Here is a 56381-nt window from a genome sequence, read left to right as displayed (position 1 = left end):
GAATGGATTGATGCAAAAGCGCTTTGCTTGCATCAACGACCTCCCGATCAAGGAATCTGAGCGCAAGTTTCACTGGGATCGGTCTGGACCACGCCCAGCCGATCATCCCGGCCTGTCTGACCTGGGACTATAGCGCCTCTTATCCGGCCTCGTTCTGGGCCAGCGCACCCGGAACGAGCGCCTCGTCTCCGGCCAGCGATGGCTTTTCGACGCGCAGCACAAAGACAATCAGGCCGATCAGCACGAAAACTCCGCCGAGCACATAGGGCGCGCCACTAAAGGTGATCGAGGCACCCGGCGCGGTGAAGATCGCAAATATCTGCGTGAAAATCAGTGGCCCGATGATGTTGGTGATGCTGAACAGGCTGGTCATCGCCCCTTGCAGTTCGCCCTGCTCCGATGCGGGCACCTTGGCGGACGCGATACTACGCATGGCCGGATCAGCGACGCCTTCGAGACAGGTCACGACAATCACCACATAGACCAGCCAGCCCTGCCAGGCGCTGGCATAGCCGAAGAAACCGAGCACAGCGAAGGTAAGGCCGATGACAGCCGTGCGCCATTCGCCAAATCTCGACACGATGCGTGGCAGAACAAGCCCCATGACGATTGCGGCACAGAGGCCGTATATGCCAAGCGACACCCCGATATCGCTTTCGCTCCAGCCATAGCGATAACTGCCGACATACGCCCACACAGCTGGATAGGACATATGCCCCAGCGTCAGCATGAAGAACACCAGCCCGATCCACAGAATACCGGTGTGCTTGCGCATCTGCTTCAGGGCGCCAAGCGGATTGGAACGCTTCCATTCGAATTTGCGGCGGTCTTTCACGGCGAGCGTTTCCGGCAGAAGGAAATAAGCGGCAACAAAATTCAGAAACGAGATCAGCGCCGCCCCATAAAACGGTATGCGTGGGCCAAACTCGCCGAGGAAGCCGCCAATGATCGGTCCGAGAATAAACCCAATGCCGAATGCAATGCCAAGCAGGCCGAAATTCTTCGCACGGTTTTCGTCCGTGCTCACGTCGGCGATATAGGCGGAGGCCGTGGAATAACTGCCGCCGCTGATACCTGAAAGGATTCGGCCAATCAGCAGGATGGCGAAGTTTGGCGCAAGCGCGCAAATCAGATTGTCCAATGCGAAGGTAATAACCGACGTCAGCAATACTGGCCTGCGGCCGAAACGATCGCTCAGATTCCCGATCAGCGGCGCAAAGACAAACTGCATTCCGGCATACGCGAAAAGTAGCCACCCACCGTAAATTGCTGCATTCCCCACATCCGTGCCGGTGAGTTCTTCAAGATATTCGGGCAGTACCGGCACGATGATGCCAATGCCGATAATATCAAGCAGCAGTATCATGAAGACGAGCGTCAGGCCGCGTTTGGCCAGGATAGGGTCAATCATCGGAAAACTCGCAACTGGCGTTTATGTCCGCGATTGCGCGGAAAGTCGTTGTATTGGATAAGATGGCCCGAAACAATACGTGAACATGATCAGGAAATCCGCTATTCCGCCACCAGAAAGTGCCTTTTTGGTCGAATCCTCCTGACAAACCCTGTCAATTAGTCCGCAACCTGAGGCTGGGGCTCAAGTCAGCCCGGCATCACCATAATCTAGCGGGCATAGTGCGTAGGGACTGCGGTCGTGGCTTTCAATGTTTCCATCGAAACGGAAGCGGATATGTCGAAGAATTCGACCTTCTCCACAAGCGCCTTATAGATGTCGTCATAGGCTTCGACGCGCGGCAGTACCAATTTCAGGATATAGTCGATCGTCCCGGTCATGCGATGCACTTCGACAATTTCGGGAATATCGATGATCGCCGCGCGAAACTGTTCGAGCCAACCGGCAGAATGACGGGCTGTACGCACGATCACGAACATCGTCGTGGGCAAGCCGGCGCGTTCACGATCCAGAAGCACAACCCGCTTGGAAATATAGCCATCATCCTCCAGACGCTGGATGCGCCGCGAACAGGCCGAGATCGAAAGGCTTACCCGATCGGCCAGATCAGAGACTGCAAGCGACGCATTGTCCTGCAACAAATTGAGAATCTTGCGATCACGATCATCGAGCATCTCGCCTCTCCAGCAATTTCTCAGCGCAATGGTAGGATTATACGCCGGATTTTTGTCCGTTCGCAAGCAACTTCCACAAACTTTGCCAACACTCCGCGGCGATGCCGATTTATGATCCGCCAGAAAACAACTTGAGGACTTGCGATGCGCACTATCGGACTGATCGGCGGAATGAGCTGGGAGAGTACGGCGGTCTATTACCGCCAGATCAACGAAATGGTCCGAGCGCGTGTGGGCGGTCTCGCCTCAGCTAAACTCGCCGTGCAATCGCTGGATTTCGCCGAAGTCGTCGCGTTACAGAAATGCGACCGCTGGGATGACGCCGCAGCTCTTCTTTCGGGCGCAGCGAAACGACTTGAAGGCGCCGGTGCGGATTGCATCCTGATTTGCACCAACACGATGCATCTGGTGGCCGATGCGGTTGCTGCGTCCGTCAATGTTCCGCTCATCGATATCAGGCATGCAACCGGCCGCACGCTGAAGGCAGCGGGCAAGAAGCGGCCCCTACTTCTTGCGACGCGCTACACAATGGAGCACGGCTTTTACGCCGATTACATGCGTGACCATTTCGATATAGAGTTGATGGTGCCCAACGAGATTGACCGCGCCAAGGTGCACTCTGTGATCTTCGACGAACTCTGCTGTGGTGTCGTCAGGGATGATTCCCGTCACGCACTGGAAAAGATTGTCCAGCGCGGCAAGGATGCCGGTGCCGACTGCGTCATTCTGGGTTGCACGGAGATTTGCCTGTCCCTGACCGACGACAATCTCGCTCTGCCGGTGTTCGATTCGACGACCATTCACTCAAACGCCGCCGTGGCACATGCGCTAGGCTTGGATTTCTTGAGTGAGCAGGACGCGGGTTGATCGAAGGAAGCAGCGCGACCGCCCTTGACTCTCCCGTTGTGGGAGAGAAAGGATTTCCCCGGATCTAGCCTCTTCGTTAAATCCGGGAGGGATAACCAGGCTCAAATATTTCCGCTGAAAGTATCGCAGCTCTCGAGCTTGCCGCTGTCGAAACCGCGTTTGAACCAGTTGGCGCGCTGAGCCGACGTGCCGTGGTTGAAACTTTCCGGCACGACGTAACCCTGCGTCCTCCGCTGGATATTATCATCGCCGATCTGCTGGGCGGCATTGAGTGCCTCTTCAAGATCGCCAGCTTCAAGTATGCCTTGCTGCTTGGTGAAATGCCCCCAGATACCGGCGAAGCAGTCCGCCTGAAGCTCGACGCGCACAGACATGGAATTCGCGTCAGCTTGGCTCATGTTCTGCCGCATCGCGTTGAATTTCGGCAGGACGCCAATAAGGTTCTGCACGTGATGCCCTACTTCGTGTGCCAAGACATAGGCCTGTGCAAAATCCCCGGAAGCACCGAATTTCTGTTCGAGTTCGTCATAAAAACTCAAGTCGATATAGAGCTTCCTGTCGCCGGGGCAGTAAAATGGTCCCGACGCAGCGCTTGCAAAGCCACAGGCGGAGCGGACTTGGCCGCTGAACAGCACCATGGTCGGAGCCGGATATTGCTGTCCTTCGGCCTGGAAAATACCGCTCCAGACGTCCTCGGTCTCGGCAAGAACAGTGCGCGCGAACTGCGTCATTTGATCGTCGTTCTTGACCGAGGTGTCGCCGCTTGGCCCTTGGCTCTGGCCGGGCACCAGCTGGCCGCCGTCTTCGCCGACCAGTATCTGCATCGGATCGATGCTCGTGCAGAATTTCAGGAAGAGGAAAATCGCGGCAAGGATGAGGATACCGGAAAATCCGCCGCCACGCGCCATGCGCATACCCGATCCGCCGGGAATTCGAAAGCCGCCACCGCGGCCAATACCGCCGGGAAAACCGCCGCCCTCGCCGCGTTGATCTTCAACATTGTCACTCTGCCTGCGGCCCTGCCAACGCATTTCCTGTCTCCCGGTTCTTGCATCGGCACAGACGTCGATGCGTTGTAGTACCAACAGTATAGTGCGATATTTGTTTCACGCACGGTGCTATTTTTCAACGTGTCGCTGCAGTCGATGGATAATCAATTTTCGTGACCGATTAATGCACACGATATATTTGGCCGAAAACCGCTGCGAAAAACCGCAAAATCGCGCGTTTTTGGGGTTACACAATGCGCTTCCTTTGCCTATAAGGCAGCCTAGAGCGAGCTATGACCATATAGGATCGTTCTGCCGGAGGGAATCTGGTTCAAGGTCGAGGGGTTTGGAGCAAATTCGCCCGGTCCTGGCGGCCCCCACTTTGTCAGGCGGCTTCGTCCGATGAATCACATCGGCCTCGCCACCTTCCGCGTGGATGTCTCGCCATCCGGGGGACAGAACTGATCCAATATGGTCGTATCTCGCCCTGACCTCGCATTTGGGATTATTTGCCTGCCCGTACGGTCAAAACCGTGCGGTTTTTTGTGCAGCACGCTATTGATAGGAACGTACCCATGCCAAAACGCACCGACATCAAATCTATTCTGATCATCGGCGCAGGTCCGATCATCATCGGTCAGGCATGCGAATTCGATTATTCCGGCACACAGGCCTGCAAGGCACTTAAGGAAGAGGGTTATCGCGTTATCCTCGTCAATTCCAATCCTGCCACGATCATGACCGATCCGGAGTTGGCGGACGCCACTTATATCGAGCCGATCACCCCGGAAGTTGTTGCCAAGATCATCGCCAAGGAGCGCCCCGACGCGCTGCTGCCTACCATGGGCGGGCAGACTGCTCTCAACACCGCGCTGTCGTTGCGTCGCATGGGTGTGCTTGACCGCTACAATGTCGAGATGATCGGTGCCAACGCCGAGGCCATCGACAAGGCCGAGGACCGCGCGCTTTTCCGCGAGGCGATGGCCAAGATCGGTCTCGAAACGCCCAAATCCATGTTGGCCAATGCCACCGAGGTCAAGGATCACGACCGCAAGTTGCACCAGGAGCAGCGCGAAGCCGTAAAAGCCAGATATTCCGGCGCCGAACTCGACGCGGCTTTGGACAAGCTTGAGACAGAGTGGCAGCTTGGCGAAGGCGACCGCAAGCAGCGCTATGTTTCCCATGCGCTTGGCATGGCAGGTGCGGCGCTCGATCACGTCGGGCTTCCCGCCATTATCCGCCCATCCTTCACCATGGGCGGCACCGGCGGCGGCATCGCCTACAATCGCACCGAGTTCTACGAGATCATTGGCAGCGGTCTCGATGCGTCGCCGACGACTGAAGTTCTGATCGAAGAATCCGTCCTCGGCTGGAAGGAATACGAGATGGAGGTTGTCCGCGACAAGGCGGATAACTGCATCATTATCTGCTCCATCGAAAACATCGATCCGATGGGCGTCCATACGGGCGACTCCATAACCGTCGCCCCTGCCTTGACCCTGACGGACAAGGAATACCAGATCATGCGCAACGCCTCGATCGCGGTGCTGCGCGAGATTGGTGTCGAGACCGGCGGCTCGAATGTGCAGTTCGCAGTCAATCCGGAAAACGGCCGTCTGATCGTTATCGAAATGAATCCGCGCGTGTCGCGTTCGTCGGCGTTGGCGTCAAAGGCAACGGGCTTCCCGATCGCCAAGATCGCGGCGAAACTTGCCGTCGGCTACACACTGGACGAGCTCGACAACGACATTACCGGTGGAGCCACACCCGCTTCGTTTGAACCTTCCATCGACTATGTCGTCACCAAGATCCCGCGCTTTGCCTTCGAAAAGTTCCCCGGAGCCGAACCGACCCTGACGACTGCGATGAAATCGGTCGGCGAAGTCATGGCCATCGGCCGCACCTTCAAGGAATCACTGCAGAAAGCGCTGCGTGGCCTCGAAACCGGGCTTACCGGCCTCGACGAGATCGCAATTCCCGGGCTTGGCGAAGGCAATGACAACAATGCCATCCGTGCAGCCATCGGTGTGCCTACACCGGACCGCCTGCGTATGGTGGGCCAGGCCCTGCGTCTTGGGCTCTCCGTCGAGGAAGTTCACGAAGGCTGCAAGATCGATCCATGGTTCCTGGAACAGATGGCAGAGATTATCGCGACGGAAGAGCGCGTGCGGGAGCATGGCCTGCCGCAGGATGCGCAGAACCTGCGCATGTTGAAAGGCATGGGCTTTTCCGATGCGCGCCTTGCCAGCCTGGCCAAAATCGAGCCCAGCGAAGTCACCAAGCTGCGTCACAAGCTTGATGTTCATCCGGTTTTCAAGCGCATCGATACCTGCGCCGCCGAATTTGCTTCGCCGACCGCCTACATGTACTCGACCTATGAAGTGCCGTTCGCCGGAGCGCTCGCGTCCGAAGCGCAAGTTTCCGATCGAAATAAAGTTGTCATCCTTGGAGGCGGGCCCAATCGTATCGGCCAGGGTATCGAGTTCGACTATTGTTGCTGCCATGCTGCCTTCGCGCTACGCGATGCCGGCTACGAAGCCATCATGATCAACTGTAATCCCGAGACTGTCTCGACGGACTACGATACGTCGGACCGGCTCTATTTCGAACCGCTGACCGCCGAAGACGTGCTGGAGATCCTGCGCGCCGAACAGACGGCCGGAACGCTGCACGGCGTCATCGTTCAGTTTGGTGGTCAGACTCCCCTGAAGCTTGCGGATGCCCTCGAGAAAGCCGGCATCCCGATCCTCGGCACCTCACCTGATGCAATCGACCTCGCCGAAGATCGCGACCGGTTCCAGAAGCTCCTGATCAAACTCGACCTTGCCCAGCCGAAAAACGGCATCGCCTATTCCGTTGAACAGGCTCGCACCATAGCCAGCGAACTCGGCTTTCCGCTCGTCGTTCGCCCGTCCTATGTTCTGGGGGGCCGGGCCATGCAGATCATCCACGACGAACGCGGCCTGCAGAGCTACCTGCTTGATACGGTGCCGGAACTCGTGCCCGAGGATATCAAGCAGAAATATCCGAACGACAAGACCGGCCAGATCAACACGCTGCTCGGTAAAAATCCGCTCCTGTTTGACCGCTATCTGAGCGAAGCAATCGAAGTCGATGTGGACTGCCTCTGCGATGGCAAGAATACATGGGTTTCCGGAATCATGGAGCATATCGAAGAGGCCGGCATTCATTCCGGCGACAGCGCCTGTTCGCTTCCGGTACACTCGCTTTCGGCCGAAACTGTTGCCGAACTCGAAAAGCAAACCGCTGCGCTCGCCAAATCGCTCAATGTCGTCGGCCTGATGAACGTGCAGTACGCCATCAAGAACGGCACAATCTATGTGCTTGAAGTCAATCCGCGTGCCTCGCGCACGGTGCCTTTCGTCGCCAAGACCATCGGTACGCCGATTGCCAAGGTTGCGGCGCGTATCATGGCTGGCGAAACGCTGGATGAAGCATTGGCCAACTATGGCGGCAAACCTTCGGCTACGGCGCGCAAGCATATTGCGGTGAAAGAAGCCGTGTTCCCTTTTGCGCGTTTTCCCGGCGTCGATACGTTGCTTGGACCGGAAATGCGCTCGACCGGCGAAGTCATGGGCCTCGACTACGATTATGCCTTGGCATTCGCCAAGTCACAGCTTGGTGCAGGTGTCGACTTGCCCCGCGACGGAACGCTGTTCGTATCGGTGCGCGATGAGGACAAGCAGCGCATCCTCGCACCGGTAAAACGTTTGGCCAAGTTGGGGTTCAAGATTCTCGCTACCGGCGGCACCGCCCGCTTCCTTGGCGAAAACGGTGTCGAAGCGCAGAAAATCAACAAGGTGCAGGAGGGCCGCCCGCATGTGGAGGATGCCATTCGCAACCGCCAGGTGCAATTGGTCTTCAACACTACCGACAGTGCCAAGGCGATCTCGGATTCGAAGTCTCTGCGCCGTGCAACATTGATGCAGAAGGTACCCTATTATACAACGCTGTCGGGAGCCGACGCAGTCGCCGAAGCCATCGCCGCGTTGAAGGCTGGGTCGCTGGAAGTAAGGCCCCTGCAGGATTATTTTCTCTGACGTCCTGCCAATCAACGAAGTCGTTGTCTTGCCATTTTCCGAGCTCTGTCCTATGTATATCCCAATGGGATGTACATAGGATTCACCATGGCTAGCTCCACCGTTTTTACGACCAATCGCAGTCAGGCCGTCCGCTTGCCGAAAGCAGTCGCTTTTCCAGAAGACGTGCACCAAGTGGATATCCTTAAGATCGGCCAAGGCCGTCTCGTCGTTCCTCAAGGCAAGCGTTGGGATGATCTTTTCACGCAGGGGCCGCGTTTGAGCGACGACTTTATGAGTGAACGCGAACAGCCTTCGGTCGAAGATCGCGAGCCGCTTTGATGCTACGGTATATGCTGGATACCAACATCTGCATTTATGTCATGAAAAACTATCCCCTTCAATTGCGGGAGAAATTCAATGCACTCGCAGAACAGCTTTGCATATCCAGCATCACACTGGGCGAAATGCATTATGGAGCGGAGAAATCAGCTCGCGCCATTGAAAATTTGAGAGCGATCGAACACTTTGTCAGTCGGCTGGAAGTATTGCCTTTCGCTGCAGGTGCGGCCGCGCACTACGGGCAGATACGTACAGCCCTTGAACGAGCCGGCACTCCGTGCGGATCGCATGATATGCAGATAGGTGGTCACGCCCGCAGCGAAGGACTGGTTGTTGTGACCAACAATATGCGCGAATTTATACGCATGCCCGGGGTTTTGACCGAGAATTGGATTTAACCGTCCCGCAATCCGACCCGTCAAACGCCTGCAATACCCTCTTCTTCCAGTCCATGGCCGGATGGATCGCTGACGAAATGCAGTACCTTGGAGAAGACATGATCGTTTTTGTCCTCTCGCCCGATATGAACGACTGTTGATTTGGCCAGATCAACGCGCAGCACAGCGGTAACGCGTTCGTAGGCGTCCTTCTCCATACCGTCCAGCGCCTCATCGATCACGACCCAGGTCGGTTTATGCAGTTTGAGCCGGGCGAAAGCGAGAGACTGCTGTTCATCGTCGCTCAATTCCCTGTCCCAGCGCGCCCTGAAGTCAAGCATCGGTTCGAGCCGGGTCAAGCCCAGCTCGTGCAGCGCCGAGACAAGTTCCTCATCGGAAAATCCGTCTTTGCCGACAGGATAGGACATGGCTTCACGCAAACTGCCGGGAGGGAAATAAGGCAGGCGCGGCATAAAAAGAATGTTGGTATTCGCCGGCAGACTGACGGTCCCCGCCCCCCAGGGCCAGAGGCCAGCCATGGCGCGAAAGAGTAGGGTTCTGTCGATCCCGGGTTCGCTGGTGATCAACACACGCTCGCCCTCCTTGACCACGGCCTTCTTCTCCTTCAAGCGAACTGTCTCGCGCGGGGCCGTGATCTTCAGTTTGTCGAGGACGATCTGGTTAGTCTCCGATTGCGTGAACTTGATCCGTTGTTCGACGCTGTTCTTGATGTCGGTCGCCTGCACGGCCTGCCGGAACGACGTCACACGCAAGAGCGTGGCGCGCCAGTCGGCAATGGCGCCAAAATTATTGACGAACCATTTCAAGGCATCATGCACTTGGTTGAACGCCCCGATTGCCGCCATCAACCCGCCAAATGACAGGTTTCCGGCAAAGTAGACGGGAGCTGCCACGAGAATGGGCGCGACAATGGTGATCCAGCCATAACCGGAAGTGACCCAGGTCAGCTGTGTCAGCGCCGTGACCAGCAAGCGGATTGCCGCGAGGAGGCTGTCGATATCAAAACCGATCCGGCGATCCTCGTCAGCCTCGCCTCTATAGAGCGAAATTGCATCGATATGCTCATTAACGCGCATGAGCGAAAAACGAAGCTCGGACTCTTTCTGGTAGCGGTCCGCGTTGTACCGGATCAATTTACGTCCGACGAGCCAGCTCAGCCACGATGCGGAGGCGGCATAAAGGATTGCTGCCCAGACCATGTAACCGGGGATGGAGAAGCTATAACCATAGACATTGAACACGAAACCACTGGAAAACGTCCACAGCACGCCGATAAAGCTCACCAACAATATCGTGGCCTGCAACAATCCAAACCCGAGGTCAGTCGACATTTCCGAAAGATGCCGTGCATCTTCATGCAGACGCTGGTCCGGATTGACGCCGATTGGTCCAGAATTTGATAGCTTGAATGCCCGGCGCGGTTCAAGCCATTCACCGACCAGATCGCGGGTAAGTCCCTCCCGAAGTTTCAGCCGCGTCATCTGGTTCAGCCAGGTTTGTGCAACGTTGAAAACGAGAAGAACCGAAGCGATTCCGAAAAACACCATCAGCTGGTCGACAAATGCCGGGAAATCGCGTCGCGACAGTGAATCGTAAAAAGGGACATTCCAGCGGTTCAGCAGGACCTGGCCCGCTGAGGTGACGATGATGATACTGACAACGCCGAGAATCATGAGAATCAGGCGGTTGCGGACCGGCGATATCCAGTAGATATCCAAAATCACACGCAACTGGGAGAGCAGCCCTGCTTCCACTTCGCCCGCGACCGAGGTGGCTGTGGATCGGCTTGGTTTCTGCTCCGCCATGAGTCTCCCCCGTGGACGACCGCGATTCGGCCAGTTCACATTAGCATCTACTATTAGGTCGTGAACTCATACACCTGATGGAAATGGTATGAGGCCATCTTTTCGGATACAAGGAGCAAAGGCCAAGGAAATGTGGTTCATTTGCGAGCCTTTGCGACGATGTTGCCGGGAAGATGGACCGTATTCTCCGGACGCTGATCCGGCTGCAAGCTGCAGTGTCGAACCGTTCGGCCGGGGGAAAGATCCCGCCTTTCACGCTTCTCCTCGCATCTTCTTGCCGTTTCAGGCGCCATTTCTACCAGATTTATGAGTTACGACTTAGAACACGTCGGAAAGTGTGCTGAAATTCAACAAGAAATGTAGGGCCAAAATTCGCCTATGCAACCCGCAGCACTTAACCCTGACGATAAACCCATTTCAATATGGCTTGTTTTGGGGCAAATTCTGTCATATGTAATCCGCATCGATTTTATCGGTCGAGTGACTTTGCGACCTGCGTAACCTGTTGCGCTTCCTGATGAACTCCATTGCATAGGTTCGATTCCCTGGGCCGCAAATGTGCTTGCTGCCTGTCTTATATATCTGAAAGGAATTTCCCATGGCTACGGGAACAGTGAAATGGTTCAACGGCACCAAGGGCTACGGTTTCATCCAGCCTGATACTGGCGGTGCAGACGTATTCGTCCATATCTCCGCCGTTGAACGCGCAGGATTGCGTGGTCTCAATGATGGCCAGAAGGTCAACTACGAGATCGTACAGGACCGTCGTTCGGGCAAGTCGTCCGCTGACAACCTCAGCGTTGCTGGCTAATCCACATACGGGAATCGTCTGATTTCTGAACGCACAAGAGTTTAAAAGGCGGGATTTATCCCGCCTTTTTCGTTTTGGAGCCTGTAGTGAAAGTCGTTGCGGCTTTCACGACAGCCTCTTAATTCGGCAGCCATGTGATCGGAACGTGGCCCTCGTCGCCCGCAACGCGGCTCAGCCATTTTGCAACGGATGGATAGGCCGAGAGGTCATATCCGCCGCGATTGGCCTCGTGGGTATAGGCATAAAGTGCAATATCGGCGAGGCTGATACTACCGCCTGTGAAATAAGGCGTCTTCTGCAGCTGGTTTTCCATTACAAGCAACGCCTTGTTGCCGCCCTCCAGTGTTGCTGCCAGACGCTCGGGCGTCGCATCCTTTGCTCGCTCCGGATAGACCAGCAACGCCCGACGAACAGCGATATTCGGCTCATGCGTATATTGTTCGAAGAACAGCCATTGATACATCAAGGCGCGCTCGTACGAATCCTCGGGAACAAAGCGGCTGCCTTCCGCCAAATGAAGCAGAATGGCGTTCGACTCTGCAAGAAACCGTCCGTCGTCGAACTCAAGCAAGGGCACTTTGCCATTTGGATTCTTCGCCATGAATTCAGGTTTGCGTGTTGAACCATCGGTTGAAGAAATCGAAACGTGCTCGAATGGCATAGCCAATTTCGCCATCAAAAGCCGCGGCTTGTAGCAATTTCCTGAATCAGGCTGTGAATAAAGTCTTGGCATGGTGGCGGTCTCCTGAGAGCGTCGGTGCGGGCACACGAATGACGGCTTGGTTGGCGGGCGACTATTCCCATGACGAGCCGATATGTCCAATCATTTTGATTGAAGCATCCTTCAAACATTGCTGATGTATTCGGCATTCGATGCCACACCCTGCACAGAAACTGCATAATGTGAAGTCCCGCGAGCATGCTTTTGCTTGCGATTCGGCCGCCGTTGCGACATAGCAGGCCCGCAAACCCGTTTCAGGAGAACGATACCATGGCATTCCTCGCAGACGCCCTTTCCCGTGTGAAGATTTCCGCAACCATTGCGATCACCCAGAAAGCACGCGATCTGAAAGCCGAGGGCCGTGATGTCATCTCGCTGTCCGTTGGAGAGCCGGATTTCGACACCCCTGACAACGTCAAGGAAGCTGCAATCGCTGCCATTCGGCGCGGCGAGACCAAGTACACCCCGGTATCCGGTATTCCGCAACTGCGCGAAGCCATTGCCCGCAAGTTCAAGCGCGAAAACGAACTCGACTACAAGGCAAGCCAGACGATCGTTTCGACCGGCGGCAAACACGTTATCTACAACGCATTGCTCTCGACACTAAATCCTGGCGATGAGGTGATCTGCGTCGCGCCGTACTGGGTAAGCTACCCGGAAATGGTTTCGCTATGTGGTGGAACGCCGGTCATCGTGTCAGCCATTCAGGCCAACGCCTTCAAGTTGCAGCCGGAAGATCTGGAGCGTGCCATCACGCCGAAGACCAAGTGGATCATCATGAACTCGCCTTCCAACCCGTCCGGCGCAGCCTATAGCTGGGACGAAATGAAGAAGCTTACCGATGTCCTCGTGCGTCATCCGCATGTATGGGTCTTGACCGACGACATGTATGAACATTTGACCTATGGCGACTTCAAGTTCGTCACGCCAGTACAGGTTGAACCGAATCTCTATGACCGCACGCTGACAATGAACGGCGTGTCGAAAGCCTATGCCATGACCGGCTGGCGTATCGGCTATGCGGCCGGCCCGATCGAGCTTATCAAGGCCATGGACATGGTGCAGGGCCAGCAGACTTCCGGCACAAGCTCAATCTCGCAATGGGCGGCGGTAGAGGCCCTCGACGGGACACAGGCACATTTGCCGGTCTTCAAAAAGGCATTCGAAGGCCGTCGCGATCTCATCGTTTCGATGCTTAACCAGACCAACTTCCTCGAATGCCCCAAGCCCGAAGGTGCATTCTACGTCTATCCTTCCTGCGCGGCGGCGATCGGCAAAACGGCGCCATCCGGCAAGGTCATTGAAAACGACGAGGATTTCGTCACCGAGCTGCTTTCAACGGAAGCCGTGGCTGCCGTGCATGGATCGGCATTTGGCCTCGGACCGAACTTCCGCATCTCCTACGCGACGTCTGACGCCAATCTCGAAGAAGCCGGAAAACGGATCCAGCGTTTCTGCGCCAACCTTCGCTGAAGACCCTAAAAAACTGGGGGCCTCACGCCCCCTTCTCTACTCTTCGAACGCTGTTCTGAGCGCCGCGAGGGTTTTATGGAGCGTGGCGCCGGAAACCTGCCCCAACTTCCTGACAAGACGCTGCTTGTCGATCGTGCAGATTTGATCAAGGAGCACCAGGCCGTCCTTGCCCTGAAAGCGCAAAGCCACTCTAAAGCCGGCAGGACGGCTGCCCGTTGTCATTGGAGCAGCAATCACCGTGCGCAAATGATCAAGCATTTCTGGAGGTGAAATCAGGAGGCAAGGGCGGGTTTTCTGAATTTCGCTGCCGATTGTCGGATCGAGATTGACGAGCCACACATCGCCCCGATTCACCATTTTAGTTCGCCGTCGTCTTCATTGGGGAATTCCGGCCATACCAGGGCGTCATCGTTGTTTTCTGCGATCCTTTTCGCATCTTCAGCCCAGCCAGAACGCGGCGTATCCCGGACGGGGGTGATGATGATGCGACCATCTTCTACAAGCAAATCCACCTCATCGCCCGGCTGAGATAATGACCCCCGAGGAATTGCCCATTTTCCGAACAGCGCTTCGCATTTGCCGATCTCCTGTTACAACTTTGTTGCAACAAACCATCGATCAATGTGGGAATCATCCAAAATACGAGCGGACAGGTGAACCCAACATACCCCTGAAAAGAAAAGAGGCCGGACAATTGCCCGGCCTTAAGTTTTGAAGGTGCCGTTTCCGGCTATACCTCCAGAGGGGAACACTTGCGGGCGCGCAATGGGAGGAGGAGACGCACCGGCAAGTGATGTGGATATGAGCCCTTTGACGCCGTCTCGCAACATCCAATTGTGCATCGCACCCATGCGTTTGGTGCATACCGGCGAAATCAAGGGAGATGTTGGAATTACCAGTGTGGAATGTTGGTGACGCAGGCAAAATCATGCTGCAAAGCAGCACGAGATTGGAAAGAAAAACTTTTCGTAAAATCTAGAAAACGATTGTCTAATAGGACCATGTGCGCGCTTTCGAGAAAAGAAAATCTCGAAACACGTGCAATTTGGCGGCGTTTTTGATTCCTTCGGGATAGCAAAAAAACGTGTCGAAGGACGGCAATTCCATCTCCGGCAAGAGCCGCACCAGCGTCGAATCCTTTTCCACCATATAGTCGGGAAGCACGCCGATGCCGACGCCCTTTTGTATGGCGCGCTTGATCGACAGGAGGTTGTTGATCTGCAGGACAGCGGGTCTCAGATTGCCATCCGTCCGGCCAATGACCTCAAGCCAATTGAGATTGGTGAGATAGGACGGCGCAGGCTCACCGAAACTGACAATGCGATGCGTATCGATTTCCTCGATGCTTTCGATCTTGCCATATTTGGCTATATAGGCCGGTGAAGCATACACATGCATGTGCACGGTAAAAAGCCGCCGCTGGATCAGGTCCGGCTGCTGCGGCTGACGCAGGCGAATGGCGCAATCCGCGTGGCGCATCGTCAGGTCGAGTTCTTCATTGTCGAAAAGCAGCTGCAGCTGAACTTCCGGATAGAGCTCGATGAATTCCTGCACGCGCTCGATAAGCCAGCCCGAACCGAGGCCGACCGTTGTCGTCACACGCAATTTGCCCGACGGCCTGTCCTTGCTTTCAGTCAGGCGAGAGCGGACATTCTCCAGCTTCATCAGGACTTCATGGGCGGTGCGGTAAAGCACTTCGCCCTGCTCGGTCAGGATAAGACCGCGAGCATGGCGGTGGAACAGCGGAACGCCAACATCCTGCTCAAGCGCACTGACTTGCCGGGAAATAGCCGATTGCGACAGATGCAGGGTCTCGGCGGCATGGGTAAAGGACCCCGCCTCCGCTGCAGCATGAAATATTCGCAATTTGTCCCAATCAAGCGACATCGCGCAGTCTCTCCCCCATTCCGGCCACGTACATCGAGACCGGCTCTAAATTAGCGGCTGCTATTCGGCAGCTTGACGCACTGGTTCCTGCGCAGCCAGCCAACGCTCGGCTTCGAGAGCTGCCATGCAGCCCATGCCCGCAGCGGTGACCGCCTGACGATAGATGTCATCCGTAACGTCACCGGCTGCGAAGACACCCGGTACATCCGTTGCGGTAGAATCGGCTGCGGTCCAGAGATAGCCATTCGGCTTATGTTTGAGTTGCCCCTTGAAAAGCTCAACCGCCGGCGCATGACCAATGGCGACGAAAACGCCATGGGTTGCCAATTCCGTCGTCTCGCCCGTTTTCACATTCTTCAGGCGTATGCCCGACACCGATGCAGGCATCGGCGCCTGGGCTGCTGTTCCTGTAATTTCGTCTACGACGTTATCCCAGATAATTTTGACATTTTCCTTGGCGAACAGGCGGTCCTGCAGGATTTTTTCCGCGCGGAAGTGATCGCGGCGATGCACGATCGTGACCGATTTGGCAAGGTTTGCGAGATAAAGCGCTTCCTCGACAGCGGTATTGCCACCGCCAACGACCACAACATCCTTGTTGCGGTAGAAGAAGCCATCGCAGGTGGCGCAGGCAGAAACGCCAAATCCCATGAAGGTCTGCTCTGTTGGAATGCCAAGCCATTTGGCCTGTGCACCCGTCGCGATGATCAGCGCATCGCACGTATATTGCGTGCCACCGTCACCGACGAGGCGGAACGGTCTCACGGAAAGGTCAACTTCCGTGATGATGTCGTGGACGATCTCGGTGCCGACATGTTCGGCCTGGATGCGCATCTGCTCCATCATCCACGGGCCTTGCACCGTATCGGCATAGCCCGGATAATTTTCCACATCGGTCGTGATCATCAACTGGCCACCCTGCTGCAGGCCGGCGACGATGACGGGCTTCAGGTTTGCACGGGCCGCGTAGATCGCCGCTGTATAACCTGCGGGACCGGAACCGATGATAAGAACGGGCACATGGCGCTGTGACATGACTAGACCTTGAAGCAATATGTGTTCGACATACAAGAGATGGCACGACCACCATGCTCTTTCAATGACTATAAAGTAGTGGTTCAGCACCCTTTGTTGCAAGGTCTTCGCTCAACATAGACGGGTTAGCCACAGCTTGTGGCGGAAGAGCGGCGTTTCCGGGAGATTTGTGGAACCTGTTTGCAACCGCAACGGGAGGTGATTACACAGCATGGGGAATCGCCTATGGTGACCGCAATTCTCTTGGGACAGGATGGAATATGCCTTTGAAGGCGGACCTCGACGCGATCGACTGGAAAATCCTGAAACAATTGCAGGACAATGGCCGCATCACCAATGTGGAACTGGCAGAGCGTGTCGGCATATCGGCACCGCCGTGCCTGCGCCGTGTTCGCAAGCTCGAAGAGGCCGGCATCATCCAGGGTTACCGCGCGATCTTGAACGGCGCGATCCTCGGCCAGGATATCGTCGCATTCTGCATGATCCGCCTGCACCGCCAGTCTGATGCCGATCTGAAGAACTTCGCCGAAAAGACCAAGAATTGGACACTGGTGCGCCGCGCATGGATGGTTTCCGGCGAATCGGACTTCCTGCTGCATTGCGTCGCGAGTGATCTCGCCACGTTCCAGAATTTCGTCATCGAAGAATTGACTTCGACGCCCAACGTCGATTCCGTGCGCACATCCCTGACGATCCGTTCGGTCAAGAACGAACCACTGATGGTGCTTTAGCGGCCAAACCGGTTGTAGAGGTAAAGCGTCACACGATACCAGGGGCGCAGGATTTCCCGCTTCAGCCTGCCAGCAAAAGTCTTGTTCTTGCCCTGAACGACCGATCCGCCGAGATCGAAATCGATTTCGCGTATGGTGATTGGCCGCGCTGACAATACACGGACGGGATGCAGCCAGCGCATCTGGATCGTGGTATCGACAGGCCGGTCAAATCGTTCTGTTGCCGCAAGAAGCGCCATCGCCGCATCGCGCCCAACGAGTTGCATCTGCATCCCCAGCCCGGGAAGGTCCGGTTCCATGATACTGTTGGCGCCATCGCGTGCGATTTCACTCCCCGCCTCACCCCTCGGCCAGCGCGGAAAGCGGATGTAGTCTGCCGGCCGTAGCGTGTTGATCGCCAGCTGCAATTGTGCCGAGAAACCCGCATCCACCTCGACATCATCCTCGATGATGAGACCCGCATCGAGCTTGCGGTCGACAATTGCAGCCCAAGCTTTGCGATGCGAAAGAAAACAGGCGACCTCGGATTTCCGCAGCTCGAACGGGTAGTACGGACTGTGCAGCGAGCGGGCATAGACGGCGGCAATGTCACCCTCGCCCATGGCGAGCGCGTCCACCGCATCGACGATCTCCGCCTTCACCGGCAAGCGCTCGACCAATTCGCGGACATGCTCGCCGCGCTTTGTCGCGCGCTCAAGGTGGATGATAAAGGCCGTAACGGTCACGGCTGCGATCCGCCGGCAAAGATCTGCTCGTAGACTTCGCCAATACGGCCGGCCTCCTTCTGCAGTGGAAAGTTCTCGCGGACATGGGCAAGTGCCAGCTTCCCCGCCTCTTCACACATCGCCGGATCGGCGAGGTAAGGCGCAATCGCCTGTTGAAGGGCGTGCCCGTCACCCGCCGCAACCACCGTTCCCGTCGCGGGTTCGATCATCTCGGCATAGGCCCCGGCATCACTCGCAACCACCGCGGTCCGCGAGGCCATCGCCTCAAGCGGCGTCAGGCCGAAGCCCTCATTGCGGGATGGCGCAACGTAGAGGGTCATCCTGCGATACCAGAGGCGCACATCGGGAACCTCTCCCAGAAACAGGATGCGTTCGCCAAGCCCGGCTTTGGAAATCCTGTCGCGGAGTGCCTGTTCAAAGCCTTTGTATTCCGCGGTCGTGCGACCGGTCATAACCGCCGTCCATTGCGGGTGCTGAGGAAGCAAATTGATCATTGCATCGACGAAGAGATCTGTGCCTTTCGAAGGCCGGATCCGCCCCGAACAACCGACCAGAAATTGCCCCGGGAGGCCCGAGGCTGCGAACCTGTCCTGATCGTCCTCAGGCGGATGAAACAGTTCGGTATCTATACCGTGCATGATGACGGTGTGCGGCACCTTCAGGAAGCTTCCCGACTTGCCGCTTGTGGCGATCACGGCGTCCATTCGCCGGATCAGCCATTTGGTGAAAGGCTGGTGGTCCCGTTGGGCTGCCGAAGTGAACAACAGCTTCAATCTCATGCGCAACACATGGCGCATGAGGATACCGGCAATCATTTCATTGTTGCGGCGCGCGTGCCAGATACGAAATGGTCTCGTCCTCGGCTTGAACCAGAGCCCGGGGAGCGATGTCCAGCCAATGCTGGGCAGCTCCACCGGCAACCCAGGGCCCATGGTGACAATATTGAGGCCATTGGCCCGCTGCAGCGGGATGAGCTGAATGATCGTCGAAGTCACTCCGGAAAGCTTTCGCTTGAAATTCGGAGCGATCACTTCGACGCTGCTGAGGGGCTCCGGCACGAAGTCTAGAGAAACCTGAAGCCGATGATTTCGTAAGACCGGGCACCGCCGGGTGCATTGACTTCGATGGTCTCGCCTTCGCTCTTGCCGATCAGCGCGCGTGCGATGGGCGAGGAAATGGAGATGCGGCCGGCCTTTGGATCAGCTTCCTGATCGCCGACGATCTGATACACCTTTTTCTCTTCGGTATCCTCATCGATCAGCTGGATCGTGGCGCCAAATTTGATCTTGTCGCCCGACAGCTTGGAAATATCGATGATTTCGGCGCGTGCCGTATAATCCTCAAGCTCGCCGATCCGGCCTTCATTGTGGCTCTGGGCTTCCTTGGCGGCGTGATATTCGGCATTTTCCGAAAGGTCGCCATGGGCGCGCGCTTCCGAGATGGCCGCAATAATACGTGGACGTTCTTCCTGCTGGCGCCAGCGCAGCTCCTCCTTGAGCTTGTCGAATCCAGCCTGAGTCATCGGGACCTTTTCCATGCCCTCTCCTTTCGTAGTCAATGTCGAACGGCAATCGATCGATGCCCCTCGACACAAAAAGAAAACGGTCACCGAAGCTCAAGACTTCGGAACCGTTCAGTCATTCGTCCCCTTAATATAGCACCGATTCCGGCGAATTCACGTAGAAAGTGGAAAATGTCGCACGTCGGGAATTTGCGCAGCCAAATCAATCTAGCAGACGCGGCAATTCACATCACTGTGAGACGACCGGATTGGCGAATTATGCACAAAATGCGTTCAACTATCGAACGACGAAGAGGATCGCCGTCAATGAAACAAGGACAGAGGATTGCTGCTGCGGGCCTGTTTGCGGTCGTGATATCGTTGCCCCTGGCTGCTTTCGCCAAGGATTTCAAGACTGAAACGGTGACGCTCTCTGCCGAGACGATTGCGGATGGTCTTGATCATCCGTGGGGCCTCGCCTTCCTGCCTGACGGCGCGTTCCTCGTGACGGAGCGCGGCGGGACTATGCGCATCGTCAAGGACGGTAAGGTGTCCAAGCCCGTGGCCAACGTTCCGAAGGTCGTCGTCAAGGGTGAAGGTGGCCTGCTCGATGTCGCCCTTGCGCCGGACTTTGCCAAAAGTGGAAACATCTATTTCAGCTACACCGAACCCCGCCAGAATGGCACGGGCACGGTGATGGCGCGCGCGCGTCTCGTTCGCAATGAAGAGGGGGCCGAACTCGAAAATGTCTCGGTTCTGCTATCGGTAAAGCAAAGCACCAGCGGATCGGCGCATTTTGGCTCGCGTATTCTTGTTGCACCCGATGGCACGCTTTTCGTTACGATCGGTGATCAAGGCACAATGAATCGCTCGCAGGATTTCAGGGATGAGGCGGGCTCCCTACTCCGCGTCAATGCGGACGGCACCATTCCGGCCGACAATCCATTCGCCGACGGCAAAAAAGGCCTGCCGCAAATCTGGTCCAAGGGTCACCGTAATCCACAAGGGGCAGTATGGGATCCGGTCACGAATTCATTGATGACTGTGGAGCATGGTGCCAGGGGCGGCGATGAAGTCAATCGGCCTCAGGCCGGCAAGAACTATGGCTGGCCGGTGATAACCTATGGCGTGGACTACTCCGGTGCGAAAATCGGCGTCGGAACCCATGCGAAGGGCTATGAGCAGCCGCTGTATTATTGGGATCCATCGATCGCTCCCTCCGGGCTGGCGGTATATGAGGGATCGATGTTCCCCGAGTGGAAGGGTGACCTTCTCGTAGGTGCCCTCAAGTTCGAGATGCTCGTTCGCCTCGACCGCGACGAGAAAGGCGCCATCAAGGGTGAGGAGCGGATGCTGAAGGGCGAGTTTGGCCGCGTCCGCGATGTGCGGGTGGCGCCCGATGGCTCGATCTACCTTCTCACTGATGAAGGCGATGGGAAAATCATACGGCTGACACGCGCATAACGTTTGTAGCACCCTTGCCGCCATGAACTGCAATTGCTAGATGCGGATCTTTGACCGCCCCATTTCGCAGGATTCTCATGACGCATGGACGTGCCAATACTTTGCTTCTTTTCGCCGGAGCGATCTGGGGCTTTGGCTTCGTCGCCCAATCGAGCGCAATGGGCAGCGTCGGGCCGTTCATGTTTGTCACGCTGCGTTTTTTCCTCGCCGCCCTGACCATCACGCCGCTGGCCGTTCGCGAGGCGAAGGCTGCCCCGGCAAAACTGACGCGCGATGATTATTACGGTTTCTTTTTCATCGGTGTCCTGCTGTTTTCCGGAGCTGCGCTGCAGCAGGTCGGCATGCAGACAACATCCGTCACCAATGCTGGCTTTCTGACGGGTCTGTATGTGGTCATGGTGCCGTTTCTCGGAGTCATTCTGTTTTGGCAGTGGCCTCATCCGGTTGTCTGGCCCTGCGCGTTGACGGCGGTTGCCGGCATCTATCTGTTGTCCGGAGGACATCTCCAAGGGCTGACGGTCGGAGATTTGCTCATCGTGGCCTGCGCCGTATTCTGGGCATTGCAAATCATTTTTATCAATCGGATCGGCATGAAAAGCGGTAGGCCGATCATGTTGTCGTTGGTACAGTTCATGGTCTGCGGCTTGCTTGGCCTCGTCGCGACATTATCAACCGAGCGCACCGAACTTTTCTCGATCCTGGCAGCCGCGCCGGAGATCCTCTTTGCCGGCGTGATCTCATCCGGCATCGGTTTCACGCTTCAGGCGGTTGGACAGCGTTTCACCACCGCTCCGCAGGCAGCAATCATGCTGTCTTCCGAAGCGCTTTTTGCTGCGCTTTTCGGCGCAATATTGTTGGGTGAGCGCATGTCGCTTCAGGGTGTAGCGGGTTGCGCCCTCATCTTCTTCGCAATGATCGCCGTCGAACTGATCCCTGCTGTGCGCAAGCGGGCCGGGGTCAGCACCCAATAATCTCAAGCCTTGAAGATCAGGGTTGCGCCGCCGGCTATCAGCACAAAACCGGCTACGTGCTGCCAGGTGAACGATTCCTTCAGGTAAAATACTGAAAACAGGCTGAACACGACCAGCGTGATGACTTCCTGCATCGTTTTCAGCTCGGCTGTCGTATAAACCGTGTGGCCGATGCGGTTGGCAGGAATGGCCAGCCAATATTCCATCAGCGCAATACCCCAGCTGATGAAAACCACCAGCGTGAGCGGCGCCATCGGATATTTCAAATGGCCATACCAAGCGAAAGTCATGAATACATTCGACGCCGCAAGCAGCAAAATCGGGATAACGTAGGGTGAGAACAGAGATGTCATGAGTGGATTTCCGGGAGGGAACGGGAAGGAAGAATAGTTGCCGCGGTGATTGCAGCAAAATCAAGCCGGGATCAACCGGGTCCCGGTCACATTTTCGACGCAGGCCTTAAGAGGGGCGCTGACCTTTCCTTTACAATTTGCCTCTATTTTTAGCTGCATCCGCCTGCGTAACGGGGCAAAGGGGATGTGGTGACATGAGTATTGCGTTGTCGTCCGCCGTGCGTTTTAGGCACCTTTCGATCATGCTTGTCCTTTTCACGTCGACGGTGCTGAGCAGTTGCGGCATGGGTGATGTAAGGCGACCCATGGCGGATGTTGGCAGCGGGGACACGTCAGTTGCCAGCCAATCGCTTGCGAGCGAAGAAAGTATGCAGGCCACCGCCGAGGAGCCCCAGCCGCAACCGGTCCCGCAGTCCGACAATATTGCCGCACAGCAGCCCGAAGTCCTGTCCGTACCGGACGTCCAACCGCCGCAGGATAGAATCGTCGTGCCGGACGCCCCGCAAGTCGCAGAGCCGAAGCCCTACTCACTGCCGGAATCCGAACCGGCTTCTGACGACGCCGAAAGCTACGGCTATGCGGGCGGTATAAGAGATCCCATTGCGCGCAGCGAAAGTGCGCTCGCCATGTCTGGCAGTGACATTGCCTGTCGTACCCAGCTTAAACAGCTTGGCGTTGTGTTTCAGGAGCGGGAACCCATCAATGACGGAGGCGTCTGCAAGATCGACCACCCGCTGACAGTCAGCGGATTTGCCAGCGGACGCATCAGGCTCAAGCCGAGTGCCACGCTGAATTGCCAGATGACACTTGCTTTCGCACGTTGGGTCAAAGGCGATCTCGCACCCTCAACGCGCCTGCGGTATCTTTCCGGTATCAACACGATTCATCAGGCATCGAGCTATTCCTGCCGCACCATGAGCAACCAGCGCGGGAGAAGCATGTCGGAACATTCCAAGGGTAACGCGCTCGACATTTCGAAGATCACGCTCAACAATGGCAAGGATATCCAGGTGCAAAAACCCGGCTGGTTCTCATTCCGCCAGCGCGGACTGCTGAACACGGTACGCTCGGATGCCTGCGACTACTTCTCGACGGTTCTTGGTCCCGGCTATGACAGGTTTCATCGCACGCATTTCCATTTCGATCTGATGCAACGCCGGAGCGGACATCGCGCCTGCCGCTAGTGGTCCATTGAACTCTTGCACAATTGTACAGTGCGTGGTTCGACAAGCTCACCATGAGGGAGGTTGAGGATCGCAACGATAGTCGCCAACGTGGCATCTCTCGGCTCCCTGCAATCAACCCACCTCCCTCATGGTGAGCTTGTCGAACCACGCACAGCACCTTCCTGAGGTCGTAAATCCACATCTGATGAAAATCGCCTATCTTGCGGGCACTGATCCGGCTGCAAGCTGCAGTTTCGAACCGCTCAGCCGGAAGAAAGACCTGCGCCCCGCATTTCTCCCCGCATCTTCTTGCCGTTTCAGGCGCCATCAGATTTATGCGTTTACGAGCTAGTGATGAACGGGGCTGTCAGCCTCCACCTGGCCATAATACTCCCAGACCGTGACGATGATCAGAATGCCGGTGGTGAGGGAGCCAAGTACCAAGGGCGATAACCCGCCGGCAACGAACGCAAGCATTGCGCACAGTCCCAGGCCGATCATATGAGACAGTGGCGGTCTTCCCGCGATATAGAACTTGAACAGCAGATTCCCGACCAGATAAAGCGCCGTACCACCAATTGACGTCCAGATCGTCGCGGCGTCCGAATGACCCGTCGGATGCGCGAGGATAAGCTCATCCGATACGGCAACGACGATGATACCAGCCACAAGCAGAACGTGAACATAGGTGTAGGCCATCCGGGCGATCTTGCCGGGATCGTCGGTCGACGCGATCTTGTGATGGCCGGCCGATTGGCCCACATTGAAATAGACCAGCCACATGGCAACAGATGCAACGAAGGTCGTCAGAAATGCCGAAAAGGAGATGAAATTCCATTCCTGATCGGCGAAAGTCGCGCCCGAAACGAGGATGGATTCTCCAAGAGCGATAATGACGAACAGCGCAGCCCGCTCCGCCATGTACTCGCCATCGACATCCCACTCTCCTGTCGACGAGGCCCCAAGGCGGAATGTCCAGAAACCAAGGGCTGGTCCCACCACTTCTATTCCCAGAGCTACTGCCCAAAAGACAAGCCGATATTCCGGTTCGGCGAAACCACCGGCAATCCAGAATAGGCCCGACACGGCGAGCCAGATCGTGATCCGCAGGTAATTGCGGTAATTTGCCCGATTGTGGTGCCGGAGCACCCAAACCATGAAAATCGACCGGCCAAACTGCATGAAGACGAAAGCGCTGGCGAAGACCAATCCGCGGGCTCCGAAGGCAGTGGGGATCGACGTCGAAAGGACAAGCCCGGCCAGCATCAGCACGAACAACATAGAGCGCACCGGCGGTGTTGCCGGATCGAGCCAATTGGTGCACCACGTCGTATAGACCCAGACCCACCAGACCGCCAAAAGGAGCAGCGCGCTTTCGACGAGTCCCTTGGGGCTGAGATCATGCAGCAGCAAGTGCGAGATCTGCGTGATGGCGAAGACGAATACGAGATCGAAAAACAGTTCGACGAAGTCGACTTTCGCGCTGTTTGCATCGCCGCGCTTGCGGGAGTAGTCTTTAATTGCCCCGAAAAAAGCCACGTTTTTGCCCCAATTTTTCATACGCTTTTTGCTCAAAATGGAATGCTTTTTACCGAAAATGAAATATTTTTTTCCCGAAACCGCGCAGGATTTGCTCGCCACTTAATCGTATCAGAACGAATCTGTCACTCGGTAAATTGATGGGACATCACGTGAATACGTTCTCAGGTGAGAACTTATTCCTATTCTCTCTCCTGACAAATGGGCCTTGCCAATATCTTTTGTGTCCCTGTTTAATGCGGTGACACACAAATTACAGGATGAAGAAAATGGCTTTCATGGACCGCTATCCGATTATCGTCACGCCGCGAAAGGAAGCCTGCCGCGATTTCTGGATTCGGCACCTTGGCTTCGTCAGTGGGTTCGATAGCACCTGGTTCTGCTTGCTGTTGGCGGAAGATCAGTCCGCATCCATCGCGTTCATGACCCCCGATCACCCCTCCGCACCGCCGGGTTCCGAGAGCTTCAGCGGGACGGGCATGTGCTTTGAATTGCAGGTAGAGGATGCCGGAGCAACGTTTGAAAAGATGAATGCCACAGGCCTGAAAATCGAATATCCGTTGACGGACGAGCCGTTCGGGCAACGCCGGTTCGGATTTCATGATCCCGCCGGCCTGTGGGTCGACGTGGTCGAACAGATCGAATCAGAAGCCGGTTTCTGGGACAAATATTTGATCGGCGGCTAGGGTCAGGACCTGTCAATATGATCGAAATGGCGCCTGAAACGGCAAGAAGATGCGAGGAGAAGCGTGAAGGACGGGGTCTTTCCCCCGGCCGAACGATTCGACACTGCAGCTTGCGGCGGTTTCGGCGTCCGGAGTATCCTTTTCGCCCGGCTACTTTGTCGCAAAGGCCTATCGCTCGCCGGGGACTGGCGTCGGGTTACCCTCCTTGTCGAGGGCAACCATCACGAAATCGGCGTGAGTAACGCGTTCCATCAGATCCGAGAGGTAGCGCTGTGCCCAGGCCTCGACCTTCAACGTAATCGACGTGCGTCCGACGCGGTCTATATGTGTATAGACGCACAATGTGTCTCCGATCTTTACCGGTTTTGCGAAGGCCATTTCCTTGACCGCAGCGGTAACCACCCTGCCCCTCGCGCGTTCAGCAGCCCTGATACCGCAGGACAAATCCATCTGTGCCATGACCCAGCCGCCAAAAATGTCCCCCGCTGCGTTCGCATCGGCCGGCATCGCCAATGTACGGAGCGTCAATTCGCCGATAGGTTTGGTTTGTTCGCTCAACTGCTGCCTCCATCGTGATTTGCTTGCATGATGCTTTGCACCGGCAGATTTGAAAAGGGGCCGATGCAAGAACTGTCGGAAACCCGACAGTGCGGGTCGCTGCGTGGTTTCGGTATGACGTGGAGTGTGGCCTAGTCTCATCGATGTCGAGCATCCGGAGGGATCATGAAAATCACAGATGTCAAAACCTTCGTGGTTGGCAATCCGCCGCCTTCTTTCGGTGGCACATGGTTTCTCTTCGTCAAGCTCACCACGGATTCAGGTGTAGTGGGCTATGGCGAGGCTTACAATTCGACCATCAGCCCGCAAGTCATGCGGAAGGTCGTAGAAGACGTAGCCGAGCGCTGGCTCATCGGCGAGGATCCTCACCATATCGAGCGGTTCTTTCGCCGCGCCTATTCCAGCGGCTTCACCCAGCGCCCCGATGTGACGATCATGGGCGCGGTGTCGGCGCTTGAAATGGCCTGCTGGGATATCATCGGCAAGGAAGCCGACAAGCCGGTGTACGAACTGCTGGGTGGCAAGGTGCATGAACGGCTGCGCAGCTACACCTACATCTATCCCAAGGCGGAACTGGGTGAGACTTCGGCCATTTATTGGGACGCCGAAGCCTCCGCCGAGCGGGCGGCAGAATATGTCGCGCAAGGCTATACGGCGGTGAAGTTCGATCCGGTCGCCCCTTATACGTCGTTCGACCCGCGTCAACTGTTGCTGGAACAGCTTGATCTCGGTGAAAAATTCGCGCGGCTGGTTCGTGAAGCCGTCGGTTCCAAGGCTGATCTTTTATTCGGAACTCACGGTCAGATGACTCCAAGCAGCGCTGTCCGGCTGGCAAAACGCCTGGAACCGTACGATCCTCTATGGCTGGAAGAGCCAGTACCGCCGGACATGCCGGAAAATATGGGCTATGTGCAAAAGCATACGTCGATCCCGATTGCTTCCGGTGAGCGCCTGACAACGAAGTATGAGTTTCAGCGTCTGCTGGTAAACCAGGCTGCTAACATCCTGCAAATGAATCTTGGCCGCGTCGGCGGCATACTGGAAGCAAAGAAAATCGCCGGGATGGCAGAAACCTTCCATGCCCAGATCGCGCCGCACCTCTATTGCGGCCCGATCGTGGGTGCTGCCAACATCCAGATATCAACCTGCAGCCCCAACTTTCTGATTCTCGAATGTATCCAGGCATTCGGCGGCTTCCACGCCGATATTCTGAAGAAGCCGATTCAATGGGAAGACGGATATGTCGTTCCGTCGTCGGAACCAGGACTCGGCGTGGAGCTGGACGAAAAGGTGGCGGCAGCCCATGCCTATGATGGCCACGAACTGCATCTCAACATGGGGCGCGATCCGTTGATTGTATGATCGGGTGTGCGGCTCGAATATTTGTGTGAAGCGATCGCGTCGGAACATGATTCCGCTATATTTCTCAGGCGAATATCGCCAATTATAATCTAGATTCATTCCTCTGAAAGTTTCACCCGTGCCAATCTACATCGAGCTTGTTGGTAGCCTCGCTGCCGCGATTACAACACTGTGCTGGATTCCCCAGATCATCAAGATTGTCCGGCACCGCCAGACGGACAGCATTTCTCTCGTCACCAACGTTTCTCTCGCCCTCGGCGTTCTGCTCTGGCTGTTTTACGGAGTGATGATCAGTTCCTGGCCGGTCATGGCAGCAAATGGTGTCACCCTCTTGCTTATTCTCACAATTCTCGGGCTGAAGCTCCGTTACGGCTAAGAAGTTGCCATTTCAGATTGAACAAGCCGGGAAAAATACAATTTCGAGTGCGTTTCGCTTCATTGGGGATAGCGTCATGTTGAGACAAGTCTCAGTTTCGACAGGTAAGTCTCGGCCGAATGCATGCGATATTTCAAATCAAGTTGACACACGAAGAAGCTGCCCCCGGAGGCCACGACCGGCGCTATCGTTTCCGGGACAAATATCTCAAGATTGTTCGCGACGCGCTGGAGGACTGGATCATATACTACCAGCCAGCACCTCGCGCAGGTAGGCGCGTTTTGGGGTCGACGGGATATTTTGCGACCGCGCGCGTCACCTCCGTGCACCCTTTGGCAGGTCGCCCCGGATATTCCGAAGCGTTGCTTGAACAATATCTGGAACTTGAAGAGACGGTGCCATTTAGCGTTCCCGATTTTCAGCTCAACAAAAAATTCTATTTCGAAAAGAGCATGTTGCAGTCCGATGGCAGGATGAATTCGCATACGATTCAGCAGCAGGTTCGCGCCCTCTCCAACGAAGAATATAGAAAAATCGAGAGAACTGGTTTCAGAAGGAACTGGGACGAATACGAAGAGCGGCTAGCGATAGCGCCTGCATACGGTTTCGCCGAAGACCCGCCGGAATCCGTCGAGCGTGACCGCATACTGACATCCCGCACCTTCCGTGACCGCGTATTTCGGCAGCTTGTTGGCCAGGCCTACAATATGAGATGCGCGATGACGGGCATATCGATGCTGGCGCCTGACGGCAGTTGTGAGATCGAATGCGCTCACATCCGTCCGGTCAAACATTCCGGCCCAGACTCCATCAACAACGGCATTGCACTTCTCCAATCGGTTCACTGGATGTTCGATAATGGGCTGATCTCCATAGGCCCTGACTACGAGATTCTGAAGTCGTCCCGCTGCAATGAGCCTAAAATCGGCGGACTGATCAACCAATCAGGAAAAATTACTCTCCCAAAAAATAGCAGCCATTTTCCCCATCCGGAATTTCTGCGCTACCATCGCGAGCATATATTCCTCCCATAGATCGGCAGTGCTCATGACAGCCTGCTGTCAGGAGAAATATGGAAAATCCAGTTTTCATCACCCGGGTCTTTCCATTTTGCCGAACTCACACCATATTCAACCCATGGTTAAATCTCCCGACAGATATAACGCCGACGGTTTCGGCGAAGCGCCCCAACCTGAGCTGGAAGGCACTCCGTTTTCCGGATCCGTCGGCGATTGGGCAAAGCAGATCACCGATGAGACCGAGAAAGCTCCGCCGAAGCCAGTCAAGGCAAAAAAGCGGGCAAGCAAAGAGTCCAGCGCGTCGCGTACGTCTCGTGGGACGTCGATCGGTGGATCGACCGATCCCAAGACGCGCGCTGCTGCGGGCCTCAACCCCGTGGCCGGACTGGACATCAATCTGGAAGACGCAGCCGACATCATGCCTGGAGGCGCAACGGCTACCGTCGCTGCTTTATCCGCCCTGATTGAAAGCGGCAATCCGCTTTTCAAAAATGGTACCGCGTGGCAACCGCACCGCCCAGCCAGGCCGGATAAATCCGAAGGTGGCATCGCCATTCGGATGGAAACGGAATTCGAGCCGTCCGGAGATCAGCCGACCGCTATCAGGGATCTGGTTTCCGGCGTCAGGGACTCTGATCAGACCCAGGTTTTGCTTGGCGTCACTGGGTCCGGCAAGACCTTCACCATGGCGAAAGTCATTGAGGAAACACAACGTCCCGCTTTGATCTTGGCTCCCAACAAGACCTTGGCCGCCCAGCTCTACGGCGAGTTCAAATCGTTCTTTCCGAACAATGCGGTGGAGTACTTCGTTTCCTATTACGACTACTACCAGCCGGAAGCCTATGTGCCGCGCTCCGACACCTATATCGAGAAGGAATCCTCGATCAATGAGCAGATCGACCGGATGCGCCACTCCGCTACCCGATCGCTGCTTGAGCGCGATGATGTGATCATCGTCGCCTCGGTGTCGTGCATATACGGTATCGGTTCGGTCGAAACCTATACGGCGATGACCTTCGAAATGAAGATCGGAGACCGACTGGACCAGCGAGCGCTGCTCGCCGATCTTGTCGCGCAGCAGTATAAACGGCGCGACATAGATTTTACTCGAGGTTCGTTCCGGGTGCGCGGTGATACGATCGAACTTTTTCCTGCCCACTTGGAGGACCGCGCTTGGCGCATTTCCATGTTCGGCGACGAGATCGAGGCGATTACCGAGTTCGATCCGCTGACGGGCCAGAAGACCGGCGACCTGCGTTCGGTCAAGATTTACGCGAACTCGCACTATGTGACGCCGCGCCCGACGCTTAATCAGGCGATAAAATCAATCAAGGAAGAACTCAAACTCCGTCTCGTGGAGTTGAACGCCGCTGGCCGACTACTCGAAGCGCAACGGCTTGAGCAACGGTGTACTTTTGACGTGGAAATGTTGGAGGCGACCGGCTCCTGCGCCGGCATTGAAAACTATTCGCGCTACCTGACCGGTCGCAAGCCTGGCGAGCCGCCGCCCACTCTGTTCGAGTATATTCCTGACAATGCCTTGGTTTTCATCGATGAGAGCCATGTAACGGTTCCGCAGATTGGTGCGATGTATAAGGGCGATTTTCGGCGCAAGGCAACGCTGGCCGAGTACGGCTTCCGCCTGCCCTCTTGCATGGACAATCGCCCGCTGCGGTTTGAGGAATGGGACGCGATGCGTCCCCAGACCATTGCGGTTTCGGCGACCCCCAGCAAATGGGAAATGGAAGAATCCGGCGGCGTCTTCGCCGAGCAGGTCATTCGCCCAACCGGCCTCATAGACCCCCCGGTCGAGGTCCGTCCCGCAAAATCCCAGGTCGACGATGTTCTTGGAGAAATTCGTGAAACGACAGCGAAGGGCTACCGTACGCTTGTGACGGTCCTCACCAAGCGCATGGCCGAAGATCTGACGGAGTATCTGCACGAACAGGGCGTCCGCGTCCGCTATATGCACTCCGACATCGACACGCTGGAGCGTATCGAGATTTTGCGCGACTTGCGCCTTGGGGCATTTGACGTGCTCGTGGGCATCAACCTTTTGCGTGAAGGTCTCGATATCCCAGAATGCGGCTTTGTCGCCATTCTCGATGCGGACAAGGAAGGCTTTTTGCGCTCGGAAACCTCATTGATCCAGACGATTGGGCGTGCCGCGCGTAATATCGACGGCAAGGTCATTCTCTATGCCGATCAGGTCACCGGTTCGATGGAACGGGCGATGGCGGAAACCAATCGCCGCCGCGAGAAGCAGGAAGCCTATAACACCGAGCACGGCATTACCCCTGCCAGCATCAAGAAAAATATCGGCGACATTCTCAACAGCGTCTACGAGCGTGACCACGTTCGCGCCGATATTTCCGATTTCACCGACTCCGGCGCGATGATGGGTAACAACCTGAAGGCTCATCTCGAACATCTGATGAAGCAGATGCGCGATGCCGCCGACGACCTTGATTTCGAAGTCGCTGCGCGCCTGCGTGACGAGATCAAGCGTCTGCGCGAGATGGAGTTGGCAATTTCGGACGATCCAATGGCACGGGAGGTCGAGATGGAAAGCCCGGTCACCGGTCGCACCAAGGGCAGGCACAATGCCGGTCGTACGATGCACCGTGTGGTTACGGACGAGGGCGACAAGAATTCGCGGCTGTTCCGCAAACCGCACCTCGACGAAATGGGCGGAGACACGACCCGTCCCCTCGCGCCCGGCGTCTTCCGCAAGAATTCGCTGGATGAGATGACCGTTGGGCGTACTGAGAAGCCGGTTATCGGCAATGTTCCTGAAAAGCCTGCCTTTACTGGTACGAACCGCAATGACCAGAAGATTATTCGCCGCGAGCGAACAGGTGCTGGTTCATACGAGGACGCTAACGATCGTAAGAAGCGGCGTCCGGGAAAGACCGGACGTCCAGGACGTTAACTCAGATTTCGTCTGCATGTTTGCCAGAGCAGCCGAAGAACGCTTGGCCCGCGTCGAGAATCTCGTCGGCAAACTCCGGATCATCCACGGCTCGCGACAAGACAACCGCACCAATGAGACCGGCCATCGTGGCCAAGGCCTTCTGGCGTTTTTTTGCTTTTGATCGGCCGGGCACCAAATCCGACAATATTTCCAGAAGCCTTTTCGTACCCTCGGTAAATCGGGTCTGGACTGCTCCTCCTTGCCGGGCAATATCCGGCGCAAGCAACGCCATGGTACAGCTGTTTGCCAAGTCACCCTTGTGATTCTTGGCTAGATAGGACGACGTGATCGCGGCGAGCGCAACCTCAGGTCGGTCCTGCGCCATTGCAAACCATTTTTCCGCCGACCGCTTCATTGCCGCATCGCAGGATTGAGCAATAAGATCATCCTTCGATGCAAAATGGCCATAGAAGCCGCCATGGGTTAGACCGGCATTCTTCATCACATCGGCAACCCCAATCCCGTCAAAACCTTTCTGCCGAAATTGCTGGCTGGCGACTTCGATGATGCGGGCGCGGTTTTCCGCTGCCTGATCTCTGCTGACACGCATGTGCAGTATCCTCGAAAAAGACTCTTGACAAGTTATATGATTGTCATCATCAATAGTCAATAATGATGATGGTCATCATTTAACTCGCGCGGATCCCCGTTTCTCGAAAGACAGCCATGATCTCCTCCTCGCTTGCCGCTTCGCTTGCCCGCCGCAATATCCATTATAGCTGGGTCGTCATAGCCGTGACGTTTCTCACGATGCTTGTCACTGCCGCGGCCGTTGGAGCCCCGGGGGTGCTGATCGTTCCGCTAGAGAAAGAGTTTGGCTGGGAAACCGAGCAAATAGCCACTGCCTTTTCGATCAGGCTCTTGCTGTTTGGATTCATGGGGCCGTTTGCAGCGGCCTTCATGAATTATTTTGGCGTAAGGAACGTGGTTTGCGTAGCGCTGGTTCTGATCACCGCCGGCCTCTTCGCCTCTTTGGCTATGACCGAAATCTGGCAACTTATTCTCTTATGGGGCGTGGTCGTCGGCTTTGGTACCGGATTGACTGCCATGGTTCTGGGCGCCACCGTCGCCGCGCGCTGGTTTACCGAGCGCCGTGGTTTGGCCTTGGGAATGCTCACCGCAAGCTCGGCTACGGGCCAGTTGGCGTTCATGCCCCTCATGGCTTCTCTTAGTGAAAACTACGGTTGGCGCACAGCGATCATGTTGATTTGCGCTCTATTGCTCATCGCTGTCACTGCAGTCTTCTTCCTCATGCGCGACCGGCCTGCCGATATCGGCCTGCCTCCTTATGGAGACAAGGAGATTGCACCCGTCCCGCCAATCACAGGCGGGCTAATATCCCTCATTACCATGCCACTGCTCGCCTTGAAGGAAGCGTCGCGCTCAAGCACGTTCTGGGTGCTTTTCGCCACTTTTTTCGTCTGCGGTGCGAGTACCAACGGCCTTGTAGGCACGCACTTCGTCGCCATGTGCGGAGATTTCGGCATGGTCCCCGTAGTGGCAGCAAGCGTCTTGGCGATGATGGGTTTCTTTGATTTCTTCGGCACTATTGGTTCAGGCTGGCTGTCGGATCGTGTAGACAACCGTTGGCTGCTTTTTTGGTACTACGGACTGCGCGGCCTCTCGCTGCTGTATTTGCCCTACTCCAATTTTTCGTTTTACGGCCTGTCCCTGTTTGCCATGTTCTATGGTCTCGACTGGATTGCCACCGTGCCCCCGACTGTCAAATTGGCAACAGATCGTTTCGGACGTGAAAAGGCCGGATTGATATTTGGCTGGGTTTTTGCCGGACACCAGTTGGGTGCAGCCGCGGCAGCCTATGGTGGTGGCTTCGCCCGTACCGAATACCAAACTTATATGCCTGCATTTTTCGTTGCGGGAATTCTCTGCCTGATTGCTGCGCTGCTGGTGCTCACGCTGAGTAAACACGGCAAGACAAACGTGATGCCAGAGCCGGTGCCAGCCGAATAGCTAACCAATTCACCTGTGAGTTTTCCAACGGCGGAGCGCATATCCTCCACGCGGCATGGCAAAGAATGCTAAGTGATTTTGCGTTACATCGCGTACAGAATCACTTGAACGCTGGAGAGATGATGAAGGTCGATATCGACATGGGAGCGGCGTCAGCCGGCGCGAAAGCCATGCTCGATCTGGAAGAGCTCTTGGCAACTCGCCTGCTCGTCCAGGGCAATTCGGGTTCAGGCAAATCGCATTTGCTGCGCCGCCTGCTCGAACAAAGCGCGCAATGGGTTCAGCAATGCGTCGTCGATCCGGAGGGCGATTTCGTTACCCTGGCCGATAAATACGGTCATGTGGTTGTCGATGGTGCACGGACCGAAAGTGAACTCACGCGCATCGCGGCGCGAATTCGCCAGCACCGCGTTTCCGTCGTTCTTGATCTCGAAGGACTGGATGTTGAACAGCAGATGCGGTGTGCCGCGGCCTTTCTCGGTGGCCTGTTCGACGCGGAACGCGACTACTGGTACCCGATGCTCGTTGTGGTCGACGAAGCGCAGCTTTTTGCTCCGGCGGTTGCCGGAGAGGTTTCAGACGAGGCCCGCAAGCTATCGCTTGGCGCCATGACCAACTTGATGTGCCGTGGCCGCAAACGTGGTCTTGCCGGTGTCATCGCCACACAGCGCCTCGCCAAACTCGCCAAGAATGTTGCAGCTGAAGCCTCGAATTTCCTGATGGGCCGCACTTTCCTCGATATCGACATGGCCCGAGCCGCGGATCTTCTTGGAATGGAACGGCGACAGGCCGAACAGTTCCGTGATCTTGCACGGGGCCATTTCGTTGCACTCGGCCCGGCCCTGTCGCGTCGTCCATTGGCTGTCACCATTGGACCAGTAGAGACGTCTGCTCGTTCGGCGAGCCCGAAGCTCACTCCGCTACCGCAACCGGGCGAAGATGCGCGCGACTTGATTTTTACGCCAGCGCCCGAAGAGCGCCGGGTGGTTGTTCGGCGCGCAGTGGCGCCGCCCACCTTCACACCGACAGCCGATATTTTGAACCAGCTCACCCAGACCAGGTCCATGGCCGAGGCAGAAACGCCGGCACCGACATTGTTTCCCGAGATAGACGAGGCCGAGCGCAATGCCCTGATCAACGCGATTATGCATGAAATGCTGAACGACTCCGATGCGTCTTTTCGCACGGATGCGGTCCTCTACCAGGATTTTCTCGTCCGTTGCCGCATTCGCCGTGTCCCGGGTGATCCCCTTTCTCTGCCGGTATTCCGACGCAATCTTGCGGTCGCACGAGCTGGCATCGATGGAGAGACCGCGCAAGGTGAGCCGTGGCAGCAGGCGCTCGAACTTTCAAAGAGCCTGCCGGATGATGTTCAAGGTGTCTTCTTCATCGTGGCCCAAGCTGCGGTTACCGGCAGTCCGTGCCCTTCAGACGCAACATTGGCCCGCGCCTATGGCACCCATTCGGCACGAAGGGCGCGGCGGCTTCTCACCTATTTCGAAGAGCAGGGGCTCGTTGTCGTGCGCACCGATTTTACCGGCAATCGTGTCGTTGCGTTTCCCGATCTTGCCTGTGAGACTGGCCCAGGCGATCCGAATGGTCCGGATGAGGGCGCACAGGAACAACACGCCGCTGAATGATCAGGCAATCTCCGTCAGAAGCGGCGGCAACTCTCCCAAATGTGCAATCTGACGGAAGCGAGGAGCGCCAATTGGAGCTTCAACATGTTCAAGCGCCCAGGTCAGCTCATGCGGAACGAATACGCCCCAGCTGCCTGCTTCGATTGCCGGGACCACATCGGACTTTAGCGAGTTACCGATCATCATACTCCGCGTTGCACCATCTCCGTGGCGCTTGAATATTCGCTCATAGGTAGCGGAATCCTTGCTGCTTACAATTTCAACCGCATCGAAGAAATCACCAAGGCCCGATTGTGCCAGCTTGCGCTCCTGATCGAACAAATCGCCTTTGGTTATCAGGACGAGCCTGTATCGCTCGGTTAGTTGTGCGAGAGTTTCCTGAACATGCGGCAAGGTTTCTACCGGGTGGCGTAGCATCTCCCGGCCGGCCGCCAAAATTTGCGCGATAACCGAAGCCGGCACTTTACCTTCGGAGACTTCGACCGCCGTTTCGACCAAAGAAAGTGTGAAGCCCTTGATCCCGAAACCATAGAGGTCAAGATTTCGCTTTTCCACCGCAAGCAACCGGTCGGAAAGGTCGGTCGTGTCCACATAGGGAGCCAATAGACTGGCAAACTGATTCTCGGAGGTTCGGAAGAACTGCTCGTTTTGCCAGAGCGTATCGTCAGCGTCGAAACCGATTGTGGTGATGGAGAGCGGCATGGGCGTGTTTACTCGTTCTTCTTCGTTATCGTCATGAATGTTTACCGGATTATGAAATCGCTGGCGGGTGTCTTTTGCTAGAAATTTGGCCGTGCATTATGCCAATATGCTAGCGTATCAAGGGGATCAGCAACAGGGTGTATTGCTTCAAACAACTCGGCATCGTTGCGGGATTCCTGCTACTGACATCGCTAAGGGCATTGTCAGCTGATAATCCGTCGGTCTCAGTACCGGCGAAGCCGCCAACACCGACGGTGGCCCAGATTTGCGCAGCCATAGCGACCAATGCTGATGGACATGGCGTTCCGCGCGACTTCTTCGCCAGACTTATCTGGAAAGAGAGCCGGTTCGACGCCCAGGCAACAAGTCCGGTTGGCGCGCAGGGCATCGCTCAATTCATGCCGGGTACAGCAAAGGAGCGAAATCTCGACGATCCGTTCGACTTCGCCAAGGCCCTGCCCGCTTCCGCTGCGCTGTTGAAGGACCTGCGGACAGCATTCGGCAATTGGGGACTCGCCGCAGCTGCCTATAATGCGGGCCCAACACGGGTGTCAAAATGGTTATCCAGCGGTGGTTTTCTTCCTCTCGAAACCGAAGAATATGTATTGGATATAACCGGAAAGTCTGCCGACGACTTTGCCGCCGGTACCGAAATATCGGCGCATCCGTTAAACGCCCAATTGACCTTCGATGCAGCTTGCCGGAAGCTCCCGATTGTTCGCTTTGCGACAGTCGCAATGGCCCAGATCAAGCCGAAGCCGTGGGGAATCCAGATTGCCGGCAACTTCCGCCGCGCAGCAGCGGTCGGACAGCTTCAACGCCTGCGTCGCGCCTTTCCGGCCATCCTCGACAAGCATGAGCCTGTGATTAGCCGAAATCGCACAGCCATGGGGCGGCGCGGCATCTACGCCGTGCGTATAGGCGCCGACAATCGCGGCGAGGCCAACCAGATCTGTTCGCAACTCCACAGCGCTGGTGGTGCCTGTATCGTGTTGCGTAATCGATAAGCCGAAAGAACAGCGACGATTTCAACTTGCGTGTCGTGATCTAGAGAGGGGCTGGCGGACGAATGCCAAACGAAATTTCCTACCCCCAAGTATGTAGCTTGGAAAGCCGTTCGATATAGTCGCCTAAACGATAGAAAAACTTTTGCTTGCCAAAAAACACTTATTCTAGCAGTCTCAAAGCGTTCGGGCATTTGCGAACACTGGAAGACTGGAAGAACGGCGCGCCGGAACCGCAAGAATACCGGGCCGGGAGTAATCCCGGCAATGATCGGCTCCTTTCCTGAATTCGAGAACTGCCTGCATGATCTCCGTTGAATGTATCTTACTGAAAACGGCACTACCAATCCCGCAAAACCCGGAGGGGAGCGCGGTAAGTAAGGAAAAGGAACTGAGCATGGCACAGACCGGTACGGTCAAATTCTTCAACAGTGAAAAAGGCTTTGGCTTTATCAAGCCCGATGATGGCGCCGCGGATATTTTCGTTCATATTTCCGCCGTTCAGGCGTCCGGGCTCACAGGTCTCGCAGACAATCAGAAGGTCTCCTTTGATACGGAGCCTGATCGTCGTGGCAAAGGACCAAAGGCCGTAAACATCGCGGTCACTGAGTAATTCTAGCGGCTGGAGCCGCCACCGATCCCCGGCAGAAGTCGGGGGTTTGCTTGGATATGCCGCGGCAGAATCCACTTTGCCGCCCAATGGAGTGTGCACATCTCCATGTGGTGCTTGTAACTGTAATCGTGCCTTTTTCCCGCCTCGGATTTGCTAAAATTATATGCGCTTCTCCCGTCCTCAGGATGGCAGTGGAACCATTCGTATGAGTGCCGTTCAGCTTCCATTCATTCGGAAGCGAATAAAACAGACCTACCGCTGGAGCTCCCATGGATTCCAGCCAATATCGATCAGGCGACGCCTAAAAAGCGCTCGCCAAAGATGCTTCAAAGGAGGCACATATGAACAAGGCTATGAAGATTGCCATTCTTGCAACCGCTGCATTTGCCACGGTCGCGGTTCCTCTGACATCGGCCTCGGCCGACAGCTGGCGTGGCGATCGGTACTACCGTCATCGCCATCATAACAACAACGGCGACGCATGGGCGGCCGGCGCAGTCGGCCTTGCAGCGGGCGCTTTGCTTGGTAGCGCCTTGGCCCAACCGGCCGAGCCGATCTACCGGGATTATGACGACGGCTACTATCGCCGCCCTGTCCGGGTCTATCGCGAGGTGGCACCGCGTTATTACGGCGGCGCACAGCCTTGGTCACCTTCATGGTATCGCTATTGCGCTGACCGCTATCGCTCGTTCAATCCTGAGACGGGTACATTCCGCGGCTATGACGGACGCGAATATTTCTGCAACGCCAACTGATTTCCTATCATTGGCGTTTGACGGGCCGCCGGTCATCCGGCGGCTTTTTTTATCCTTCATTGAGGAAGGGGTTGGTGCGGCGTTCTTCGCCGAAGCGACCTCCGGGGCCATGTCCGCAGATAAAACCGACGTCGTCACCTAGCGGCAAGAGCTTGGTCTTGATGGAGTTGATCAGGGCGGCATGATCGCCGCCTTCAAGGTCTGTTCGCCCCACCGAACCGTTGAAGAGCACATCGCCAACATGTGCAAATTTTGCCGCCCTGTTAAAATAAACGACATGGCCGGGTGCATGACCCGGACAATGCAGTACTTCGAACGTATGCGATCCGAAAGCTACGGTATCACCATCGTTCAACCAGCGATCCGGCACACAATTGCGAACCTTGTCCGTGATGCCATATTTCAGCGCCTTGGATTCAAGGCTGTCCAACAGAAACCGATCGGCTTCATTTGGTCCGATAATGTCGACACCAAGCGCATCCTTCATATCCATTGCACCGGCGGCGTGATCGATATGCCCATGGGTAATCCAGATTGCCTCGACCGTGATGCCGTTCGAACGGATGGCATTCAATATTTGATCGTTGTCGCCACCTGGATCAACGAGCACGCCATGCTTATCCTCGTTGTCAAAAAGGATCGTGCAATTCTGCTGGAACGCCGTGACGGGGATTATACCGGCCTGCAATTGTCCCATTTCATCAAAATCCTATACGATACATTGCTTGGATCAATATGTAGGACAATATCGACTCAAATGAAAAGGGCGGCCGTGTGCCGCCCTCGAAAACAGTTGATTTCGTTGTTAGTGATATCGATCAGGCCTTTGCCATCGAATTCTTGATGAAGCCGACGATTGCCGTCAAGATGATGCCACCGACACCACCGCCAGCTACCTGACCGATGATCGATCCGATATCAAGCCCGGAGGACGCCGCCGCATTTGCTACCATCTCGGCACCGCCAGCGCCAAGGAATTGCGTCAGGTAACCACCAATAAGGCCGCCGATACCACCAGCAACTGTGTTTCCGGTCGTACCGAGACTCAGGTTTTTTAGAAGACCGCCGACAATATTTCCGCCGACACCACCCGAGATAAGCTGGATAATAATAGGAAGAAGCGCTTCCATGATTGTACCCCGTCAACGTTTCAAGCCAGACTCATGCCTGACATGCAACATGATGACTAAGTTTTAATCAATGTCAAACAACTTGATACCTCATACCGCAGGTATCAAGTTCACTTCTTCGTTTTATCCAGCTGTTACTCGGCAGCAGCTTTCTTTGGCATTACTTCTGCTGCATAATCATTCATCAGATTAATTGCTATCTCACCAACGGTGAAACGGTAAGGACCAATCTCTGCCACCGGCGTAACTTCTGCGGCTGTCCCCGTCAGGAAGCACTGCTCGAAAGTCTCCAGTTCTTCCGGCATGATCGCGCGCTCGATAACTTCATAACCTCGGCGCTTGGCCAAATCGATGACGGTCCGGCGTGTGATACCATCGAGGAAACAATCTGGCGTTGGTGTGTGAAGAACGCCATCCTTGACGAAAAACACATTCGCGCCAGTTGCTTCGGCAACCCGTCCACGCCAGTCGAGCATGAGTGCGTCAGCATATCCCTTTGCTTCCGCCGCATGCTTGGAGATCGTGCATATCATATATAGACCCGCTGCCTTGGACTTCGATGGCGCGGTGCGTGGGTCGGGACGGCGATATTCCGCGAGATCGAGGCGGATACCTTTGAGCTTCTGGGCCGGGTCGAAATAACTCGGCCACTGCCAGATAGCGATGGCGACGTTGATCTTGTTTGCTTGAGCAGAAACGCCCATTGATTCGCTACCGCGCCACGCAATTGGCCGGACATAGGCATCCTGGAAGCCTTGTTTGGCCAATAGTTTGCGGCTCGCATCGTTCAGCTCTTCAACTGTATAGGGTATTTTGAAGCCAAGAATGCGGGCGGATTCATGGAGGCGCTCAGTGTGCTCGTTCAGCTTGAAGATCTCGCCGCCGTAGGCGCGCTCACCCTCAAAGACCGAACTGGCGTAGTGCAAACCATGGGTAAGCACATGAACCTTTGCGTCCGCCCAGCGAACGAATTCACCGTTCATCCAGATATAACCTTCAAGCTGGTCGAATGGAACGGATGCCATGTTTTCCTCCAGGCGTTTAAATCCTGATAATTTTGCGGGTCTGATGCGTTCGCCAACTGGTCCCGATTACCAATTGGTGTACCATTGCCCACCAACACAATAAGCGGTTGAATGAGAAAAATGTCTCAGACACGCCTACCGGCTTTGCGTTTAATTCAAAATGTGGCCAACAGCTTGTCAAAAATTATCAGCAGTCTAAAATTAAGTCAACAAGACTGACATATTTTTCAACAAGAGCGGGAACATTGCATGAAATCTTATACACCAGAGCGGCATATTGAGACAGCCCTAACCCAAAAAGATGCGAGTCAACTCGATATCATCGAGCTGTTTTTCTTCGCTTATCGCGACTTCACCGCCGATCCCGACATGATACTGGAAAAGCTTGAATTTGGCCGCGCGCACCACCGCGTGTTGTATTTCATCAATCGTAAGCCGGGGATGACCGTTGCCGAATTACTGGATGTTTTACAGATCACGAAGCAAAGCCTTGCCCGCGTGCTCAAGCAACTGATCGATACGGATCATGTGGTTCAGATTACCGGACCTCGCGACCGGCGCCAGCGCGAGCTCTATCCAACGCCAAAGGGTCGCGAATTGGCGCTGGAGCTCGCTGCACCGCAATCACGCCGCATTACCAGTGCATTGGAGCAGATCGGGGATTCCGACCGGTCAGTGATCGAACATTTCCTTAAGGCGATGGTGAATCCCGCTCAATGGCAACAGATCGACAGTCTGCCGAAGGCAGGATAAAACAAGTTTTACAAATAGGGAGGACGAATGTCCGCGAAAAAAGAGGAATATATCGGTGAGTGACGAACTGCTGCTTTCAGACGATGCACCACACCTGCTCATTGTCGATGACGACACCCGAATTCGAAATCTACTGTCGCAATACCTTACGGGCAGCGGCTTTCGCATTACGGTGGCTGCCAATGCCGATGAAGCTCGGCGCAAGCTGGCCGGGATCGACTATGATCTTCTGATCCTCGACGTGATGATGCCGGGAGAAAGCGGTGTCGCCCTGACCCAGTCGCTGCGTCAGGAAAAGAACGTGCCAATACTCATGCTCACGGCGCTCTCGGAGACCGACAGCCGTATTACAGGTCTGGAAGCAGGCGCCGATGATTACCTGCCAAAGCCTTTTGATCCGCGCGAACTGATCCTGCGGATCAACAACATCCTTCGGCGCGGCGCCCCGGCTACACAAGCGAAGATCGAGCAGATTGTCTTTGGTCCCTACACATTCGTCATTGCAAAACGGGAACTCAAGCGCTCAGGTGAAATGATCCGGCTGACCGACCGTGAGCAGGATATAATGGCAATTTTCGCTGCACGGGCCGGTGAAACCGTCCCGCGTCACGAACTGACCGGACAGGAAGGCGATGTGGGGGAGCGGACAATCGACGTCCAGATAAACCGCCTGCGCCGCAAGATTGAAAATGATCCGGCAAACCCAGTTTGGTTGCAGACGGTGCGGGGCGTCGGCTATAAACTAAGCGTGGAGTAGCGATCCGCCCATTTCAATGCGCAAGCGGATACTGGATAAATGGCACCGACGGATACCGCGAAACGCGCATTGGCAGTCAGGAAGCGCCACTGGCGGCGGCGGCGAAGTACATTGCTGGGCCCTTGGCGAAAGTTCACGCGCTGGTTAGCGCACTGGATGCCCAAGCGGCTCTACGCACGCTCACTGATTATCATCATCGCTCCCATGGTCTTGCTGCAATCGCTGATCGCCTTTGTCTTCATGGAGCGCCACTGGCAGACCGTGACACAACGCCTTTCGACGGCCGTTGTGCGCGACATTGCTGGCATCATCGATCTCATGGAGACCTATCCTCAAGATCCAGCCTATGAAAACCTGATCCGCATTTCGCGTGAAAGATTATCGCTCAATATTTCAATCCTACCCGCCGATCCCCTGCCGGCGCCTGGCCCCAAACCCTTCTTCTCAATTCTCGATAGTATTCTGAGCGAAGAGATCACCAAGCAGATCAACCGCCCGTTCTGGATCGACACGATCGGCGATTCCGATCTGGTGGAAATCCGCATCCAGCTCGACAACAAAGTCTTGCGGGTTTTTGCACGCCGCAGCCAAGCCTATGCATCCAACACGCTGATATTCCTTGTCTGGATGGCGGGCTCCGCCCTCGTTTTGCTTGCCATCGCTATCCTTTTCCTGCGTAACCAGATCAAGCCAATTCAACAGCTTGCCACCGCCGCCGATAGTTTCGGCAAGGGCCGTGCCGGCCCCCCGGATTTCAAACCGCGCGGTGCGGAAGAGGTACGCAGGGCCGGCGCGGCTTTTATCGTCATGCGCGAGCGTATTGAGCGGCAGATCGAGCAGCGCACAACGATGTTGAGCGGCGTCAGCCATGACCTGCGCACGATCCTGACCCGCTTCAAACTCCAGCTCGCTCTCGTCGGCAACAGGGTCGACACGGAAGCTATGGAGCAGGACATCGAAGATATGCAATCGATGCTGGAGGGCTATCTCGCCTTCGCTCGCAGCGAGGCCGAGGAAGAGACCGGCACCTTCAATCTGGAGCGGCTATTTGGCAAGCTGAAGGAAGAAGGTATTCTGCTCGAACGCGGCTTCACGTCGAAAATCCGCGGCGAACCGGAAATACAGGTTAGGCCGAATGCGTTCTCCCGCCTGATTTCCAATCTGGTATCGAATTCATTCCGCTACGCGAAAAACGTCTCCGTTGCTGCGGATCACCGTGACGGATGGCTGACCATAACGATCGATGACGACGGACCAGGGATACGGAAGGAGATGCGCGATGAGGTGTTCAAGCCATTTTTCCGGCTGGATGAAGCACGCAATCAGGATTCAAGCGGAACGGGACTGGGCCTCGCAATAGCACTGGATATCGCCCGCAGTCATGGCGGAGACATTATCCTCGATGACAGCCCCGCCGGCGGCTTGAGGGCAGTTGTCAGGATTCCCGCCTAGGCAGCATGTTCGCCAATGAGAGTTTGGTTCTTCCCAACGACTGTTTCGGGGCACGTCTGCACACCGCGAAGATACAGCGCGCATGTGGTGCGAAGCATCGAGGCAAAATTCGGAATCTCTCCTTGCGCCTGCAGAGCCTCATCGTAGAGAGTGGAGATGAATCGCGGCGTTGTCATGCTCTGGCTCTCGGCGATCTCATCGAGTAGCTTCCAGAACGTTGCCTCGAGTTGAATGCTCGTCGAATGTCCGCCAATGCGCACAGAACGGTTGATCTGCCGATAGCCTTGCGGATCCTGTTCTGCAAATACCTTACACATTCCAAAGACCTCCCTTCCAGAATGCCTTCTGATGCTCGCCACCCATGCGCAAAAGTGGTATTTTGCGCGTCAGTGCATCATGGGCAAAAATTATTCCGCTCATATCGCGGTGTGGTAGCCGATTGCCACCACTTCTGTTCTCCCAAGCTCATAATCGCCGACAAGCCTTGGCACTGCAACAATAGTTTTCGGGCTGCATATCGTTCGCTAGGAGGAGCTTTTGGCAAAAGCCATTCATTCCATGATCCGTGTTCTCGACGAGGAGAACTCGAAATCGTTCTATAAGTCTGCATTCGGTTTGAACGTTGTGGACAGGCTCGATTTCGACAATTTCACCCTGGTCTATTTGCGGAACAGCGAGACGGATTTCGAACTTGAGCTGACCATCAACAAGGGGCGCACAGAGCCCTACGATCTTGGCGATGGCTATGGCCATTTGGCCTTCAGCGTCGATGATCTGGACGCCGAGCACGCTCGCATGAAGGCACAGCAACTCAAGATACGCGATATCGTGGAATTCAAACGCGAAGGCACAATGCTGGCTCGGTTCTTTTTCGTCGAAGATCCGGATGGCTACAAGATCGAGGTTTTGGAACGACAAGGCCGGTATTTGTAATACCGGCCAATGGTGTTGGAGGAACGCCATCGGCCAGCAAGGGCGTCCGACGGACATTTCCGCCGGAACGCCGATAGCAAGCAAGGGAGGAAAGTCTATGGTTACCATCTTCAACCGCAGGGCGGCGGCACCGGACATGCCGGAATCAATTGAAAAACAAGGATTATCGCGACGCGATCTATTGAAGGGCGGTACAGTCGGCCTCGGCGCGATCCTGGTGATCAGCGGCAGTTCGATCATCCATCCAGAATTTGCCTGGGGTCTGGAGACATCCAACCTCAAGCCGGAAACGATGGCGACTCTGATCCAGTTGGCGCGCGATATCTATCCGCACGACCATATTCCGGATCGCTTTTATGCCATCGCAGTCAAGCCGTACGACGCCAAGGCAGGAGAGGACCCCAAGACCAAGAAGATGATCGAGGACGGCATTGCCGATCTCGACAAGCGCGCCGGTAAAGGCGGCTATATCGGTCTCGGATGGGAAGATGACCGGCTGGCGATCCTTCGAAAAGTCGAAGACACGCCTTTCTTTCAAACGGTTCGCGGCGGGCTTGTCACTGGCCTGTACAATCAGGAGGAGATCTGGCCGCTATTCGGTTATGAGGGCGAGTCCTATTCGAAGGGCGGCTACATCGCCCGCGGCTTCGGTGACATCGAATGGCTGTGAACAGCGCGCGCAATCCAAGAACTTTCAAGCTAATGGGAGGAAACCATGGCTGCACCTTTTGATCTTAAGGACGACAGTGTCGTCGTCATCATAGGTTCTGGCGCGGGCGGCGGAACGCTCGGCAACGAACTTGCACAAAAAGGCATCGATGTCGTTATTCTGGAGGCTGGTGCCCGCCACGAATATGAAGACTTCATCAACAATGAGTGGGACAGTTTCGGTCAGCTTGCCTGGGTCGACAAACGGACCACTTCCGGGGACTGGCGTGTCGCCAAGGATTTTCCCAATCTTCCCGCGTGGATCGTCAAATCCGTCGGCGGATCGACGACCCACTGGGCTGGTGCTTCTCTGCGTTTTCAAGACCATGAATTCAAAGCGCTTACCCACTACGGCAAAGTAAAAGGTGCGAACCTGCTCGATTGGCCCATCACCTTGGCTGAGCTTGAGCCCTACTATGCCAAGGCGGAAGACAAGATGGGCGTAACCCGCACCAACGGAATTGCAGGTCTGCCAGGCAACAATAATTTCAAAGTACTCAAAGCTGGTGCCGACAAGCTTGGCTATAAGGAGTGCCACACGGGCAATATGGCGATCAACTCCGCCGAGCGCGACGATCGCATGTCGTGCCAGCAAACCGGATTCTGCTTCCAGGGCTGCAAGTGGGGGGCAAAGTGGTCGACGCTCTATACAGAGATTCCAAAGGGCGAGAAGACCGGCAAGCTTGAAGTTCGTCCGAACTCCATGGCCCAGAAGATCGAACACGACAAGAGCGGTAAGGTAACTGGCGTCCTCTACACAGACAAAGATGGCAAGCAGCAATTGCAGAAAGCCCGTATCGTTGCCGTTGCCGGCAATTCGATCGAAAGCCCGCGCCTGCTGCTCAATTCCGAATCGACCATGTTCCCCAATGGCCTTGCCAATTCTTCGGGTCAGGTAGGGCGGAATTACATGCGCCATACGACCGGATCCGTATACGGCATATTCGAAAAGCCGGTCCACATGTATCGCGGAACCACCATGGCGGGCATTATTCGGGACGAGGCACGCCACGACCCTTCACGGGGATTTGTCGGCGGCTATGAAATGGAAACATTGTCGCTCGGACTGCCCTTCATGGCGGCCTTTCTCGATCCCGGCGGCTGGGGACGTTCCTTCACTTCAGCGCTCGACCAATATGCGAATATGGCCGGTCTATGGATCGTTGGTGAAGACATGCCACAGGAAGACAACAGGATAACCCTGCACAAGGATGAGAAGGACAAGTACGGCCTGCCCATCGCCAATGTGAATTTCAGCGACCACGAGAACGATATAGCAATGCGGGATCATGCCTATGAACAGGGCAAGGCTCTATACGAGGCCGTTGGCGCAACCCGCGTCTTCCCGACCCCGCCCTACCCGTCGACGCATAATCTTGGAACAAATCGCATGAGCGAAAAAGCCAAAGATGGCGTAGTGAATAAGCACGGCCAAAGCCACGACATCAAAAATCTGTTCGTGTCTGATGGCAGCCAATTCACCACCGGCGGCGCGGAAAACCCGACGCTTACGATCGTCAGCCTTGCAATTCGGCAAGCAGATTACATTGCCAAGGAGATGGCCGCGAAAACGATCTGATGGCGTAGAATCCTCCCGCCGGAATGATCGCTAAACCATACCATCGCATTCCGTGCGATGGTATGGTTCTTTGTTGTCTAAAAGAGCTTGCCGCCGTTCGGTACGGGTTTGCTGATCGCGGCGAGGACGACGGCACCTTCTTCATCCGGAAAACCGAGCGTCAACACTTCGGACATGAACGGCCCGATTTGGCGCGGCGGGAAATTGACCACCGCTATAACCTGCCGGCCCTTGAGCTCTTCCAACATGTAGTGCTTGGTGATTTGAGCCGACGATTTCTTGATCCCGATCTCGGGACCAAAATCGATCTTCAATTTGAATGCGGGCCTGCGTGCTTCGGGAAAGGTTTCGGCTTCAACGATCGTACCGACGCGGATATCCACTTTCTCGAAATCATCAAAGGTAATTGTCGCCACTCTACTGATCCTGAATGATTGGTCAGGCCGAGCCTACTGTCTCGAACAGGATGCTGTCGAGCGATTCCCGGGCCGTCGAACCAGACCAGACAACGAACTGGAATGCCTGAAAATAGGTTTCGCAGGCGTCGAGCGCGCTGGAAAGCAGCACTTCGACCTGTTTGCTCGTGGGCTCGGCACCACCGGACAACAGCAGTGACTGACGATACATAACCGCCCCCTCCTGCCGCCAAAGATCGAAGTGGCCCATGAGCAGTTGCTCGTTGATCAGCGACAGCAAGCGCATCACTTCGTTGACCCGCGGCTCGCTGATCGCAATGTCGAAGGCGCAGGCTAAATGGAGCGCCTCGAAATCTTCCATCCACGAGAAGGAAATCTGATAATCGGTCCAGCTTCCCTCTACCGTTATGGCAATCTCGTCCTCTCCAGTGCGCTCGAATGCCCACTCATTGGCATGGGCCACATGCTCGATCACATCGACTGGATGTAAATCGCGCGCAATCTCTATTTCCAGAAGGCTCATTGCCATTACCTGCTAAATCGAATCTCGTATGAAGCTGCGGGGACACAGCGCACCAACCCAGAGGACACCAAACGCTTAGACCCAATGAACAGGCAGAACGCGCCAGCCGGGCCGCGGCAACAAACCTTGATAACCGCCACATGATCGCCGAAACGAATCATGCTGTAATTTCAGTGTATTGATGCTGAGTCCGAGCGCCAGTCCCCTTTTGGTCGAATGGTGGGAATGGATGTGGACAGAAGTTCGGAAAAAGATTCACGAGCTGCCTTTAACTGACTCTAAGACAACGATTTTCGGCGATTTCCACCTGTTGATAAATACTTAAGATTTATTTTGGGGATAGGCAAAAGGGGCATCGAAAAATCCGATAATGGGCAACCTGATCCCAACGTCTTCCGCCGGCAAGCATCAAGCCCGCGTCGAGCGTTCGTCATATCTCCGATATCCAAATCATCTAGATTACCTAAACCGTGTAACGTGACAGGAGGTGGCGATGACAAGCGAGCCAAATACGAAGGTAACCGCAACTCAGAAAAATGACGATGGACGGTGGTACTATGTGATCACCATCGATCAAGAAGAGGGAAACAGAGTGGGGCCCTACGATACCCAAGAAGCCGCAATAGCTGCGGGCCAGCAAAAATTGGCGGAAAGCGGTAACGCCTAAAGCGCTGGAATCGAGACAAGACGAGCGTTTGCCTGTTGGTTGCCGAACAGGCTTCCGTGCTTGTTCGGTATCAGGCCTTCTTCGTGCGACCGGAAGCCGCCGGTTTTTCAGGAGTATCGCTCGACGCTTTTCCCTTCTGGCCTACCAGCGCCTCGAGCGCCTCGATGCGCGCCAGCAGTGCAGTGTTTTCCGCCCTCGCCCGGATAGCCATTTCGCGCACAGCTTCAAAGTCTTCGCGCTGAACAACATCCATCGTGTTGAGCAAACGTTCGGCCTGACCGCGAAATGCCGTCTCGACTTCGCGCCGCACACCCTGAGCAGCACCGGCTGCATCGGTCACGAGCTTTGCCAGTTCATCAAGAACGCGGTTTGATCCATTGGTCATCGGCGGACACCTTTCTCGTTTCCCAATCAAATAATCGCCGCGCCAGGCGATTGCAAGCAAGTTGGCATAGGATCGGTCACGCGCAAATGTTACCGGAGGAGCAACTTGACGCTGTTCTTGCCCTCGCGCATGGTCCCGCCAAATTGAATCGCGACTATGGAGTGCCTTGTGAGCGAAATACTTCTACCGACGTTTGCCGCGATCGCATTTCCCAATATCGATCCCGTAATATTCCACTTGGGTCCGCTATCGGTACATTGGTATGGCCTTGGTTACGTGGCGGGCATTCTATTCGCCTGGTGGTACGCTAAGAAGCTCATCAGCAAGCCGCGGCTTTGGGCAAACAATACCCCACCGATGAAGCCTGCGGACTTGGACGATTTCGTCCTGTGGGCAGCGCTCGGTGTCGTTCTCGGCGGGCGCATTGGCTATATCTTGTTCTATGATTTTGCCCGTTATATCGCCCATCCGCTCGACATGTTCAAAGTCTGGGAAGGCGGCATGTCGTTCCATGGTGGCATGCTCGGCACGATTCTCGCCATGGTGCTCTTTGCCCGCTCACGCCGGATCAACGTCTACAGCATGCTCGATACGATCGCCGCAGGTGTGCCCGTTGGTCTCGGCCTTGTACGCGTTGCCAATTTCATCAACAGCGAATTATGGGGTCGCCCGACAGACGTACCATGGGGCATGATATTCCCGACAGGCGGCCCGTTCGTGCGCCATCCGAGCCAGCTCTATGAGGCAGGTCTCGAGGGAATAGTCTTGTTTACGGTTTTAGCTCTATTGATCTTTTACGGCCAAAAGCTGAAAAGCCCGAGATTTATCGGCGGAACATTTGTCACCCTCTACGGGCTATCGCGCATTTTCGTCGAGTTTTTCCGGGAGCCGGATGCGCAACTTGGTTACCTTTACGGCGGCTGGCTAACGATGGGGATGGTGCTTTCCGTTCCCATGGTTCTGGTCGGACTGGCATTCATCTTGTCTGCCCGCAACCCTGAGGTGGCAACCGGAAGATGAATCTCGGGCAACGCATCATCAGGCAAATCGAGGCCAATGGCCCGATTAGCGTTGCTGGCTATATGGCGATGTGTCTATTCGATCGAGACGCGGGATACTACACAACGCGCGAACCATTCGGCAAAGATGGCGATTTCATTACGGCGCCCGAGATTAGCCAGATGTTCGGCGAACTCGTCGGGGTCTGGTGTGTCAACACTTGGCATGCGCTTGGGTCGCCAGGCGATTTCATTCTGTGCGAAATTGGGCCCGGACGCGGCACACTTATGAAAGATCTCATCCGCACGGCCAACAAGATCGCACCGGATTTCATCGCCGCCGCCAAGATCCATATGGTGGAGATCAGCGATCGTTTGACGCGGGTTCAGCAAAAGATGCTGGGAAAACACAGTGGTGACATCGTCTGGAACAAGAGCTTTGGCGATCTACCGTCCGGGCCGCTGATTACCATCGCCAACGAGCTTTTCGATGCCATCCCCTCACGTCAATATGTGAAGACGAAAGGGCGTTTTGTCGAACGCGTGCTAGCGCTCGATGCAGAGCAAAACCTTGTCTTTGCTGCCGGTTCCGGCTCGATTGAGGCAGCCCTGCTTCCGCCAGGCAATGACATCGCTCCGGAAGGGAGTATTTTCGAGATCGCTCCAGCCCGCAATGCCCTCATGCAGGAAATTGCAGCGCGTATTCATCATGAGCGAGGTGCAGCCCTGTTGTTCGACTACGGACATTTGCAACAGGGCTTTGGCGATACGCTGCAAGCGCTCAGCCACCATAACTCTGTCGATGTCCTGCATATTCCAGGCGCAGCCGATATCACCACCCATGTGGATTTTCATGCTCTCGCGCTGGCTGCGCGCAGGGAAGGTTGCAAGACCAGTGCGATGACGCAAGGCGATTTTTTGCTGGCCATGGGCTTGCTTGATCGCGCCGGAGCGCTGGGCCAACACAAACCGGCGGAGGTCCAGGAACAAATTCGCCTCGACGTCGAACGTCTGGTGAGCCCCGAACAGATGGGAACATTGTTCAAGGTGCTGTGTGTGAGCGATCCGGCAACACATGTTTTCCCATTCGAAGTGAAATAAATTCTGGCAATTGACTTCAATCGATTGCTCAACCACCATCCGCTCCCTTGAAAGGCATTCGGTATGACAACGTCAGACAAACCAGCACCGCTGCGTTCCTCCTTGCTGGGATCCCCTGAAAAAGACCGAATCGCCCATGGTTTCTTTACACGCCAAGGCGGCGTGTCTGATGGCATCTATCGCGGCCTGAATGTGGGCAGCGGTTCAAATGACGATCAGGATCGCGTCAAGGAGAATCGCAGGCGCGTGGCTGAATCTCTGGGCGCGCCATTATCACAGCTTGTCACCGTCCATCAGGTTCATTCGTCTGATGTCGTTACCGTCACGACGCCGCTGAATGGGGACAGGCCAAAGGCCGACGCCATTGTGACCACCACACCCGGCATCGTCATTGGTGCTCTTTCTGCCGATTGCGGACCCATCCTTTTTGCTGACAGTGAGGCAAAAGTGGTGGCCGCAGCGCATGCCGGCTGGCGCGGAGCCATCGACGGCATTCTCGAAAATACTGTTGACGCGATGATTGCCCTGGGCGCACGCCGCGACCGGATCCAGGCTGTTCTTGGCCCAACGATCGGCCCCGACAACTACGAAGTTGGAGCAGAGTTCTATGACCAGTTCATTAGAACCGACCTCTCTTATAGAAGGTTTTTCCGCGACTCGGCCAATAATGGTCACAAGATGTTTGACCTATGGGCCTTTATCATAACGCGGCTTGAACGTGCGGGGGTAGAGGCCTGCGGACTTCAACAGTGCACCTACGCGGATGAGGAGCAGTTTTTCTCCTACCGCCGGACGACCCACCGCAAGGAAGCTGACTACGGCCGGCAGATATCAGCGATTACGATCACGGAGTAAGAATATGGCCCTCCATTTCGAACCGGAAGAATTTGCTGCGCGCCGGGACCGGCTCATGATGGTCATGGCCGAGCAGAAGCTTGATGCGGTCTTGCTGTTTGCCCAAGAAAGTATGTACTGGCTCACCGGCTACGACACTTTCGGATTCTGTTTCTTCCAATGCCTGGTCGTCAAGGCAGATGGCAGCAACGTGTTGATGACCCGTTCCGCGGATTTGAGACAAGCGCGGCAAACTTCGAACATCGAAAACATAATCGTGTGGGCAGACCGCGACAACGCCAATCCCGCAGCCGATTTGCGCGAACTTCTCAATGATCTCGATTTGCTTGGTTGCCGTATTGGTATCGAATACCAGACCCATGGACTTACCGCCGCAAACGGTCGGAAGCTTGACGAACAGCTCACGGCATTCGGGCAACTTGTCGACATATCAGGCATTGTCGACAAGTTGCGCGTGCTCAAAAGCCCCGCCGAAATCGTCTATAGCCGCAAGGCCGCGGAACTGAGCGACGAAGCGCTCGATGCTGCGCTAAAACTCGTGAAGGCCGGTGCAGATGAAGGCGTGATACTTGCTGCCATGCAATCGGCCATCTTTGCGGGCGGCGGCGATTATCCGGCCAACGAGTTCATCATTGGCTCGGGTGAAGACGCCCTTCTCTGCCGGTACAAATCCGGGCGACGCAAGCTGACCAAAAATGATCAACTGACTTTGGAATGGGCCGGCGTCTATCGCCACTACCACGCCCCGATGATGCGCACGATACTAACCGGCAAGGCATCGAAACGGCACCAGGAGCTTTATGACGCGGCACACGAAGCGCTTGAAGCTGTAGAAGCTGCAATGACGCCTGATTTTACTTTCGGCGATGTATTCGATGCTCACGCCAAGGTGATGGAGGCGCACGAATTGACCCGCCACCGTCTCAACGCCTGCGGCTATTCGGTGGGTGCCCGCTTCACACCTTCGTGGATGGACATGCCGATGTTCTATTCCGGAAATCCCGAACGTATCCAGCCCGATATGACACTGTTTGCGCACATGATCATCATGGACTCCGATAGCAATACAGCCATGACGCTGGGCCGCACCTACCTTACGACCAATGGCCAGGCGGAGCCGCTTTCCCGCCAATCTCTTGACTTGATCGTAAAATAAAACTTTTGTCTGTTTTTGCTTGCAAATGAGCACCTTGGTGACTCATGACGGGGTTTGAGTAAATGAAGTCTCGCAACTCACTGACATGTGTATTCGCAGTCCTGGCCGGTCTCATACTTACAGCGTGTAATAGTTCAGAGTCCCCTATTGGCGTTTCCAAAGCTGATCTCCCGCCAGCGCAAGGAAGCCAGACAACACCCGCACCGGGAGCTACGGCAACACCAGGCACCGTTCCCGCAACGACGCCAGCAACCTCGAACACAACCACGACGGCCTCTGGAGCCACCCAGACCGGGGCGCCAGCTGCGCCCGGAGCGCAGCGCACGGCAAAGTTGCGGTTTGCACCCATTGTCGGCGCACCTATCGCTGCGGCTACGCCACTGTCGCAACGTCTGTCGGCGCTTGCCAAGGAAAAAGGCATCACGCTCGGCACAGCCGGCGACACCGACAACACGCACATCATGAAGGGCTATTTTTCTGCTCTCCCCGATGGCAACCAGACGACGATCATCTACGTATGGGATGTACTTGATCCAGCCGGCACACGGCTGCACCGGATACAGGGTCAAGAAAAGGTACCTGGAGGAGGAACTGACCCGTGGAGCACCGTCCCCCCGAAGGTTATGGAAGGCATCGCTGACAAGGCTATCCAAGGTTATATGGCCTGGGTATCGGGCGCCAAGACGTGACATATTTACACGTTTAAGGCGATATTCTCGCTGAATTGTGTATGAATCCTGACTGCCCGCTTGCAATGTGCGTCAAGGGCAGTAAAAGGCCCGCCATACCCTTTACTTTGGCTGCGCTCTGAAAAAGACGTGGAGAAAATACGGCATGAAACTCTTCGCGGGCAATTCCAATCGGGTTCTTGCCGAATCTGTTGCCAAATATCTCAATATCCCTCTTGGCAAGGCCAGCGTCCGCCGTTTCGCCGACCAGGAGATTTTCGTCGAGATTCAGGAGAACGTTCGGGGCGAGGACGTCTTCGTCATGCAGTCGACTTCTTTTCCGGCAAATGATCATTTGATGGAATTGCTGATCATGATCGATGCGTTCCGCCGTTCGTCGGCCAAACGTATCACAGCCGTTCTTCCGTATTTCGGCTATGCCCGTCAGGATCGCAAGCCTGGCCCCCGCACGCCGATTTCCGCAAAACTGGTGGCCAATCTGATCACCGAAGCAGGTGCAAATCGCGTCCTCACGCTTGATCTGCACGCTGGCCAGATCCAAGGCTTCTTCGATATCCCGACCGACAATCTCTATGCTGTTCCGGTCATTGCCCGCGATGTCCGCGCACATTACGGCAAGTCGAATGTCATGGTGGTTTCGCCCGACGTCGGCGGTGTTGTACGCGCCCGGTCTCTGGCAAAACGGATCGATGCGCAGCTCGCCATCGTCGATAAGCGACGTGATCGTCCCGGCGAGTCCGAAGTCATGAATGTCATCGGTGATGTGCGCGGCAAGGATTGCCTGTTGTTCGACGATATTGTCGATTCTGGCGGCACGCTGTGCAACGCGGCCGAAGCGCTTCTTGCAAAGGGCGCGACCAGCGTCACCGCCTATATAACGCACGGCGTACTATCTGGCGGGGCCGCCGCCCGTATCGCCAGTTCGAAGCTCAAGGAATTGGTCATTACCGACTCCATTCAGCCAACCCCTGCCATCGAAGCTGCACCCAATATTCGAGTGCTGTCGATTTCCGATCTGATCGGCGAAGCCGTCTCGCGAACGGCCTCGGAAGAGTCCGTTTCGAGCCTTTTCGATTAATCTTCCGGCACTGTCTGCCCTCACTCAAGCAACAAACTTGCACATCTGTCGCCTTTCCGTTATAGAGCCGCCATCCGCGTAGACACCCTTGGAGGCAACGCGGAATGGAGCGGTCATTTCATCCGGTTGCGGGTGAGCGTGCGACCGCTTCATGTTTTTTGAACAGCCATCCACTGGCCTTAAAAAAACACTCCAGATTTGAACCTCGAAAGGAATTGCCATGAGCGAAGCATACGAGCTCAAGGCCGAGGCGCGCGAACGGGTTGGTAAGGGGTCCTCCCGGGAAATTCGCCGCAACGGTAAAGTGCCAGCTGTCATCTATGGTGACAAGCAGGCGCCAGTCTCTATTACCCTCGACTACAAGACGCTGTACTACAAGATTCACGGCGGCGGTTTCAAGACGACAATTGCCAACATCCTTCTGGACGGCAAGTCAATTCAAGTCCTCCCCAAGGACTTCCAACTTGATCCTGTCAGTGACAAGCCAGTACACGTCGACTTCTTGCGCGTATCGGCCAAATCCATGGTGAACGTGCATGTGCCGATCCACTTCCTTCACGAGGAAGCTTCGCCTGGCATCAAGCGCGGTGGCGTACTCAACATCGTTCGTCACGATATTGAACTTCATGCCCCGGCCAACGCTATTCCAGACGCGATTGAAATCGATCTCACTGGCACTCAGATCGGCGACTCGATCCATATTTCCGCTGTTACACTGCCTAAGGGCGTGACGTCGGTTATTCATGATCGCGACTTCACCATCGCGACGATTGCGGCTCCGGCTGTTCTCGCCGCTGACGAAGAGACGACCGAAGCCGCTGCAGCCGAAACCACTGAAACGGCAGAAAACGAAGGCGAGTAATCGTCTTGTTTATTATTGGGAGCTAGGCACGTGCTGCTCATTGCAGGTCTTGGCAATCCGGGCTCCCAATATGCTGCCAATCGGCACAACATTGGTTTTATGGCGGCGGACGAAATACACCGCCGCCATAGTTTTTCTCCTTGGACCAAGAAGTTTCAGGCGCTGATCGCCGATGGCATCATCGAAGGCGAAAAGACTATCCTGATCAAACCCCAGACATTCATGAACCTGTCCGGCCAAGCCGTTGGCGAAGCGATGCGTTTCTACAAACTGGCTTTAAGCGATCTCGTCGTTATCTATGACGAGCTTGATCTGTCCGCCGGCAAGGTACGTGTGAAGACCGGTGGCGGCTCAGGGGGGCACAATGGTATCAAGTCCATCGACGCACATTGTGGCAAGGATTATCGCCGCGTGCGTCTCGGTATTGGTCATCCCGGCATTAAAGAAATGGTCAGCAACCATGTACTCGGCAACTTTGCCAAAGCGGACAGTGAATGGGTCGAACCATTGCTCGACGCGATTGCAACGAATGCAGGGCTACTCGTCAAAAAGGACGACGCCGGTTTTATGAACCGCGTTTCTCTGGCTCTCGGCGGAGGCAACAAAATTGAACGGGAAACCGGGGAAAAGCCGGTTGCAAAATCCGCCGGTCAAAGTCATATCCGGCAGGCTCGCCAGCAAAAGCCTGCTGTGAACGTTCCAAAATCTGGCCCCATGGCGGATATGCTGAGCAAGCTCTTCGGCAAGAAAG

60 protein-coding genes (2 of these 60 cut by a window edge) are annotated in these 56381 nt (G+C 55.7%); 36 read left to right on the top strand and 24 right to left on the bottom strand.

Annotated elements, in window-relative coordinates:
* Positions 1 to 133 carry the 3' end of a nuclear transport factor 2 family protein gene (locus J2X72_RS16280; protein ID WP_310073471.1) on the top strand. Its footprint begins 341 nt before the window's first position, so the window shows 133 of its 474 coding nt (coding positions 342-474); its start codon lies off the left edge, out of view; the stop codon is at positions 131 to 133.
* A 6-nt stretch (positions 134 to 139) separates the two neighbouring features.
* Here the strand turns inward: J2X72_RS16280 and J2X72_RS16275 are convergent, their stop codons facing one another.
* Both J2X72_RS16275 and J2X72_RS16270 read right to left on the bottom strand, forming a co-directional pair.
* Positions 140 to 1411, bottom strand: a complete 1272-nt coding sequence (locus tag J2X72_RS16275; protein WP_310073469.1) for a TCR/Tet family MFS transporter — start codon at positions 1409 to 1411, stop codon at positions 140 to 142.
* A gap of 209 nt (positions 1412 to 1620) precedes the next feature.
* A complete protein-coding gene (locus tag J2X72_RS16270; protein WP_210003064.1) occupies positions 1621 to 2085 on the bottom strand; it encodes an Lrp/AsnC family transcriptional regulator in 465 nt (154 codons plus the stop codon).
* Positions 2086 to 2229: 144 nt separating this feature from the next.
* Between J2X72_RS16270 and J2X72_RS16265 the strand changes: the two genes are divergently transcribed.
* Positions 2230 to 2952 carry an aspartate/glutamate racemase family protein gene (locus J2X72_RS16265; protein WP_310073467.1) on the top strand — a complete coding sequence of 241 codons (723 nt, stop codon included), beginning with the start codon at positions 2230 to 2232 and terminating at the stop codon, positions 2950 to 2952.
* Positions 2953 to 3053: 101 nt separating this feature from the next.
* On the opposite strand, the gene J2X72_RS16260 is transcribed toward J2X72_RS16265, so the two are convergent.
* Positions 3054 to 3983 carry a neutral zinc metallopeptidase gene (locus J2X72_RS16260; RefSeq protein WP_310073465.1) on the bottom strand — a complete coding sequence of 310 codons (930 nt, stop codon included), beginning with the start codon at positions 3981 to 3983 and terminating at the stop codon, positions 3054 to 3056.
* A 533-nt stretch (positions 3984 to 4516) separates the two neighbouring features.
* Here J2X72_RS16260 and carB point away from each other — a divergent pair.
* The 3 genes from carB (at position 4517) to vapC (ending at position 8721) form a co-directional block, all read left to right on the top strand.
* Positions 4517 to 8002 carry a carbamoyl-phosphate synthase large subunit gene (carB, locus tag J2X72_RS16255; RefSeq protein ID WP_210003067.1) on the top strand — a complete coding sequence of 1162 codons (3486 nt, stop codon included), beginning with the start codon at positions 4517 to 4519 and terminating at the stop codon, positions 8000 to 8002.
* Positions 8003 to 8089: 87 nt separating this feature from the next.
* Complete coding sequence (vapB, locus tag J2X72_RS16250; protein ID WP_310073463.1) at positions 8090 to 8323, top strand: type II toxin-antitoxin system VapB family antitoxin; 234 nt, start codon at positions 8090 to 8092, stop codon at positions 8321 to 8323.
* Entirely contained in the window at positions 8323 to 8721 is a 399-nt protein-coding gene (gene vapC / locus J2X72_RS16245) for a tRNA(fMet)-specific endonuclease VapC (RefSeq protein WP_310073461.1), read from the top strand. The genes vapB and vapC overlap by 1 nt, the downstream gene beginning before the upstream one ends.
* Positions 8722 to 8741: 20 nt before the next feature.
* Here vapC and J2X72_RS16240 read toward each other — a convergent pair whose 3' ends face one another.
* A complete protein-coding gene (locus J2X72_RS16240; protein ID WP_210003070.1) occupies positions 8742 to 10526 on the bottom strand; it encodes an ABC transporter ATP-binding protein/permease in 1785 nt (594 codons plus the stop codon).
* A gap of 598 nt (positions 10527 to 11124) precedes the next feature.
* Here J2X72_RS16240 and J2X72_RS16235 point away from each other — a divergent pair.
* On the top strand, positions 11125 to 11337 hold the full coding sequence (locus tag J2X72_RS16235) for a cold-shock protein (RefSeq protein WP_106718517.1): 213 nt from the start codon (positions 11125 to 11127) through the stop codon (positions 11335 to 11337).
* 118 nt (positions 11338 to 11455) lie between these two features.
* On the opposite strand, the gene J2X72_RS16230 is transcribed toward J2X72_RS16235, so the two are convergent.
* Positions 11456 to 12070 (bottom strand): glutathione S-transferase family protein, encoded by a 615-nt coding sequence (locus J2X72_RS16230; protein ID WP_210003071.1) that lies wholly within the window; start codon positions 12068 to 12070, stop codon positions 11456 to 11458.
* Between the two features lie 258 nt (positions 12071 to 12328).
* On the opposite strand from J2X72_RS16230, the gene J2X72_RS16225 reads away from it, so the two are divergent.
* Positions 12329 to 13531: a pyridoxal phosphate-dependent aminotransferase gene (locus J2X72_RS16225; protein WP_210003072.1), complete on the top strand. Its 1203-nt coding sequence runs from the start codon at positions 12329 to 12331 to the stop codon at positions 13529 to 13531.
* A 36-nt stretch (positions 13532 to 13567) separates the two neighbouring features.
* Here the strand turns inward: J2X72_RS16225 and J2X72_RS16220 are convergent, their stop codons facing one another.
* The 4 genes from J2X72_RS16220 to trxB form a co-directional block, all read right to left on the bottom strand.
* Positions 13568 to 13888, bottom strand: a complete 321-nt coding sequence (locus tag J2X72_RS16220; RefSeq protein ID WP_310073457.1) for a type II toxin-antitoxin system PemK/MazF family toxin — start codon at positions 13886 to 13888, stop codon at positions 13568 to 13570.
* Positions 13882 to 14043, bottom strand: a complete 162-nt coding sequence (locus tag J2X72_RS16215) for a hypothetical protein (protein WP_310073456.1) — start codon at positions 14041 to 14043, stop codon at positions 13882 to 13884. The genes J2X72_RS16220 and J2X72_RS16215 overlap by 7 nt, the downstream gene beginning before the upstream one ends.
* 478 nt (positions 14044 to 14521) lie before the next feature.
* Positions 14522 to 15418: a LysR family transcriptional regulator gene (locus J2X72_RS16210; RefSeq protein WP_112530710.1), complete on the bottom strand. Its 897-nt coding sequence runs from the start codon at positions 15416 to 15418 to the stop codon at positions 14522 to 14524.
* A 60-nt stretch (positions 15419 to 15478) separates the two neighbouring features.
* The gene (gene trxB / locus J2X72_RS16205; protein ID WP_210003075.1) at positions 15479 to 16453 is read right to left on the bottom strand and encodes a thioredoxin-disulfide reductase; all 975 of its coding nucleotides are present in this window, start codon (positions 16451 to 16453) and stop codon (positions 15479 to 15481) included.
* Positions 16454 to 16713: 260 nt separating this feature from the next.
* Here trxB and J2X72_RS16200 point away from each other — a divergent pair, with 260 nt between their 5' ends.
* On the top strand, positions 16714 to 17184 hold the full coding sequence (locus tag J2X72_RS16200) for an Lrp/AsnC family transcriptional regulator (RefSeq protein ID WP_210003076.1): 471 nt from the start codon (positions 16714 to 16716) through the stop codon (positions 17182 to 17184).
* On the opposite strand, the gene J2X72_RS16195 is transcribed toward J2X72_RS16200, so the two are convergent.
* Genes J2X72_RS16195 through greA form a run of 3 tightly spaced genes read right to left on the bottom strand, consistent with a single transcriptional unit; the run spans position 17181 to position 19446 of the window.
* Complete coding sequence (locus J2X72_RS16195) at positions 17181 to 17909, bottom strand: glycosyltransferase family 25 protein (RefSeq protein WP_210003077.1); 729 nt, start codon at positions 17907 to 17909, stop codon at positions 17181 to 17183. The two genes, J2X72_RS16200 and J2X72_RS16195, sit on opposite strands and share 4 nt — an antisense overlap.
* Complete coding sequence (locus J2X72_RS16190) at positions 17906 to 18967, bottom strand: glycosyltransferase family 4 protein (RefSeq protein ID WP_310073453.1); 1062 nt, start codon at positions 18965 to 18967, stop codon at positions 17906 to 17908. The genes J2X72_RS16195 and J2X72_RS16190 overlap by 4 nt, the downstream gene beginning before the upstream one ends.
* A 5-nt stretch (positions 18968 to 18972) precedes the next feature.
* Positions 18973 to 19446 carry a transcription elongation factor GreA gene (gene greA / locus J2X72_RS16185; RefSeq protein ID WP_210003079.1) on the bottom strand — a complete coding sequence of 158 codons (474 nt, stop codon included), beginning with the start codon at positions 19444 to 19446 and terminating at the stop codon, positions 18973 to 18975.
* Between the two features lie 291 nt (positions 19447 to 19737).
* On the opposite strand from greA, the gene J2X72_RS16180 reads away from it, so the two are divergent.
* Both J2X72_RS16180 and J2X72_RS16175 read left to right on the top strand, forming a co-directional pair.
* Complete coding sequence (locus J2X72_RS16180; protein ID WP_310073451.1) at positions 19738 to 20874, top strand: PQQ-dependent sugar dehydrogenase; 1137 nt, start codon at positions 19738 to 19740, stop codon at positions 20872 to 20874.
* A gap of 77 nt (positions 20875 to 20951) precedes the next feature.
* Positions 20952 to 21845 (top strand): DMT family transporter, encoded by an 894-nt coding sequence (locus J2X72_RS16175; protein WP_310073449.1) that lies wholly within the window; start codon positions 20952 to 20954, stop codon positions 21843 to 21845.
* A 2-nt stretch (positions 21846 to 21847) separates the two neighbouring features.
* Here the strand turns inward: J2X72_RS16175 and J2X72_RS16170 are convergent, their stop codons facing one another.
* A complete protein-coding gene (locus tag J2X72_RS16170) occupies positions 21848 to 22198 on the bottom strand; it encodes a DMT family protein (protein WP_210003082.1) in 351 nt (116 codons plus the stop codon).
* A 194-nt stretch (positions 22199 to 22392) separates the two neighbouring features.
* Here J2X72_RS16170 and J2X72_RS16165 point away from each other — a divergent pair, with 194 nt between their 5' ends.
* Complete coding sequence (locus J2X72_RS16165; protein ID WP_210003083.1) at positions 22393 to 23382, top strand: extensin family protein; 990 nt, start codon at positions 22393 to 22395, stop codon at positions 23380 to 23382.
* Positions 23383 to 23712: 330 nt separating this feature from the next.
* Here J2X72_RS16165 and J2X72_RS16160 read toward each other — a convergent pair whose 3' ends face one another.
* On the bottom strand, positions 23713 to 24924 hold the full coding sequence (locus tag J2X72_RS16160) for a low temperature requirement protein A (protein WP_310073445.1): 1212 nt from the start codon (positions 24922 to 24924) through the stop codon (positions 23713 to 23715).
* A gap of 248 nt (positions 24925 to 25172) precedes the next feature.
* Between J2X72_RS16160 and J2X72_RS16155 the strand changes: the two genes are divergently transcribed.
* Positions 25173 to 25589 (top strand): VOC family protein, encoded by a 417-nt coding sequence (locus J2X72_RS16155; RefSeq protein ID WP_310073443.1) that lies wholly within the window; start codon positions 25173 to 25175, stop codon positions 25587 to 25589.
* A gap of 168 nt (positions 25590 to 25757) precedes the next feature.
* Here the strand turns inward: J2X72_RS16155 and J2X72_RS16150 are convergent, their stop codons facing one another.
* The gene (locus tag J2X72_RS16150) at positions 25758 to 26096 is read right to left on the bottom strand and encodes an acyl-CoA thioesterase (RefSeq protein WP_112530761.1); all 339 of its coding nucleotides are present in this window, start codon (positions 26094 to 26096) and stop codon (positions 25758 to 25760) included.
* Between the two features lie 216 nt (positions 26097 to 26312).
* Here J2X72_RS16150 and J2X72_RS16145 point away from each other — a divergent pair, with 216 nt between their 5' ends.
* The 4 genes from J2X72_RS16145 (at position 26313) to uvrB (ending at position 31836) form a co-directional block, all read left to right on the top strand.
* A complete protein-coding gene (locus J2X72_RS16145; RefSeq protein ID WP_310073441.1) occupies positions 26313 to 27509 on the top strand; it encodes a mandelate racemase/muconate lactonizing enzyme family protein in 1197 nt (398 codons plus the stop codon).
* A 118-nt stretch (positions 27510 to 27627) separates the two neighbouring features.
* Positions 27628 to 27885, top strand: coding sequence for a SemiSWEET family sugar transporter (locus J2X72_RS16140; RefSeq protein WP_210003087.1), 258 nt, complete (start codon positions 27628 to 27630; stop codon positions 27883 to 27885).
* Positions 27886 to 28247: 362 nt separating this feature from the next.
* Positions 28248 to 28919 (top strand): HNH endonuclease, encoded by a 672-nt coding sequence (locus J2X72_RS16135; protein WP_310073438.1) that lies wholly within the window; start codon positions 28248 to 28250, stop codon positions 28917 to 28919.
* Between the two features lie 103 nt (positions 28920 to 29022).
* Positions 29023 to 31836, top strand: a complete 2814-nt coding sequence (uvrB, locus tag J2X72_RS16130) for an excinuclease ABC subunit UvrB (RefSeq protein ID WP_310073436.1) — start codon at positions 29023 to 29025, stop codon at positions 31834 to 31836.
* A 1-nt stretch (position 31837) separates the two neighbouring features.
* Here uvrB and J2X72_RS16125 read toward each other — a convergent pair whose 3' ends face one another.
* A complete protein-coding gene (locus J2X72_RS16125; protein WP_310073434.1) occupies positions 31838 to 32428 on the bottom strand; it encodes a TetR/AcrR family transcriptional regulator in 591 nt (196 codons plus the stop codon).
* Positions 32429 to 32544: 116 nt separating this feature from the next.
* Between J2X72_RS16125 and J2X72_RS16120 the strand changes: the two genes are divergently transcribed.
* Positions 32545 to 33849, top strand: a complete 1305-nt coding sequence (locus J2X72_RS16120) for an MFS transporter (protein ID WP_310073432.1) — start codon at positions 32545 to 32547, stop codon at positions 33847 to 33849.
* Between the two features lie 122 nt (positions 33850 to 33971).
* The gene (locus J2X72_RS16115; RefSeq protein WP_310073639.1) at positions 33972 to 35489 is read left to right on the top strand and encodes an ATP-binding protein; all 1518 of its coding nucleotides are present in this window, start codon (positions 33972 to 33974) and stop codon (positions 35487 to 35489) included.
* Here the strand turns inward: J2X72_RS16115 and J2X72_RS16110 are convergent, their stop codons facing one another.
* On the bottom strand, positions 35490 to 36191 hold the full coding sequence (locus J2X72_RS16110) for an HAD family hydrolase (RefSeq protein WP_210003091.1): 702 nt from the start codon (positions 36189 to 36191) through the stop codon (positions 35490 to 35492). It lies immediately after the preceding gene.
* 137 nt (positions 36192 to 36328) lie between these two features.
* Here J2X72_RS16110 and J2X72_RS16105 point away from each other — a divergent pair, with 137 nt between their 5' ends.
* From J2X72_RS16105 to J2X72_RS16095, 3 genes are all read left to right on the top strand, one after another.
* The gene (locus tag J2X72_RS16105) at positions 36329 to 37198 is read left to right on the top strand and encodes a transglycosylase SLT domain-containing protein (protein WP_405044728.1); all 870 of its coding nucleotides are present in this window, start codon (positions 36329 to 36331) and stop codon (positions 37196 to 37198) included.
* 394 nt (positions 37199 to 37592) lie between these two features.
* On the top strand, positions 37593 to 37808 hold the full coding sequence (locus tag J2X72_RS16100; RefSeq protein WP_106718536.1) for a cold-shock protein: 216 nt from the start codon (positions 37593 to 37595) through the stop codon (positions 37806 to 37808).
* Positions 37809 to 38149: 341 nt separating this feature from the next.
* Complete coding sequence (locus J2X72_RS16095; protein ID WP_310073427.1) at positions 38150 to 38563, top strand: BA14K family protein; 414 nt, start codon at positions 38150 to 38152, stop codon at positions 38561 to 38563.
* 49 nt (positions 38564 to 38612) lie between these two features.
* On the opposite strand, the gene J2X72_RS16090 is transcribed toward J2X72_RS16095, so the two are convergent.
* The 3 genes from J2X72_RS16090 to J2X72_RS16080 all read right to left on the bottom strand — a co-directional run bounded on the left by J2X72_RS16090 (position 38613) and on the right by J2X72_RS16080 (position 40718).
* The gene (locus J2X72_RS16090) at positions 38613 to 39260 is read right to left on the bottom strand and encodes an MBL fold metallo-hydrolase (RefSeq protein WP_310073425.1); all 648 of its coding nucleotides are present in this window, start codon (positions 39258 to 39260) and stop codon (positions 38613 to 38615) included.
* Between the two features lie 121 nt (positions 39261 to 39381).
* A complete protein-coding gene (locus J2X72_RS16085; protein WP_106718539.1) occupies positions 39382 to 39693 on the bottom strand; it encodes a hypothetical protein in 312 nt (103 codons plus the stop codon).
* A gap of 134 nt (positions 39694 to 39827) precedes the next feature.
* On the bottom strand, positions 39828 to 40718 hold the full coding sequence (locus J2X72_RS16080; RefSeq protein ID WP_210003095.1) for a branched-chain amino acid aminotransferase: 891 nt from the start codon (positions 40716 to 40718) through the stop codon (positions 39828 to 39830).
* Positions 40719 to 40967: 249 nt separating this feature from the next.
* Here J2X72_RS16080 and J2X72_RS16075 point away from each other — a divergent pair, with 249 nt between their 5' ends.
* The 3 genes from J2X72_RS16075 (at position 40968) to J2X72_RS16065 (ending at position 43680) form a co-directional block, all read left to right on the top strand.
* Positions 40968 to 41471, top strand: coding sequence for a MarR family winged helix-turn-helix transcriptional regulator (locus J2X72_RS16075; protein ID WP_210003096.1), 504 nt, complete (start codon positions 40968 to 40970; stop codon positions 41469 to 41471).
* 55 nt (positions 41472 to 41526) lie between these two features.
* Positions 41527 to 42228 (top strand): response regulator, encoded by a 702-nt coding sequence (locus J2X72_RS16070; RefSeq protein WP_224511725.1) that lies wholly within the window; start codon positions 41527 to 41529, stop codon positions 42226 to 42228.
* Between the two features lie 156 nt (positions 42229 to 42384).
* On the top strand, positions 42385 to 43680 hold the full coding sequence (locus J2X72_RS16065; protein ID WP_405044732.1) for an ATP-binding protein: 1296 nt from the start codon (positions 42385 to 42387) through the stop codon (positions 43678 to 43680).
* Here J2X72_RS16065 and J2X72_RS16060 read toward each other — a convergent pair.
* A complete protein-coding gene (locus J2X72_RS16060) occupies positions 43677 to 43997 on the bottom strand; it encodes a ribbon-helix-helix domain-containing protein (RefSeq protein WP_310073423.1) in 321 nt (106 codons plus the stop codon). The two genes, J2X72_RS16065 and J2X72_RS16060, sit on opposite strands and share 4 nt — an antisense overlap.
* A 220-nt stretch (positions 43998 to 44217) precedes the next feature.
* On the opposite strand from J2X72_RS16060, the gene J2X72_RS16055 reads away from it, so the two are divergent.
* The 3 genes from J2X72_RS16055 (at position 44218) to J2X72_RS16045 (ending at position 46900) form a co-directional block, all read left to right on the top strand.
* Positions 44218 to 44613: a VOC family protein gene (locus J2X72_RS16055; RefSeq protein ID WP_310073421.1), complete on the top strand. Its 396-nt coding sequence runs from the start codon at positions 44218 to 44220 to the stop codon at positions 44611 to 44613.
* A gap of 97 nt (positions 44614 to 44710) precedes the next feature.
* Positions 44711 to 45283 carry a gluconate 2-dehydrogenase subunit 3 family protein gene (locus J2X72_RS16050; protein WP_310073419.1) on the top strand — a complete coding sequence of 191 codons (573 nt, stop codon included), beginning with the start codon at positions 44711 to 44713 and terminating at the stop codon, positions 45281 to 45283.
* Between the two features lie 45 nt (positions 45284 to 45328).
* Complete coding sequence (locus tag J2X72_RS16045) at positions 45329 to 46900, top strand: GMC family oxidoreductase (protein ID WP_310073416.1); 1572 nt, start codon at positions 45329 to 45331, stop codon at positions 46898 to 46900.
* A gap of 77 nt (positions 46901 to 46977) precedes the next feature.
* Here J2X72_RS16045 and J2X72_RS16040 read toward each other — a convergent pair whose 3' ends face one another.
* Positions 46978 to 47325 (bottom strand): tRNA-binding protein, encoded by a 348-nt coding sequence (locus J2X72_RS16040; RefSeq protein WP_310073632.1) that lies wholly within the window; start codon positions 47323 to 47325, stop codon positions 46978 to 46980.
* 13 nt (positions 47326 to 47338) lie between these two features.
* The gene (locus J2X72_RS16035) at positions 47339 to 47839 is read right to left on the bottom strand and encodes a YbjN domain-containing protein (protein WP_112530758.1); all 501 of its coding nucleotides are present in this window, start codon (positions 47837 to 47839) and stop codon (positions 47339 to 47341) included.
* Between the two features lie 493 nt (positions 47840 to 48332).
* Here J2X72_RS16035 and J2X72_RS16030 point away from each other — a divergent pair, with 493 nt between their 5' ends.
* On the top strand, positions 48333 to 48506 hold the full coding sequence (locus J2X72_RS16030; protein WP_224511718.1) for a hypothetical protein: 174 nt from the start codon (positions 48333 to 48335) through the stop codon (positions 48504 to 48506).
* Between the two features lie 70 nt (positions 48507 to 48576).
* Here J2X72_RS16030 and J2X72_RS16025 read toward each other — a convergent pair whose 3' ends face one another.
* Entirely contained in the window at positions 48577 to 48891 is a 315-nt protein-coding gene (locus J2X72_RS16025) for an accessory factor UbiK family protein (RefSeq protein ID WP_112530680.1), read from the bottom strand.
* Between the two features lie 156 nt (positions 48892 to 49047).
* On the opposite strand from J2X72_RS16025, the gene lgt reads away from it, so the two are divergent.
* The 8 genes from lgt to pth all read left to right on the top strand — a co-directional run.
* Positions 49048 to 49911: a prolipoprotein diacylglyceryl transferase gene (lgt, locus tag J2X72_RS16020; protein WP_405044727.1), complete on the top strand. Its 864-nt coding sequence runs from the start codon at positions 49048 to 49050 to the stop codon at positions 49909 to 49911.
* Positions 49908 to 50990, top strand: coding sequence for a class I SAM-dependent methyltransferase (locus tag J2X72_RS16015; protein ID WP_310073413.1), 1083 nt, complete (start codon positions 49908 to 49910; stop codon positions 50988 to 50990). Before lgt ends, J2X72_RS16015 begins: the two co-directional genes overlap by 4 nt.
* Before the next feature lie 63 nt (positions 50991 to 51053).
* Positions 51054 to 51845, top strand: a complete 792-nt coding sequence (gene pgeF / locus J2X72_RS16010) for a peptidoglycan editing factor PgeF (RefSeq protein ID WP_310073411.1) — start codon at positions 51054 to 51056, stop codon at positions 51843 to 51845.
* A 4-nt stretch (positions 51846 to 51849) separates the two neighbouring features.
* On the top strand, positions 51850 to 53001 hold the full coding sequence (locus tag J2X72_RS16005; protein ID WP_310073410.1) for a Xaa-Pro peptidase family protein: 1152 nt from the start codon (positions 51850 to 51852) through the stop codon (positions 52999 to 53001).
* Between the two features lie 62 nt (positions 53002 to 53063).
* On the top strand, positions 53064 to 53690 hold the full coding sequence (locus J2X72_RS16000; protein ID WP_310073408.1) for a hypothetical protein: 627 nt from the start codon (positions 53064 to 53066) through the stop codon (positions 53688 to 53690).
* Positions 53691 to 53835: 145 nt separating this feature from the next.
* A complete protein-coding gene (locus tag J2X72_RS15995; protein WP_210003107.1) occupies positions 53836 to 54768 on the top strand; it encodes a ribose-phosphate pyrophosphokinase in 933 nt (310 codons plus the stop codon).
* Positions 54769 to 54988: 220 nt separating this feature from the next.
* Positions 54989 to 55630 (top strand): 50S ribosomal protein L25/general stress protein Ctc, encoded by a 642-nt coding sequence (locus J2X72_RS15990; protein ID WP_210003108.1) that lies wholly within the window; start codon positions 54989 to 54991, stop codon positions 55628 to 55630.
* Between the two features lie 30 nt (positions 55631 to 55660).
* Positions 55661 to 56381: the 5' portion of an aminoacyl-tRNA hydrolase gene (gene pth / locus J2X72_RS15985; protein ID WP_310073404.1), read on the top strand. 5 nt of this gene lie beyond the right edge of the window; the window shows 721 of its 726 coding nt (coding positions 1-721); its start codon is at positions 55661 to 55663; its stop codon lies beyond the right edge, outside the window.

Origin of the sequence: Phyllobacterium sp. 1468 (assembly GCF_031455525.1) — a bacterium.
GTDB lineage: Bacteria > Pseudomonadota > Alphaproteobacteria > Rhizobiales > Rhizobiaceae > Phyllobacterium.
This window is presented reverse-complemented; position numbering and strand designations above follow the sequence as displayed.

Bases quoted from the DNA above. Each gene is read 5' to 3' on its own strand.
- J2X72_RS16210 (WP_112530710.1), bottom strand. From the start codon at position 15,418: ATGTCGCTTGATTGGGACAAATTGCGAATATTTCATGCTGCAGCGGAG.
- J2X72_RS16100 (WP_106718536.1), top strand. From the start codon at position 37,593: ATGGCACAGACCGGTACGGTCAAATTCTTCAACAGTGAAAAAGGCTTT.
- J2X72_RS16150 (WP_112530761.1), bottom strand. From the start codon at position 26,096: ATGCCGGCCGATGCGAACGCAGCGGGGGACATTTTTGGCGGCTGGGTC.
- J2X72_RS16005 (WP_310073410.1), top strand. From the start codon at position 51,850: ATGGCCCTCCATTTCGAACCGGAAGAATTTGCTGCGCGCCGGGACCGG.
- J2X72_RS16090 (WP_310073425.1), bottom strand. From the start codon at position 39,260: ATGGGACAATTGCAGGCCGGTATAATCCCCGTCACGGCGTTCCAGCAG.
- J2X72_RS16025 (WP_112530680.1), bottom strand. From the start codon at position 48,891: ATGACCAATGGATCAAACCGCGTTCTTGATGAACTGGCAAAGCTCGTG.
- J2X72_RS16000 (WP_310073408.1), top strand. From the start codon at position 53,064: ATGAAGTCTCGCAACTCACTGACATGTGTATTCGCAGTCCTGGCCGGT.
- J2X72_RS16095 (WP_310073427.1), top strand. From the start codon at position 38,150: ATGAACAAGGCTATGAAGATTGCCATTCTTGCAACCGCTGCATTTGCC.
- J2X72_RS16085 (WP_106718539.1), bottom strand. From the start codon at position 39,693: ATGGAAGCGCTTCTTCCTATTATTATCCAGCTTATCTCGGGTGGTGTC.
- J2X72_RS16270 (WP_210003064.1), bottom strand. From the start codon at position 2,085: ATGCTCGATGATCGTGATCGCAAGATTCTCAATTTGTTGCAGGACAAT.
- J2X72_RS16015 (WP_310073413.1), top strand. From the start codon at position 49,908: ATGAATCTCGGGCAACGCATCATCAGGCAAATCGAGGCCAATGGCCCG.
- J2X72_RS16110 (WP_210003091.1), bottom strand. From the start codon at position 36,191: ATGCCGCTCTCCATCACCACAATCGGTTTCGACGCTGACGATACGCTC.
- J2X72_RS16030 (WP_224511718.1), top strand. From the start codon at position 48,333: ATGACAAGCGAGCCAAATACGAAGGTAACCGCAACTCAGAAAAATGAC.
- J2X72_RS16060 (WP_310073423.1), bottom strand. From the start codon at position 43,997: ATGTGTAAGGTATTTGCAGAACAGGATCCGCAAGGCTATCGGCAGATC.
- J2X72_RS15995 (WP_210003107.1), top strand. From the start codon at position 53,836: ATGAAACTCTTCGCGGGCAATTCCAATCGGGTTCTTGCCGAATCTGTT.
- J2X72_RS16145 (WP_310073441.1), top strand. From the start codon at position 26,313: ATGAAAATCACAGATGTCAAAACCTTCGTGGTTGGCAATCCGCCGCCT.
- J2X72_RS16160 (WP_310073445.1), bottom strand. From the start codon at position 24,924: ATGAAAAATTGGGGCAAAAACGTGGCTTTTTTCGGGGCAATTAAAGAC.
- J2X72_RS16265 (WP_310073467.1), top strand. From the start codon at position 2,230: ATGCGCACTATCGGACTGATCGGCGGAATGAGCTGGGAGAGTACGGCG.
- J2X72_RS16120 (WP_310073432.1), top strand. From the start codon at position 32,545: ATGATCTCCTCCTCGCTTGCCGCTTCGCTTGCCCGCCGCAATATCCAT.
- J2X72_RS16045 (WP_310073416.1), top strand. From the start codon at position 45,329: ATGGCTGCACCTTTTGATCTTAAGGACGACAGTGTCGTCGTCATCATA.
- J2X72_RS16175 (WP_310073449.1), top strand. From the start codon at position 20,952: ATGACGCATGGACGTGCCAATACTTTGCTTCTTTTCGCCGGAGCGATC.
- J2X72_RS16180 (WP_310073451.1), top strand. From the start codon at position 19,738: ATGAAACAAGGACAGAGGATTGCTGCTGCGGGCCTGTTTGCGGTCGTG.
- J2X72_RS15990 (WP_210003108.1), top strand. From the start codon at position 54,989: ATGAGCGAAGCATACGAGCTCAAGGCCGAGGCGCGCGAACGGGTTGGT.
- vapB (WP_310073463.1), top strand. From the start codon at position 8,090: ATGGCTAGCTCCACCGTTTTTACGACCAATCGCAGTCAGGCCGTCCGC.
- J2X72_RS16170 (WP_210003082.1), bottom strand. From the start codon at position 22,198: ATGACATCTCTGTTCTCACCCTACGTTATCCCGATTTTGCTGCTTGCG.
- J2X72_RS16125 (WP_310073434.1), bottom strand. From the start codon at position 32,428: ATGCGTGTCAGCAGAGATCAGGCAGCGGAAAACCGCGCCCGCATCATC.
- J2X72_RS16235 (WP_106718517.1), top strand. From the start codon at position 11,125: ATGGCTACGGGAACAGTGAAATGGTTCAACGGCACCAAGGGCTACGGT.
- J2X72_RS16230 (WP_210003071.1), bottom strand. From the start codon at position 12,070: ATGCCAAGACTTTATTCACAGCCTGATTCAGGAAATTGCTACAAGCCG.
- pgeF (WP_310073411.1), top strand. From the start codon at position 51,054: ATGACAACGTCAGACAAACCAGCACCGCTGCGTTCCTCCTTGCTGGGA.
- greA (WP_210003079.1), bottom strand. From the start codon at position 19,446: ATGGAAAAGGTCCCGATGACTCAGGCTGGATTCGACAAGCTCAAGGAG.
- vapC (WP_310073461.1), top strand. From the start codon at position 8,323: ATGCTACGGTATATGCTGGATACCAACATCTGCATTTATGTCATGAAA.
- J2X72_RS16035 (WP_112530758.1), bottom strand. From the start codon at position 47,839: ATGAGCCTTCTGGAAATAGAGATTGCGCGCGATTTACATCCAGTCGAT.
- trxB (WP_210003075.1), bottom strand. From the start codon at position 16,453: ATGTCACAGCGCCATGTGCCCGTTCTTATCATCGGTTCCGGTCCCGCA.
- uvrB (WP_310073436.1), top strand. From the start codon at position 29,023: ATGGTTAAATCTCCCGACAGATATAACGCCGACGGTTTCGGCGAAGCG.
- J2X72_RS16115 (WP_310073639.1), top strand. From the start codon at position 33,972: ATGAAGGTCGATATCGACATGGGAGCGGCGTCAGCCGGCGCGAAAGCC.
- J2X72_RS16065 (WP_405044732.1), top strand. From the start codon at position 42,385: ATGCCCAAGCGGCTCTACGCACGCTCACTGATTATCATCATCGCTCCC.
- lgt (WP_405044727.1), top strand. From the start codon at position 49,048: ATGGAGTGCCTTGTGAGCGAAATACTTCTACCGACGTTTGCCGCGATC.
- J2X72_RS16155 (WP_310073443.1), top strand. From the start codon at position 25,173: ATGGCTTTCATGGACCGCTATCCGATTATCGTCACGCCGCGAAAGGAA.
- J2X72_RS16080 (WP_210003095.1), bottom strand. From the start codon at position 40,718: ATGGCATCCGTTCCATTCGACCAGCTTGAAGGTTATATCTGGATGAAC.
- carB (WP_210003067.1), top strand. From the start codon at position 4,517: ATGCCAAAACGCACCGACATCAAATCTATTCTGATCATCGGCGCAGGT.
- J2X72_RS16220 (WP_310073457.1), bottom strand. From the start codon at position 13,888: ATGGTGAATCGGGGCGATGTGTGGCTCGTCAATCTCGATCCGACAATC.
- J2X72_RS16200 (WP_210003076.1), top strand. From the start codon at position 16,714: ATGCCTTTGAAGGCGGACCTCGACGCGATCGACTGGAAAATCCTGAAA.
- J2X72_RS16165 (WP_210003083.1), top strand. From the start codon at position 22,393: ATGAGTATTGCGTTGTCGTCCGCCGTGCGTTTTAGGCACCTTTCGATC.
- J2X72_RS16075 (WP_210003096.1), top strand. From the start codon at position 40,968: ATGAAATCTTATACACCAGAGCGGCATATTGAGACAGCCCTAACCCAA.
- J2X72_RS16225 (WP_210003072.1), top strand. From the start codon at position 12,329: ATGGCATTCCTCGCAGACGCCCTTTCCCGTGTGAAGATTTCCGCAACC.
- J2X72_RS16275 (WP_310073469.1), bottom strand. From the start codon at position 1,411: ATGATTGACCCTATCCTGGCCAAACGCGGCCTGACGCTCGTCTTCATG.
- J2X72_RS16240 (WP_210003070.1), bottom strand. From the start codon at position 10,526: ATGGCGGAGCAGAAACCAAGCCGATCCACAGCCACCTCGGTCGCGGGC.
- J2X72_RS16050 (WP_310073419.1), top strand. From the start codon at position 44,711: ATGGTTACCATCTTCAACCGCAGGGCGGCGGCACCGGACATGCCGGAA.
- J2X72_RS16260 (WP_310073465.1), bottom strand. From the start codon at position 3,983: ATGCGTTGGCAGGGCCGCAGGCAGAGTGACAATGTTGAAGATCAACGC.